Origin of the sequence: Novosphingobium umbonatum (assembly GCF_004005905.1) — a bacterium.
GTDB classification, from domain to species: domain Bacteria; phylum Pseudomonadota; class Alphaproteobacteria; order Sphingomonadales; family Sphingomonadaceae; genus Novosphingobium; species Novosphingobium umbonatum.
Genome location: NZ_SACO01000018.1, coordinates 1 through 52,512, shown reverse-complemented (window position 1 = coordinate 52,512; position 52,512 = coordinate 1). Strand labels below are relative to the sequence as shown.

Annotated in this window: 43 protein-coding genes and 1 tRNA gene; 26 read left to right on the top strand and 18 right to left on the bottom strand. The window is 58.9% G+C overall.

Going from position 1 to position 52,512, the window contains the following annotated elements; all coding sequences use genetic code 11:
* Positions 1 to 209: 209 nt before the first annotated feature.
* Together EOE18_RS16805 and EOE18_RS16800 are read right to left on the bottom strand one after the other, a co-directional pair.
* Positions 210 to 497, bottom strand: coding sequence for a helix-turn-helix domain-containing protein (locus EOE18_RS16805; RefSeq protein ID WP_127711670.1), 288 nt, complete (start codon positions 495 to 497; stop codon positions 210 to 212).
* On the bottom strand, positions 494 to 835 hold the full coding sequence (locus tag EOE18_RS16800) for a type II toxin-antitoxin system RelE/ParE family toxin (protein ID WP_127711668.1): 342 nt from the start codon (positions 833 to 835) through the stop codon (positions 494 to 496). The genes EOE18_RS16805 and EOE18_RS16800 overlap by 4 nt, the downstream gene beginning before the upstream one ends.
* A 482-nt stretch (positions 836 to 1,317) precedes the next feature.
* Here EOE18_RS16800 and EOE18_RS16795 point away from each other — a divergent pair, with 482 nt between their 5' ends.
* The 9 genes from EOE18_RS16795 to EOE18_RS16755 all read left to right on the top strand — a co-directional run bounded on the left by EOE18_RS16795 (position 1,318) and on the right by EOE18_RS16755 (position 12,431).
* On the top strand, positions 1,318 to 2,025 hold the full coding sequence (locus EOE18_RS16795; protein WP_127711666.1) for an IS6 family transposase: 708 nt from the start codon (positions 1,318 to 1,320) through the stop codon (positions 2,023 to 2,025).
* 116 nt (positions 2,026 to 2,141) lie between these two features.
* Positions 2,142 to 3,788 carry a polysaccharide pyruvyl transferase family protein gene (locus EOE18_RS16790; protein WP_127711664.1) on the top strand — a complete coding sequence of 549 codons (1,647 nt, stop codon included), beginning with the start codon at positions 2,142 to 2,144 and terminating at the stop codon, positions 3,786 to 3,788.
* Between the two features lie 263 nt (positions 3,789 to 4,051).
* On the top strand, positions 4,052 to 6,706 hold the full coding sequence (locus EOE18_RS16785; protein WP_127711662.1) for a hypothetical protein: 2,655 nt from the start codon (positions 4,052 to 4,054) through the stop codon (positions 6,704 to 6,706).
* A gap of 42 nt (positions 6,707 to 6,748) precedes the next feature.
* Positions 6,749 to 8,293 (top strand): hypothetical protein, encoded by a 1,545-nt coding sequence (locus EOE18_RS16780; protein ID WP_127711660.1) that lies wholly within the window; start codon positions 6,749 to 6,751, stop codon positions 8,291 to 8,293.
* Between the two features lies 1 nt (position 8,294).
* Positions 8,295 to 9,047 carry a glycosyltransferase family 2 protein gene (locus EOE18_RS16775; protein WP_127711658.1) on the top strand — a complete coding sequence of 251 codons (753 nt, stop codon included), beginning with the start codon at positions 8,295 to 8,297 and terminating at the stop codon, positions 9,045 to 9,047.
* A gap of 20 nt (positions 9,048 to 9,067) precedes the next feature.
* The gene (locus EOE18_RS16770) at positions 9,068 to 9,841 is read left to right on the top strand and encodes a 2OG-Fe(II) oxygenase (RefSeq protein ID WP_127711656.1); all 774 of its coding nucleotides are present in this window, start codon (positions 9,068 to 9,070) and stop codon (positions 9,839 to 9,841) included.
* A 174-nt stretch (positions 9,842 to 10,015) separates the two neighbouring features.
* Positions 10,016 to 11,002: a KpsE/RkpR family capsule polysaccharide export protein gene (locus tag EOE18_RS16765; RefSeq protein ID WP_246027517.1), complete on the top strand. Its 987-nt coding sequence runs from the start codon at positions 10,016 to 10,018 to the stop codon at positions 11,000 to 11,002.
* A 2-nt stretch (positions 11,003 to 11,004) separates the two neighbouring features.
* The gene (locus EOE18_RS16760; RefSeq protein WP_127711654.1) at positions 11,005 to 11,787 is read left to right on the top strand and encodes an ABC transporter permease; all 783 of its coding nucleotides are present in this window, start codon (positions 11,005 to 11,007) and stop codon (positions 11,785 to 11,787) included.
* Complete coding sequence (locus EOE18_RS16755; protein WP_127711652.1) at positions 11,784 to 12,431, top strand: ABC transporter ATP-binding protein; 648 nt, start codon at positions 11,784 to 11,786, stop codon at positions 12,429 to 12,431. Before EOE18_RS16760 ends, EOE18_RS16755 begins: the two co-directional genes overlap by 4 nt.
* Here EOE18_RS16755 and EOE18_RS16750 read toward each other — a convergent pair.
* From EOE18_RS16750 to EOE18_RS16735, 4 genes are all read right to left on the bottom strand, one after another.
* Positions 12,426 to 13,412 (bottom strand): phytanoyl-CoA dioxygenase family protein, encoded by a 987-nt coding sequence (locus EOE18_RS16750; protein WP_127711650.1) that lies wholly within the window; start codon positions 13,410 to 13,412, stop codon positions 12,426 to 12,428. The two genes, EOE18_RS16755 and EOE18_RS16750, sit on opposite strands and share 6 nt — an antisense overlap.
* Positions 13,413 to 13,528: 116 nt before the next feature.
* The gene (locus EOE18_RS16745; RefSeq protein WP_127711649.1) at positions 13,529 to 15,304 is read right to left on the bottom strand and encodes a glycosyltransferase family 2 protein; all 1,776 of its coding nucleotides are present in this window, start codon (positions 15,302 to 15,304) and stop codon (positions 13,529 to 13,531) included.
* A complete protein-coding gene (locus tag EOE18_RS16740; RefSeq protein ID WP_127711647.1) occupies positions 15,301 to 16,287 on the bottom strand; it encodes a glycosyltransferase family protein in 987 nt (328 codons plus the stop codon). The genes EOE18_RS16745 and EOE18_RS16740 overlap by 4 nt, the downstream gene beginning before the upstream one ends.
* Before the next feature lie 11 nt (positions 16,288 to 16,298).
* Entirely contained in the window at positions 16,299 to 17,231 is a 933-nt protein-coding gene (locus EOE18_RS16735) for a capsular polysaccharide export protein, LipB/KpsS family (protein ID WP_127711645.1), read from the bottom strand.
* Positions 17,232 to 17,446: 215 nt separating this feature from the next.
* Between EOE18_RS16735 and EOE18_RS16730 the strand changes: the two genes are divergently transcribed.
* The gene (locus EOE18_RS16730) at positions 17,447 to 18,625 is read left to right on the top strand and encodes a polysaccharide biosynthesis/export family protein (protein WP_246027516.1); all 1,179 of its coding nucleotides are present in this window, start codon (positions 17,447 to 17,449) and stop codon (positions 18,623 to 18,625) included.
* A gap of 2 nt (positions 18,626 to 18,627) precedes the next feature.
* On the opposite strand, the gene EOE18_RS16725 is transcribed toward EOE18_RS16730, so the two are convergent.
* The gene (locus EOE18_RS16725; RefSeq protein ID WP_246027515.1) at positions 18,628 to 19,875 is read right to left on the bottom strand and encodes a capsule biosynthesis protein; all 1,248 of its coding nucleotides are present in this window, start codon (positions 19,873 to 19,875) and stop codon (positions 18,628 to 18,630) included.
* A 483-nt stretch (positions 19,876 to 20,358) separates the two neighbouring features.
* On the opposite strand from EOE18_RS16725, the gene EOE18_RS16720 reads away from it, so the two are divergent.
* The 7 genes from EOE18_RS16720 to EOE18_RS16690 all read left to right on the top strand — a co-directional run bounded on the left by EOE18_RS16720 (position 20,359) and on the right by EOE18_RS16690 (position 27,256).
* Complete coding sequence (locus EOE18_RS16720) at positions 20,359 to 21,396, top strand: mannose-1-phosphate guanylyltransferase (RefSeq protein WP_127711674.1); 1,038 nt, start codon at positions 20,359 to 20,361, stop codon at positions 21,394 to 21,396.
* On the top strand, positions 21,393 to 22,241 hold the full coding sequence (locus EOE18_RS16715; RefSeq protein ID WP_127711641.1) for a class I mannose-6-phosphate isomerase: 849 nt from the start codon (positions 21,393 to 21,395) through the stop codon (positions 22,239 to 22,241). The genes EOE18_RS16720 and EOE18_RS16715 overlap by 4 nt, the downstream gene beginning before the upstream one ends.
* 240 nt (positions 22,242 to 22,481) lie before the next feature.
* Positions 22,482 to 23,495: a KpsF/GutQ family sugar-phosphate isomerase gene (locus EOE18_RS16710; protein WP_127711639.1), complete on the top strand. Its 1,014-nt coding sequence runs from the start codon at positions 22,482 to 22,484 to the stop codon at positions 23,493 to 23,495.
* Between the two features lie 7 nt (positions 23,496 to 23,502).
* The gene (locus EOE18_RS16705) at positions 23,503 to 24,300 is read left to right on the top strand and encodes a 3-deoxy-manno-octulosonate cytidylyltransferase (protein WP_127711637.1); all 798 of its coding nucleotides are present in this window, start codon (positions 23,503 to 23,505) and stop codon (positions 24,298 to 24,300) included.
* Between the two features lie 27 nt (positions 24,301 to 24,327).
* Positions 24,328 to 25,170, top strand: coding sequence for a 3-deoxy-8-phosphooctulonate synthase (gene kdsA / locus EOE18_RS16700; RefSeq protein WP_127711635.1), 843 nt, complete (start codon positions 24,328 to 24,330; stop codon positions 25,168 to 25,170).
* A complete protein-coding gene (locus tag EOE18_RS16695) occupies positions 25,167 to 26,591 on the top strand; it encodes a capsular polysaccharide export protein, LipB/KpsS family (protein ID WP_127711633.1) in 1,425 nt (474 codons plus the stop codon). Before kdsA ends, EOE18_RS16695 begins: the two co-directional genes overlap by 4 nt.
* Positions 26,592 to 26,794: 203 nt before the next feature.
* Positions 26,795 to 27,256, top strand: a complete 462-nt coding sequence (locus EOE18_RS16690; protein WP_127711631.1) for a hypothetical protein — start codon at positions 26,795 to 26,797, stop codon at positions 27,254 to 27,256.
* Here the strand turns inward: EOE18_RS16690 and recF are convergent.
* Positions 27,253 to 28,350: a DNA replication/repair protein RecF gene (recF, locus tag EOE18_RS16685; protein ID WP_127711629.1), complete on the bottom strand. Its 1,098-nt coding sequence runs from the start codon at positions 28,348 to 28,350 to the stop codon at positions 27,253 to 27,255. The two genes, EOE18_RS16690 and recF, sit on opposite strands and share 4 nt — an antisense overlap.
* Before the next feature lie 213 nt (positions 28,351 to 28,563).
* On the opposite strand from recF, the gene EOE18_RS16680 reads away from it, so the two are divergent.
* Together EOE18_RS16680 and EOE18_RS16675 are read left to right on the top strand one after the other, a co-directional pair.
* Positions 28,564 to 28,764, top strand: coding sequence for a PspC domain-containing protein (locus EOE18_RS16680; RefSeq protein WP_127711627.1), 201 nt, complete (start codon positions 28,564 to 28,566; stop codon positions 28,762 to 28,764).
* A 598-nt stretch (positions 28,765 to 29,362) separates the two neighbouring features.
* Positions 29,363 to 29,755: a hypothetical protein gene (locus tag EOE18_RS16675; RefSeq protein WP_127711625.1), complete on the top strand. Its 393-nt coding sequence runs from the start codon at positions 29,363 to 29,365 to the stop codon at positions 29,753 to 29,755.
* A gap of 38 nt (positions 29,756 to 29,793) precedes the next feature.
* Here the strand turns inward: EOE18_RS16675 and EOE18_RS16670 are convergent, their stop codons facing one another.
* The gene (locus tag EOE18_RS16670; protein ID WP_127711623.1) at positions 29,794 to 30,615 is read right to left on the bottom strand and encodes a queuosine precursor transporter; all 822 of its coding nucleotides are present in this window, start codon (positions 30,613 to 30,615) and stop codon (positions 29,794 to 29,796) included.
* Between the two features lie 76 nt (positions 30,616 to 30,691).
* Between EOE18_RS16670 and EOE18_RS16665 the strand changes: the two genes are divergently transcribed.
* The 3 genes from EOE18_RS16665 to EOE18_RS16655 all read left to right on the top strand — a co-directional run bounded on the left by EOE18_RS16665 (position 30,692) and on the right by EOE18_RS16655 (position 34,968).
* A tRNA-Arg gene (locus EOE18_RS16665) sits at positions 30,692 to 30,768 on the top strand.
* Positions 30,769 to 30,868: 100 nt separating this feature from the next.
* Positions 30,869 to 32,779, top strand: coding sequence for an ATP-binding protein (locus tag EOE18_RS16660; protein ID WP_164852801.1), 1,911 nt, complete (start codon positions 30,869 to 30,871; stop codon positions 32,777 to 32,779).
* On the top strand, positions 32,776 to 34,968 hold the full coding sequence (locus tag EOE18_RS16655) for a putative bifunctional diguanylate cyclase/phosphodiesterase (protein ID WP_127711619.1): 2,193 nt from the start codon (positions 32,776 to 32,778) through the stop codon (positions 34,966 to 34,968). The genes EOE18_RS16660 and EOE18_RS16655 overlap by 4 nt, the downstream gene beginning before the upstream one ends.
* Here EOE18_RS16655 and EOE18_RS16650 read toward each other — a convergent pair.
* The 3 genes from EOE18_RS16650 to EOE18_RS16640 all read right to left on the bottom strand — a co-directional run bounded on the left by EOE18_RS16650 (position 34,965) and on the right by EOE18_RS16640 (position 40,739).
* On the bottom strand, positions 34,965 to 36,971 hold the full coding sequence (locus EOE18_RS16650; protein ID WP_127711617.1) for a tetratricopeptide repeat-containing sulfotransferase family protein: 2,007 nt from the start codon (positions 36,969 to 36,971) through the stop codon (positions 34,965 to 34,967). The genes EOE18_RS16655 and EOE18_RS16650 overlap by 4 nt on opposite strands.
* A gap of 88 nt (positions 36,972 to 37,059) precedes the next feature.
* Entirely contained in the window at positions 37,060 to 40,062 is a 3,003-nt protein-coding gene (locus EOE18_RS16645) for a TonB-dependent receptor domain-containing protein (RefSeq protein WP_127711615.1), read from the bottom strand.
* A gap of 491 nt (positions 40,063 to 40,553) precedes the next feature.
* Positions 40,554 to 40,739 (bottom strand): DUF4169 family protein, encoded by a 186-nt coding sequence (locus EOE18_RS16640; RefSeq protein WP_127711613.1) that lies wholly within the window; start codon positions 40,737 to 40,739, stop codon positions 40,554 to 40,556.
* A gap of 116 nt (positions 40,740 to 40,855) precedes the next feature.
* Between EOE18_RS16640 and EOE18_RS16635 the strand changes: the two genes are divergently transcribed.
* Positions 40,856 to 42,232, top strand: coding sequence for an alginate export family protein (locus tag EOE18_RS16635; protein WP_246027514.1), 1,377 nt, complete (start codon positions 40,856 to 40,858; stop codon positions 42,230 to 42,232).
* A gap of 91 nt (positions 42,233 to 42,323) precedes the next feature.
* Here the strand turns inward: EOE18_RS16635 and EOE18_RS16630 are convergent, their stop codons facing one another.
* Complete coding sequence (locus tag EOE18_RS16630; RefSeq protein WP_342772674.1) at positions 42,324 to 43,214, bottom strand: DUF6615 family protein; 891 nt, start codon at positions 43,212 to 43,214, stop codon at positions 42,324 to 42,326.
* A 174-nt stretch (positions 43,215 to 43,388) separates the two neighbouring features.
* Positions 43,389 to 44,147: a sulfite exporter TauE/SafE family protein gene (locus EOE18_RS16625; protein WP_127711609.1), complete on the bottom strand. Its 759-nt coding sequence runs from the start codon at positions 44,145 to 44,147 to the stop codon at positions 43,389 to 43,391.
* Positions 44,148 to 44,322: 175 nt separating this feature from the next.
* Here EOE18_RS16625 and EOE18_RS16620 point away from each other — a divergent pair, with 175 nt between their 5' ends.
* Together EOE18_RS16620 and EOE18_RS16615 are read left to right on the top strand one after the other, a co-directional pair.
* The gene (locus EOE18_RS16620) at positions 44,323 to 45,318 is read left to right on the top strand and encodes a sterol desaturase family protein (protein ID WP_127711607.1); all 996 of its coding nucleotides are present in this window, start codon (positions 44,323 to 44,325) and stop codon (positions 45,316 to 45,318) included.
* A 12-nt stretch (positions 45,319 to 45,330) separates the two neighbouring features.
* Positions 45,331 to 45,939: a hypothetical protein gene (locus EOE18_RS16615; protein ID WP_127711605.1), complete on the top strand. Its 609-nt coding sequence runs from the start codon at positions 45,331 to 45,333 to the stop codon at positions 45,937 to 45,939.
* On the opposite strand, the gene EOE18_RS16610 is transcribed toward EOE18_RS16615, so the two are convergent.
* The 3 genes from EOE18_RS16610 to EOE18_RS16600 all read right to left on the bottom strand — a co-directional run bounded on the left by EOE18_RS16610 (position 45,936) and on the right by EOE18_RS16600 (position 49,968).
* The gene (locus EOE18_RS16610) at positions 45,936 to 47,420 is read right to left on the bottom strand and encodes a porin (protein ID WP_127711603.1); all 1,485 of its coding nucleotides are present in this window, start codon (positions 47,418 to 47,420) and stop codon (positions 45,936 to 45,938) included. The two genes, EOE18_RS16615 and EOE18_RS16610, sit on opposite strands and share 4 nt — an antisense overlap.
* A 295-nt stretch (positions 47,421 to 47,715) precedes the next feature.
* Positions 47,716 to 48,702 (bottom strand): transferrin-binding protein-like solute binding protein, encoded by a 987-nt coding sequence (locus tag EOE18_RS16605; protein ID WP_127711601.1) that lies wholly within the window; start codon positions 48,700 to 48,702, stop codon positions 47,716 to 47,718.
* Positions 48,703 to 48,735: 33 nt separating this feature from the next.
* Positions 48,736 to 49,968: a surface lipoprotein assembly modifier gene (locus EOE18_RS16600; protein WP_164852800.1), complete on the bottom strand. Its 1,233-nt coding sequence runs from the start codon at positions 49,966 to 49,968 to the stop codon at positions 48,736 to 48,738.
* A gap of 420 nt (positions 49,969 to 50,388) precedes the next feature.
* On the opposite strand from EOE18_RS16600, the gene EOE18_RS16595 reads away from it, so the two are divergent.
* The gene (locus EOE18_RS16595) at positions 50,389 to 51,471 is read left to right on the top strand and encodes a helix-turn-helix transcriptional regulator (RefSeq protein ID WP_127711597.1); all 1,083 of its coding nucleotides are present in this window, start codon (positions 50,389 to 50,391) and stop codon (positions 51,469 to 51,471) included.
* Between the two features lie 12 nt (positions 51,472 to 51,483).
* On the opposite strand, the gene EOE18_RS18870 is transcribed toward EOE18_RS16595, so the two are convergent.
* The gene (locus tag EOE18_RS18870) at positions 51,484 to 52,113 is read right to left on the bottom strand and encodes a hypothetical protein (RefSeq protein WP_246027513.1); all 630 of its coding nucleotides are present in this window, start codon (positions 52,111 to 52,113) and stop codon (positions 51,484 to 51,486) included.
* Between the last annotated feature and the right edge of the window lie 399 nt (positions 52,114 to 52,512).

Here is a 52,512-nt window from a genome sequence, read left to right as displayed (position 1 = left end):
ACACTGAGTAGGTCCATGTCGATCACTCCGATGCCTCCCGACTGTCAGCCGGAGGCGAGGAAAGCATGGGTCAATTCTCAGTGAAAATTTACGCCCCTCCCGGGTCAATTCTCAGCGCAACTCAACAGGTCACTGGCTCTGAATGTCTGGTATGAGGAGGGATTCAATCTCAAGCATCATACGAAATCTCGACACTACATTGCATATCATCAGCGCAATAGTTCGCTAACCAAAGAGGGCTTCTTGGCTATCATGGCGAGTAGCACCTGAGCAGGACCAGTCGGGCGACGGCGACCATGCTCCCAGTTCAACAAAGTTCCTTTTGCCACGCCGATACTGCGCGCAAACGCGCCCTGCGACAGGCCGGTACTAGCACGGATCGCCGCGACATCGACGACTGGCACTTCCACCTGGTGAATTACCGCGCTGCTTTCGTGACCTTCTGTGAAGGCCAACGCCTCCGTTAGGCCCTGCTTGATGCTTTCAAAAGCATTCATGATCGATCTCCATAATATGCGATCAAAACTTTGCCGAGGCTAATCAACTCAGCCTGTTCGGCTTTGCTTAGGTTGTCTTTCTCATTCTTGGCAAACACGGTGACCAGAAAGATGGGCATCGTCACGCCACCAAATACATGGATCGTCCGGTAACCACCGCTCTTACCACCGCCCTGGCGTGCGATACGAACCTTTCGCAATCCGCCGCCCAGCGAAACGCCAGCTTCTGGGTTGGCGGCAATGTAATTCACCAACGCTATACGCTCGTCATCGGACATAATCGTTTTTGCACGCCGCTGAAACTCGGGCAGCTCCACAACGGTTTGCAATCTAGCCATAGGTCCAAGTTATATGTCATTGGCGCATAGGTCAATGGCGCACGCGCATCTCAGGACATGAGGGCGATGTGTGTTTGAGAACGAATGTCCGAGCGCATTGAATAAGTGTTTTCCGGCATGCAGCCCGAGCTGAGGTGTCTGATTGTACATTGAATTGCCCTACAGCGGCCAATCTTTAGGGTGGGCTGGGTAACATCAAGTTCGCAAAAGAACGCCCGCGTTCAAGGCGGATCAGTGTCGGAAGTATGACTATTGTTATGACGAAATTAGAGATATGCGATTTAGCATATTAAAATCAGTGATTTTTGCAGTCCTCCCGCTCCGCCAGATCCCTAATCCAGGGCGATTTATTTCGAACCGATTTGAACAGCTAAGCCCGCAGATTTCTGCGGGTTTTTGCTGTGTCACCAACTTTTTTCAGTCCGCGCTGGCGTTGTCAGAGCAAAATTGCGGCCGGGGCAGGGGGCCTGTAAATCGGTTGGATGCAGCCAACCCCCAACCCGTTCCGCTATTTCAACTCGTCACCTGAGGTGATCCGCCTTGTGGTCATGATGTATGTTCGTTTCCCTCTTTCGCTGCGCAATGTTGAAGATCTGCTTTTCGAGCGTGGCATCGATATCTGCCACGAAACGGTGCGGTTCTGGTGGAACCGTTTCGGGCCGATGTTTGCCTCCGAAATCCGGCGGCAGCGCGTGTCACGGATGCGCGGGTTCCGGCACTGGCGGTGGCACGTTGACGAGGTCTTCGTGAAGATCAACGGCGAGCGGCACTACCTGTGGCGTGCGGTCGATCACGAGGGCGAGGTGCTCGAAAGCTACGTTACTAAGAAACGTGACAAAACTGCGGCTTTGGCCTTCCTGAAGAAGGCATTGAAGCGCCACGGCAGGGCGGAGAAGATCGTCACCGACGGGATGCGGTCTTACCCTGCCGCGATGCGCCAGATCGGCAATTTGGATCGCCGCGAAGTGAGCCGTTGGCTCAACAACAGGGCTGAAAATTCACACCTTCCGTTCCGACGACGCGAGCGCGCCATGCAGCGTTTCCGGCGGATGAAGTCGCTGCAAAAGTTCGCGTCAGTGCACGCTTCCTTCCGCAATCACTTCAACCTGGAACGCCATCTCGTCGACCGTCATGCATTCAAGCTGCGCCGCTCAGCTGCACTGGCCGAGTGGCAGTCGCTCGTGAGATAAGGTTACGCGATTTTTGGGGCATCTGCGCCAAACGGAGACTTGTAGCGATTAGACTGGCAGCACCCCCCCCCATTGTGTCTGGACATCCGTCGGCCGCTGGATCAGACTGCGGCGCTATGGATCAAGCCGATAACCAATCCGTTATTCCGATGAGGTATTTCCTGCGGATCCCTAATTTTGGGGATTTGTTGAATCCCCTAATTGTGAAAGCATTATCCGGCCGAGAATCCTGCTGGGTAGGGCGGGACGATATCCCTCACCTTATGGCGATTGGTAGCCTGATGGCGGGGGCATCGGTGAATTCCCATGTGTGGGGCACTGGCGTAATGCATCCGGACATTGGACTTGGTTCGGCACACGCTCGGAATATTCACGCCTTGCGCGGACCGCATTCCTTGATGGCTCTGCGCAAAAGCGGGACAACGCTAGGCGATGTGCCTTTGGGCGATCCTGCTATTTTGGCGCCGCGACTTTTGGGCATGAGTGCGTCGAGCGATCCTCGCCATGCTGTCGGGGTGGTGGCGCACTACGTGGATCGGCAAAAGCCGGCCATTCGGTGCATACTGGCGCAGGATGGAGTGGCGGATCTCAACGTTCATGACGATCCGTTATCTCTAATTCGCACAATGGCTGAGTGCAAGGTGGTGGTTAGTTCCTCGTTGCATGGATTGATACTGGCTGAGGCATTGGGCTTGCCAAGTCTGTGGATCAAAGCCGGGCAAGACATAATCGGAGATGATTTCAAGTTTAGTGACTGGTTCGCAACAACGAGCAATCCGCAAATTGTACCTTACAATTTGTCTGAACGCGAGCGGATCGAGGCACTTATACCAATGGCGGAGCTGCGCGATCATACGATTGATATGGACGCATTGGCTGCGGCTTTCCCGATAGTGGGGGAGTGGGAGGGGCAATCTCTGGTCCCACGTAAGTCAGTCGCGGCGTGTCGGACCGCGGCCGTGCCAGTGTTCCTGATTAGCTTCAATCGTGGCCCCATGTTGCGCAAAATCATCGCTGGGTTGCAGGCTTTGAGTGTGCCGGTGAGCATTATTGTACATGATAATGGTAGTTTTGATGATAAAACTCTAGAAATTCTTCGTGATCTGGAGGAGGGCGGTGTTGTAGTTTATCGATATGGTCTGATCCAGAATGCCGATGAGCTTGATCGCGTGAATGACAGTGTTGCTCGTTATTTCGAAAATTGGAATGAACCCTGTCCTTATGTCGTGAGTGATTGCGATGTGGATATCGCTGTTGCCGAGGCAGATGTGCTGCAGGTTTATGCCGGTTTGCTCAATCGCTTCCGTAAGGCGGAATGCGTCGGGCCGATGTTGCGTATACGCGATATCCCAAAAACATATCCGCTGCGCAATCGTGCCCTTAATCGGCATATAGAGCAATTCTGGAAGAACGAGCCAATTTTGGATGAGCAGGACGGGAGATCTTTCGCTTATCAGGAGGCTCCAATTGATACGACTTTTGCCATGCATCGGGCTGGTGAATCGTTTCGACGTATGAAGTCTGGTGTAAGAATTTATGAGCCGTTTGAAGCTCTCCATCTCGATTGGTATCCGCAGATCGTCGAAGGGGATGAAGACGAAGTCTATAGCGCAACTTCGCATCCTGACATATCACATTGGAAAAATCAGAACGAAAATGAGAAATATGCAGGATGCAATTTGGAATTTCATCATTATCGCTATGTCGTTTTGGATGGCAATAGGAAATTACGGGTAAAGACGGGGTGGTTGGATGATGTTTGACAGTGATTACTTAGGAGCTGTCGCTGGCTGTTCATGACGGTTGAGGCGCGGCGCGGCATTAGCCGATGTCATTGGTTCGTCGCCGTCAGGCACGGCATTCGTTATCATCTTAGGATGTCAAAATAATCTTCATTATGGTGGCGTTAACGACTAGGTTGCCGTTGGAAGGTGCCTATACGCAGCCCAGCGATCAACCTGCCTACGATCCTGGCGCTATTGTGGGCAGGCGAGCGCAATATAAGCCTAGTGACAGGTCCGGTGGTTTGAACCAGAAGGTGAAAGTGATGGTCGGGGTGGATTTGGAAGAGAAGCAATCGCGCAAAAGGCAGGCCGTGCTTGTACTGGGTATGCATCGGTCTGGAACCAGCGCATTGACGCGTGTTCTCAGCTTGCTCGGCTGTGCTTTGCCTAAAACGTTGATGCCCGAGAATCCCACTAATCCGGCCGGGCATTGGGAATCTTGGCCTGTCGCAGAGTTTAATGATGAGGTTTTGTCAGCGGCTGGTTCCGATTGGCAGGATTGGTTGCCGGTCAATGAACACTTCCATCGTTCGCTGGCCTATCCGGATTTCGTGAAACGGGGCGGCGAGGTTTTGGCTCAGGAGTTTGGCGAGGCGCCTTTGTTTGCGCTGAAAGATCCACGGATCTGCCGCCTGACGCAGTTCTGGCTCGATATTCTGGAGCAGCAGGGGATTGAGCCTGCGATCGTGGTGCCACTGCGGAATCCCTTGGAAGTGGCTGATTCGCTGTGCCGTCGTGATGGAACCGAAAGCTCGATCGGCCTCATGATGTGGCTCCGCCACGTGCTGGATGTCGAAAAGGCAACGCGAGGTCGCGCGCGTGTTTTCGTTTCCTATGCGCAGCTGTTGCAGAATTGGGGGCTGGTGGTCGATAAAATCGCGCGGAGTCTTGATGTGGTTTGGCCGCGCCAGTCACAGACGAGCGCTGCAGAAATCTCGGCATTCCTGACAAGGGATTTGCGTCATAATCACCATGCCGATGCCGAGGTGCTCCACAATCCTCTGATTGCGGGTTGGGTCTCGCGCCTATTCCAGATACTCATGCGATGGGCAGAAGGCGCAGAGTCCAAGGCTGACTATGCAGCTATTGATAGCGTTCGGGATGCCTTCGACGAGGCAGGGCCGCTATTTTCAACTCCGCTGGCGAATTTGTCCAAAGCGCGGCGTGATCTTGACGAGCAATTGCGTAACGCCTTGAACCGCGGTGATGAGTTGCAAAGGCATATCGACGATGTGCAGCGCCAATTGGCAGAGCAGCACAATGTGGTTGCAGCGCTGGTGCAGGAGCGTGATGCTCTGGCTGTGCAGCGCGATCATGCGGCGCAAGAGCGTGACGGGCTGGAGCACCGTGCTCATGAATTGAGCCAGGGTGTAGCGGCCATCCAAGATCAAGCGCAGGGCCTTCAAAGTGCTTTGGATCACGCTCTGCATGAATGTCGGACTGCCGAGCAACGTGTGGCCGAACTCAGCGGCCAGATCGCTTCGACGCAGGAACATGCCCAGACGCTTCAAAACAGCCTGGATCATGCATTGGACGCGCGTCAGGATGCCGAGCACCGCGCAGCGGACTTGAATGATCAGTTGGCTTCGACGCAGGAACATGCCCAGGCGCTTCAAAACAGCCTGGATCAGGCATTGGACGCGCGTCAGGACGCCGAGCGGCGTGCGGCGGACTTGAATGACCAGTTGGCTTTGGCACAGGAACATGCCCAGACTTTGCAAGGCGCGTTGGATGCCTCGCTGGAAGAGCGGGGGCATCTGCTTCATCGCTTGGGCGAGTTGGAGAGTGCCTTGTTGCAAAGGCAGGAAGAGGCTCGGCAAGTCTGGTCGGAATTGGAGCAAACGCGCGATCAGCGTGATTCCGCCATTGCTCAGGGTGAGAATGCAGTGGAGGCCCTTCGTCAATCGATGTTGGCGGAAATCGATGGGCTTCAACAAGAAGTGGGTAGGGCCGAACGTCACGCGGCGGCGGAAATTGCGCAGCTTCAAAACATGCTGGATAATGCGCAAGCCGCTATGGCTGCTATGGAACACGCCCATCGGGCGGCGCTGGCTGAAGAGGTTGGCAAAAGTGCAGTGGAGCAATTGCGCTTGAGCCAGATTTTGGCCCAAGTAGAGCAGCAGCGAGCTGATCGCGAGCAGGAGATTGCGACCGATAACGGGCGTATCTATGAAATGCTTCGGCAGGTTGAGGCCGAGGCACGCAGTTTGCGTGAAGAGCTAAATGCCCAGCAGGCATCGCCAAAGGTCGCTGCGGAACATGCGCAGGCTCTGGCCGATCTGCGCGCTCAACATGAAGTGATGATCGCTCAGAAGCAGCAGGCGGATCGTGAACTGGCGGATCGATTTACCGAAATCGCGGCATTGACGAACATGTTGCGTGAGCAAGAGCAGCGTCTGGCGCAACTGGCAGAGCAAAAGGCCCAGATCGAGGGTTTGGCCCATGACCGCGATCAGTGGTTGCAACAACGTGATCGTGAAGTGGCAGACTTGCACGCGCGCGCTCAGTCGCTGGATGCCGCGCTGGGGCAAAAGGCTCAGGAACTGGCATCGTTGGCGCAGGGCAAGCATCAGGCCGAGCAGCAATTGTCCGAACGTTTCGGCGAAATTGCCACTTTGACCAGTTTGATGCGAACGCAAGAGCGCAAGGCGCAGCAAGCTGAGCAGGACCGCGAGTGGCTGCAACTGGTGCATCGCGCCATGGATCGCAAGCCTTGGTGGTGGCCCTACATGCCCAAGGAATGGCAGCGGGCAAGGATCGCGGCGCGGCTTGCACGGCGCGGCCTGTTCGATGCCGACGCCTATATCGCGCGTTATCCCGATGTTGCCCAGTCCGGCATGGATCCGCTGCGGCACTATATGTTGCATGGCATTGGCGAAGGCCGGTCACGCGGTTGAGAGCGCGGTTTGGCAATTCTTGTAAGTTTTTAGGGGTGTTTGATGTCTCATTCCATTTCGCCTGAACAGATTGCGGCGCTCAAGGCTTCGGGGCAATTCGACGAAGCATGGTATTGCGAACGCTATCCCGACGTGCGCGCATCGGGCATGGATCCGGCGGAGCATTATCTTTGGGTCGGCCAGAAGTTGGGGCGTAAAGCTAATCGTAATTCAGAACCTTCATCGCAGTCTCTATCGAAATTAGATTGCCTCGGCCGTGAGGGAGATGGCCAGAATTATATTTCGGACAGGGTTGATGAGGTACTTACGGATGATTTCCGACTAAAAGTTGGTATTTCTGGTCTGTTTGATGAAGGGTTTTATGTGGCGGAGTACGGTAATGACCTTCTTGTCAGCAATGATCTTTTGGCTGATATGATGCATTCTTACTATGTTGGTAATTTAAGAGACCCAAATCAGTTGTTTTCTGTGGAGCATTATCAGGTGGTGCATAAGGATGTGGTTAATATCCATCCGTTTGCTCACTACATTTTGTACGGACAGAGTGAGGGGCGTGCCGCTTTTTCTCCCAAAAAAGTTAACAAGTTCCTTGAGGCAAATTCTAATCGAAAAATTTCTTCTGTCAGCGACATTGTTGGGCATTACCAAAAAATAACCGTTTTTTATTGGCAAGATGGAAATTTTTTTCTCTCTGACGTTGCAAAATACGTGAGGCGATATTTAGAGGATAGGGGGCATACTGTTGTAATTGGAGGTGAAGAGCCTGACCGCGATCCCGAGGTTTTAAATTTGATTGTTGCCCCTCACGAATTTTGTGCTTGTGGTCCCGGGCAGCGTTGGAGCGATAAAGATCTTGAGCGGTCTGCATATGTTGCAACGGAGCAATGGCATACGAATTGGTTTGCACTCAGTCTCCCTTATTTAAAGAAAACTAAAGTCGGGGTACTTGACTTGAACCCATCTTCGGCTTCGGGCTTGATGGCCATTGGTATCAATGCTGCCTTCCTGCCTTTATTGCCATTGCCTGACTCTTGCTTCGATATCCCCAATGCTCCACTTGGTCAGCAGGTTAGAAAGTTAAAATTTGTTGAAAATTTTAATTATTCTGATCAGATATCGGATCGGCCATATGATTTGGTTTTTGTTGCAGTTTTAAATGATCGGAGGGCGGAGATTCTTTCAAAAATCGCTCCCATTCTCTCTAAGTATAAAGTTTTTTTGCATTGTCCTAAGTTTACGCGGCCTGTAAAAAAGGGCGATCCGGATGTTCTTGATTTTCAGGATTTCGTACAAATCGCTCGGAACAGCAAATTATTATTGAATATTCACCAAGGGGAGAGCCACTATCTTGAGTGGCAAAGAATGTTTCTGGTTGGGATGATGCAAGGTTGCGTCACATTGAGTGAGCCGAATACGCCCAATCCGTATATGGTGCCTGGGGTTAATTTTGTTGAAGCTGAGACTGAAAGGTTGGGGGAGACAATTGATTTTCTTTTAGGGACGGAGAGCGGTCTCAGGATTATGCGTGAAATCGCAAAGAATAATGCGGGTGTCAAAGCGGCGATTTTGCGAGGGGAGGCTATCTGAGATGATTGTGCAGGATTTCAACGTTGTAGTAGATACTGGTGGTGATTGGGCGCCGGTGTCGGTTTGCATCCCATTGTTTAATTACCAGAACTATATTGTCGAAACCTTGAATAGTATCTTGTCGCAGAGTGAACCTTCGATAAGCTTGGTTGTCGTGGATGATGGTAGTAGGGATGAGTCAGTTGCTGTTGTTGAGCGGTGGCTTGCTCAATTTTCTTCTCGATTTTCTAGGGCGGTCCTGGCGGCGAATGTGGAAAACGCCGGACTTGCAGTTACTAGAAATACATCAGCCTCTATTGCGGGGTCTAAGTTTCTATTTTTTCTTGATGCGGATAACATTGTTTATCCAAGCTGCTTGAAAAGGCATCGCGAGGTGCTTGAACAATCGCCCGGTGCTCAGGGAGCTTACTCGCTGATTGAGGTGTTCGACGCGCAAACGGGGGTGATGGGCGGAGAAGCCTTTCATGCGGGCCGCTTTCAATATGGTAATCACATTGATGCCATGGCAATGCTTAGGCGTGAATTTTTGTTAAGCATTGGGGGGTACTTGCACATTCAATATGGGTGGGAGGACTATGATCTTTGGTTGAGAATGTGTGAATCTGGTGAGTATATTATCCAAATTCCTGAAATTCTTTCGCGCTATAGGGTTCATAAGCAGTCTATGTTAAGGTCTTTGACGAATGTTAATGACAATCATGTGAAGCTGAGGCGGGATATGATTAATAGGCACCCGTGGCTTACTCTGGATTGATCCTACATATTGAGGTTTATATGATTAATTTTGACAATTTTGATTCTGCGTTAAAGAAATATGGCCATGATGGTCCTTTCGATCATTGTGTAATTGATGGATTCTTCGAACAAGATTTTGCAAAATTGCTTGAATCGGAGATGCCGGACTACGATCACGATGATTGGTATGTTTACAGGAACTCAATAGAAAATAAAAAAACCCAAAACAGCTGGGAGAAATTTCCTTCCGCTACCTACCGGGCCTTCGCTGAACTGCAATCTGCTGCTGTAACGGATCGGTTGGCGCGCCTAATCGGTGCCCCGATTTACGTTGATCATGGCTTGCACGGTGGAGGCTGGCATATTCATGGGGTGGGTGGCAACCTTAACCCTCATTTCGACTACTCGATTCATCCGAAGTTAAAGCTTGAACGAGTTTTGAACATTATTGTTTATATCTCTTCGGCTCTTGATCCTAAACATGGGGGGGCTCTAGGTTTATGGTCTCATGATGAGGAAAAGAATCTGCCAAAAGACCTTGTTCGTGAAGTGGATCCAGTTTTTAATCGTGCCGTGCTGTTTAATACAACTCAAAACAGTTGGCACGGGATGAGCTCCCCTTTGACTGTTGAAGAGGGTATTTACCGTAAAAGTTTGGCGATCTATTATCTACGGGATCCAGCGCCTTCGGCCGATGCGCGTGGGCGCGCTCTGTTTGCACCGCGCGTAGAGCAGCGTGAGGATTCTGAGGTTTTGGAGACTATTCGCTTAAGAGCGAATGTCTCCACCTCCGGTCAAGCCTATCGACGCTAATGTTCCGGATCTCTACGGTCGTTGGTATGGAATGTCGGGTGTTAGATGTTTGAATTATGGCCTACAATTAAGCGCAACAAGGCTTTTGTCGCACTGGTCCTTTTGCCAGTATTATCGACCGCAGCCTACGAAACGCTCATCGCATCCGACATCTATGTGTCGGAAAGCCGCTTCGTGATCAAAGCGCCGGGCCAACGCTCGGCGCAAGTGTCCAGTCTGGCCAATCTGGTGCAAACCACGGGCCTGTCGGCGGGGCAGGAGCAGGCGAATGAGGTGATGGACTATATCCGGTCCCGCACCGCGCTGGCCGATCTGGATAAAGGCGGCAGCGTCGAAACGCTATTTGCCCACCCCGACGCGGATTTCCTCAGCCGTTACCCCATGCCTTTCGTCAAGAAGACCCGTGAAAGCCTGTTCCGATATTATCTGGACATGATCACGGTCGGACTTGATCATGAAACTGGCCTCGTTGTGCTGCGCGTCAAAGGTTATGCGCCCAAGGACGCCGAAGGCCTCAATCAACGCCTGCTGGTGTTGAGCGAAAATCTGGTCAATGCGCTCAATGAACGGGCGCGGGACAAACAGGTCAGCGAGGCAGAAAAGCGCGTGGCGCTGGCCCAGCAACGCGTTGTAAAGGCACGCGCGGCCATGGCCGGTTTCCGCAATGACCGCGCCTTGCTGGACCCCGCCAAACAGGCCACCGGTGTTTTGGAAGTGGCCAACAAACTGGTGGGTGAAAAGGCTGCCTTGCAGGCCCAATTGACCCAGATGGAAACCCAAACGCCGCGTAATCCCGCCATTCCGGCCTTGCGTGCAAAAGTTGCCGCGATGGCACAGGCCGAAGCGGGGCAGACCGCGCGCGCCGTTGGCACAACAAATGGCATCGCCAGCAAACTGCCCAATTACGAAGCGCTGTATCAGGAACAGGAATTTGCCGCGCAAAACCTGAATGCAGCCAGCGCCGCACTGGAAACTGCGCGCAGCGATGCCACCCGCCAGCAATATTATCTGGAACGTGTCGTCGAGCCTGCCGTGCCGGACGAGGCGACCCTGCCGCATCGTCTGAAAACCATCTTGACCGTGTTGGGGGCCAGCCTGTGCCTCTATTTCGTGGGATGGATGTTCCTGGTCGGCATTCTCGAACACGCGCCGGAAGATTGAACATGGCTTCGTTCCAGCAAGGCGCGCGCATCCAGTTGCGCGTCATTCAGGCGTTGATCATTCGCGAATTGACGACGCGTTTCGGGCGGGAAAATATCGGCTTTCTATGGGTGATGGCCGAACCTTTGCTCTTTGCCGTTTTGGTCGGCCTCCTGTGGCGGTTCCAGAAGGGGGAGATGGATCACGGGGTCAACATCATCGCCTTTGTGGCGACCGGATATATTCCCTTTGTGATGTTCCGGTCTGCCATCAATCGGGCGCAGGGGGCGTTTACGGCCAATTCCAGCCTGCTTTATCACCGTCAGGTGAAAATTCTCGACATCTTGCTGGTACGCTTTCTGGTCGAGATGATCGGTCACCTGATGGCCTGGATCTTCATTGCCGTTGTTCTGGGGGCAGCCGGGCAGTTTCCCATGCCTTATGATTTGGGCTATGTGTTGCTGGGGTGGCTATATTATTCGATCTTCACATTCTCCGTTATCTCCATTGTCGCCCCGCTGTCTGAAATGTCGGAGGTGTTGGAAAAAATTCTGCCAGTCACCGTTTATATGATGATCCCGTTCTCTGGCGCTTTCGTTATGAACTCGTGGCTAACTCCGGCATTTCGCGATGTCGTGATGTGGTCGCCTGCCGTGCATGGCATGGAAATGATGCGCTATGGGGTTTTTGGCGATGCGGTCTATCCGCAATACAGCGCCAGCTATCCTTGGTTTTTCTTTGCGCCTGCAATGGTGTTAGGTCTCTATCTCTGCCGCCGTCTGCGCAAACATATGGTGGTCGAATGATCCGCTGCACCAATCTTCGCAAGAGTTATCCGCTTGGTCACGGCCGCAAGCAGGTTTTGCAAGGTCTGAATGTCACCATATCGCCCGGTGAAAAACTGGGCGTTCTGGGACGAAATGGCGCAGGTAAGAGCACTTTCATCAAGCTGGTGGGCGGTGTGGAAATGCCCGACAGCGGGCGTATTGAGCGCAAGATGACCGTGTCATGGCCTCTGGGCTTTGGCGGTGGCTTTCAGGGTAGTCTGACTGGCTATGACAACGCGCGCTTCATCGCCCGCATTTATGGCCAAGAATATCGGGAAATCCGCGATTTTATCGAGGATTTTACCGAGCTTGGACGGCAGTTGAAAATGCCGGTGAAGACCTATTCCAATGGCATGAAAGCGCGGCTTGCTTTCGCCTTGTCACTGGCGATCGAGTTCGATTGCTACCTGATCGACGAGGTCATTCTGGTCGGCGACCAGAATTTCCAGCGCAAATGCCATGAGGAATTGTTCGAAAAACGTGGCGACCGGGCGCTGATCGTGGCGTCCCATAGTCCCCATACCATTCGAGAATATTGCAGTCGCGCCATGGTTCTGCACCAAGGCCAGGCGCATGTTCACGATGATCTGGAAGAAGGCCTAAGCATTTACGATCGATTATAGGGCGTTGGTGATTTTCTTGTGGGTGGCTTTGATCCTGCTCCACACTGTCCTCTTTCGGGCAGTGTTGCGCAAGGCAGGCCGCGCCACAGCCTCCCCCATATAACTATTCTGCAACGCTTCCCCCGTGGCGATGTCGCGCAATTGGCGCAGTTCCAGCTTGCCCAGCACCTCTTCGGAAAAGGCGGGGGTGTAATAGAGGCAGTCGTCGAAATAATAATGGGTCACCTGCGACCAGCGGGTGTGGCTGCGGTCCGATCGCGGCCCGCCGCCATGCAGCAGATTGGCCGCCCAGATCAGCGCCTGCCCCTTGCGGGCAAGGAAGGTTTCCTTGGCAATCCCGCTCTGATCCACCATCGCGCGCCAGACCGGCTCATAGGGCGTCTGGGCCGAGGGCAGGGCGCGGTTGGCCTCGGCGCGGCGGCCGACCATGGCGTTGGACAGGATCGGCCAGCGATGCGATCCGGGCAGATATTCCAGAATGCCGGAATCAGGATGCAGATCCTCCATTGCGACCCATACGCCACACATGAAACGCTCGGGCTGGCTGGAGAAATGGACGGAATCGCTGTGCAAATGCTGCTGCGTGCCGACAGGGAAGTTCAGGGTCTGAAAAGCATGGGCCTGCCGCCCCCATAGGCGGGTCAGCAGATCCAGCACCTGCGCATTGATGGCCAGCGCTTTGACATCCTCGTCAAATTTCCATGCATCCTGCACGCGGGCATCGGCCAATTCGGACACGACCTGCGGGTCGGCCTCTCCATGGGCGGGCAGGCCAAAGCGCGGGGCCAGTGTCGCTTTGATCCGCGCAATCCGCGCGTCCAACTGGTCATCGGGAAAGTCGATCACGGCATAGCCACGCTCATGCAATTGGCGGGCGATCTCGCGTTCCTGATCACTCCAACCTACGCGATCAACCAAAGTGGGGAACAGCGGAGATTCGACCAAAGGCACACCGGGCAAAAGCTGCGCTATCGGGTCCATCCGGTCTTGTCCTTTTCGCCTCAATAATAATCCAAGCCTCCATGCCGCGAATGGCATGAATGCGCCAGCACTCTTCTTGCGCAACTGGCTCGGAATTCAAGCTTATTCGCGCCGCTTTACAGGGCGATCTGATAGGCCTCGTTGCTACGCTCCAACGCGGGATGGTGCAGGGGGTCGGCAAATTGGCGCGTCTGCCAGCGGTCCTGCAGCAAGGCCAGTTCGCGCATATAGCGGCTGATCTGGTCCGCGTGGTAATCCTTGCGGCGCGATTTGCTTTCGTGATGCACCAGCACCGAGCGCGGCTCATAGAAATTCCGCCAACCCGCCGCCTGCAGCTTCAGGCACAGGTCTACGTCGTTAAAGGCCACCTGAAAGCCTTCCTCGTCCATGCCGCCAACCTGCCAGAACTTGTCCCTGGCCACCAACAGGCAGGCGGCGGTGACGGCGGAGACATAATGCGGCAAATGGGCCCGCGCGTGATAACCGGGCTCATTGTCGCGCTGGAACCGATGGGCATGGCCGGCCGCTTGGCCCAAGCCGATGGTCACGCCCGCATGCTGGATCGATCCATCATCATACAGCAGCTTGGCTCCCACCGCGCCGATCCCGGGCCGCACCGCCTGCCGCATCAGGGCGGACAGCCATTTTTCGTCTATCACTTCAATATCATTGTTCAGCAGGCACAGATATTCGCCCTTCGCCTCGCGTGCACCAATGTTGATCAATTGGGCAAAGTTGAAAGGCGCATCATGGCGGATCACCCGCACCAAAGGATTGGCGCTGACGCGGTTCAAATAGGACAGGGCGGCGGGATCGCTGCTGCCATTGTCCATGATGATCACTTCGACATTGCGATAACGGGTGGCGGTCAAAACGCCAGTCACGCTGGTGCGCAGCAATTCCACATGGTCGCGTGTGGGAATGATCACGCTGACCAATGGGCGCGGATCGGGCAGAGGCCATTCCACCGCTACCGATCCATAGGGGCCAGCCTGTACCTGTGCCGGTTGGCCTGACAGATGATGCGCCACAGCGGCCACACGGGCCTCGCGCTGCTCGTCATCATCGGGAGCCTCGGCGTCAATATGCGCGATGACATGCGGCACATGGGCCACGGCCCTATCGGGTGCCTGGCTGGTTGCGCCCAGCAGCAGGGCATAAAGGCCCGCGCCATTGAGTGCAGGATGGCTTTGCACACAGGTCAGCGCCAGATCTCGCCGCACAAGGCAGGCGTTGGACAGGTAATCCTGCGCCAGAAACAATTCGCTATTCCATTGCGGCTTGAACCAAGGGTCCAGCCTCTTGCCGCGCCGCGTGATCCGGTCCTCGTCGCCATAGAAAACCGATGCGTCCGGCTGCGCTATTACCGCCTTGGCCAGATGGTACAGGGCATCGGGGGCCAGAATTGCGTCTTCGGCCAAGGGTAGCACATAATCGCCCGTTGCGGTTTGCAGGCCAAGGCGCAGGGCTTTGACCGGATTGTTGGTGCGCTGCGCCACGGGTGCCAACCGACCGATGCTGGGGGTGCGTGCGGCTACCGCTTCGCGCGATTGCACCAGCACCAGTTCGAATTCGGCAAAGACCTGCGTTTCCAGCGCGGCCAGTCGCCGCTCAAAATGGGCGCTGCTTTCGCCGGAATGGTTATAGAGAACGACCGATAGACGTGGTTTTTGATCCCAGCCCGCTATTTCATCTGCGGCCTCGGCCAGAATTTCACCACGCTTTTCGTGCCACAGAATCCAGTCCTGATAGGCCGATGCCCCCTGTGCCAAGGAACTGCGTAGGCGATTGCGCGCGCGGACCTTCTTGCCCATGGCGTGCCAATAAAGAGCCTCTGCCGCCAATTTGGGGCGGCGAGCAGCGGTGCGCAGAAGAGCGTGATAGAACTTCATTGGACAAACCGCCCCAGCAAATTGAACCAAAGCTCTTGTTGCATCGCCAGAGGGTTTTCACAAGACAGGTTTTGCAGGTTAAGTTGCGCTAATTGGCTGATTTCCGTTGGGTTTGCGATCAGCTTTTCGATCAAAATGCCCCATTCTGCCGGATTTTCGGGGGCCAGCACAGCAGCTTTGCCCAACCGCCGCGCCGGGGCCCAGCTCTGCGGATAGACGCCCAGGGCTCCGACCACGGCGTGTTCGGTTAACTTGTTGCTGGAACGCGCTCTTTCAAACGGGGATGGCAGGAGAGGGTAAAGCGCCAGATGGAAACGTTGCCGCACCAGCCAGCGCTGATATTCCGGCCAAGTCATCGGTTCGATCCGGCGCGCGCGGGGGTGTTGCTCCAGCCTGTCGGTCACACGGCGGCGGGCCAGATAGGTGAGCTGGACCTGCTTGTGTCGGTCCAAAATGCCTTCCAGCGCGGGGGCGATGGCCTCTAACGCGCCGCGATGGCTTCCGCTGCCCAGCATGGCGATCTTGAGACCGGCTCCTTGTTCCAGATCGGCAAAGTGATCCAGATTGGCCAGAGGCAGGCGCCACGCCGGTTCAATCCGTTGCAGGCGATTCGCCAAACGGGGCGATCGGGCCAGACTTTCCGCCAGACTGTCGGATGCCGCCAGCACGACATCGGCGCGCGCCAACAAATCGCGGTGAAAACGGCGGTCAAATTCGGCCAGTTTTGCGCGATAGGTTTCTGGCAAATGCTCGCAAACGGTGCCGGCGGCTATATCGTCATCAATCACATAGGCCAGCCTGCCATGCCAGGCCAAAGCTTCACGCATCACCAAAGGCTTGTCCTGTCGCACCAGCACGAACCATTCGCCCGCCACAAAGGCATTGGCGCCCACGCGCCGGATCGGACCACGCCGCCACCAGCGGCTGATCCACGGGTCCATGGCATTGCGGAAATAGAGATCGGTGGTGGGAAGGCGAGCCATGGCGCGGCCCTTTAGGGCGCAACAGCCGCCATGGCCAGCCATTGCTTGCGCTGTTCTGCAGCATAGGCGATTGCCTGCGTAGCGCTCCACGCTGCGCCGCTATCGGGATCGGCGTAGCGGGTGCAGACGGTGAAGGCGGCATGGACCAGATCTTCCAGCCTTGCCGGACTGCGCCGATGCGGAGCGGGCAGCACATCCTGCGTCAGGCCCCATCCGGCGTAAAACGGCATGCCATAGCAGGCCACAGGCCGCTGATGCAGCAAAGCCTCGAAGCCGATCAGCGAGGTGACGCAATAGACCGCCGCCGCCTCGCGGATCAGCCGCACCGGATGGCAACCATCGCCCACCACCATCACGCGCGGATGGGCCAGCCATTCGGGTTTCAGCCAGCTCTGCTTGCGATGGGTGATCACATCGGGATGGACCTTTACCACCACCCGATGGTCGGGCCAGTCATCCAGCGCGGCCTGCAACATGGCGCGGAAGCTGTCCGCATCGGCCAGCCCGCTGGCCACGGACAGATCACCAAAGCTCTGGTCGGCCACCAGCACATAATGGGCGGGCAGATCGCCCCGATAATCCGGCGCATGGTTATATTTGGAAAGGCCCGATTCCCGCCATAGCACCGCCAGTTCGCGCGCCGCCGCAGCCTCGCCCTTCGTCGCGCCCGCGGCGATGGCCAGTTCCATCCGGCAGGGCGCCTTGGCGTCATAATAGCAGCCAATATCGTCCACCATCAGCGAGAGCGAAGGCGCATCGCGCGCCACGGAGCGCAAAAAGCCATCTTCCAGCAACACATAGGACCGCCGCAGCATTCGTGCTAGCGCCACTGCGCGCCGCCCCGAAGGCTTGCGCCCCCAACCGATCACCGCATGGGGATGTTCGGCCAGAAATGTGTCGAGATGCGGAATACGGGCAAGGGCGCGATTGGTGGCAATGGTCATGCGCTACTGTCCTTTCTGGACCCCCAATAGAACCGGCATCCGGTTTCGCAAAGTGGTGATGAACTTGCCACTTCTACTGCATCCGTAATGCACCTGATATTATCAACGGCATGGCGACGTAGCATTGCCTAAAGGCAAATGGCGGTGTTAGTGGCCGGAAAGGATACGGGGCGTGGTTCGGCGTCCGAAACAAGGTTGGCATAATGGCTCATTGGATGATGAAGGCTCCTACTGGCTTGATGGCGAATGGCCCGCGTCGGGTCATGGCGCAGGGGAAGGTGGGGCTGGCTTTGCTCGGTGTGGCCTTGCTCTCGGGCTGTGCCAGCCTGCCGATCAGCGGCCCCACGGGCCGTCAGGTTTTCCGCGCCACCGAGGAAGGTGGCGAGCCGCAGTTCAAGATCATTTCTGTCGCCAATGTGGCGCAATTGCCTGCCGCTCCTGCATCGGCGCCGCAATTTGCCGATGATACGCTGCCTTCGCCGACCGATCTGGTGGGGCAGGGTGATGTGCTGGATGTGCAGATTTATGAAGCGGGTGTGACCTTGTTCGCAGGCAGTCGCGTCAGCGCCGCCGGTGCGGCATCCAGCACCGGTTCGGCGCAGGCCGAGCGCCTGCCCGCGTTGCGTGTGGACGATAAGGGCGAGATTTTCGTGCCTTTCGTGGGGCGTTTGCGTGCCGCAGGCCATACTACTGGTGAACTGGCGGATATGATCCGGCGCGGCTTGCGCGGTCTTTCGCAAGATCCGCAAGTGGTGGTCAACCTGTCGCAATCGCTGACCAACAGCGTGATTCTGGGCGGCGAATTGGCGCGTCCTGGCCGTCTGGTGCTCAGCACCAACCGCGAGACATTGAGCGAGGTGATCGCTCTGGCCGGTGGCTATCGCGGCGAGGCCAAGGATATTGCGGTGCAGATCACACGCGCTGGCTTGCGTCAGGAATTCCGTCTGGCCGAAGTGATGAGCGGCCCGCAATCAACCATGCGCGTGCATCCTGCCGACCGGATTGATCTGATCAAGCGTCCACAGACTTTCGCGGTGCTGGGCGCAGCGGGGCGGGTGGAGCAATTGAACTTCACGGCGCCGGCCAATTCGCTGGCCGAGGCATTGGCGCAGGCCGGTGGACCCAATCCCAATCTGGGCGATGCCAAGGCGGTCTTCGTATTCCGCTTTGAAAAGGACGGGCAAGGGGTTGAGAAGCCGACCGTCTATCACATCAACATGATGAATCCGGGCAGCGTGTTTCTGGCCCAGCGCTTCATGATGCGGGACAAGGATGTGCTCTATGTCGGCAATGCCGCCGCCAATCAGCCGTCCAAGCTGATCCAGTTGGTGAGCCAGATGTTCAGCCCGATCGTCGCCGTGCAGGGCGCCTTGGTCAACACGGGCACGATCTAACCCTATCCGGCCAGCAGGCGCTCCACGGCATTGCTGATCAAAATGGCGATGGCGGATTGGCTGGCCAGTCCGCCGCGCACCAGACAGCGGTGGTGGAGCAGGCGGCAGAAGGCATCATAGGTGGCGCTGTCCGGCGGGGTGGGGGCGCCCCAGAATCGGCCCAGAGGTTGTTGGTCGGTGATGCCTTCCATCGCATAGATTGCCGTGCCCAGCGCCTTGACCGGCACACCGCTGGCCAGTCCGAATGTGGCCGAGGTGGAATTGACCAGCACCATGCCGCGCGATTGCTGCGCCAGCGTGGCCAGATCCCCGCCCGCCAGATGCACCAGCCTGTCGCCCAGTCCCAGCGACCTGGCGCGGTCGCGCACATAGGATCGCCAGTTGAACAGCGAGAAATCCAGCGGGTGTTCCTTGATCACCAGCCTCATCCCCTGCGGCGCATGGGCGGCAAAACTGGCCAGCACGTAATCGGAGGCCTGTCGCATCGAGGAGAAGGGGGAATGGACGCGGATTTGATAATCGGAGGATAGTTGCAGGGGAAAGAGAAAGAAGTCTTGCCCCTCCAGCGCCCTCAGCGTTTCCTTTGTCTGAATTTGTCGGCGGTTGCGGGTTGCTTGTTTGACCACCCAGCCGATGCCTTCCAGCGCAATCGAACCGGGGCGGTGGGAGCGGTAAAAAGGATAGCGCAGCAGAGCCGCGCCCAGCACCATATGCGAGAAATAGCCCCAGGTGTCGCGGGTGCGTCGCCCCAGTGAAGCGCCGATCGGGGGCAGATCGGGCGGCATGGGCAGGCCCTGCGCCGCAGCCAGCATGCTCGACCGGTCCCGTGGCAGGCGCGAATGGCCGTTCACCCCGTCCCGCTCCAGCGTTAGCCAGTTGGGCCGGATATAGCCTTCTTCGAACACATGGACCCGTATATCGGCCAAACGCGCCATTTGGTGGGCCACCATATGCAATGGGCGGCAATCGCCAAACAGCACCAGATCGGTGATGGCATGATCGCGCATGTAACGGTCAATGAACAAAGGCCAGCGCGAAGCGGGCGCGCGATAACAGGTGGCTGACCGTCCACCGATGGTGTCGGGCCAGTCATGCTGGTCGCCACCATTGAGGTTGATACGGCTAACGCCATGCCCCGCTGCGTCCAGTGCGGTGGCCAGAGCGTGGAAAAACGGCCCGGGCGGTCCTTGCAGGAACAGAAAGTGGCGTTTTTGCAGGGCGTGAGGGCGAATTTTATGGGGAGCCAACACTGCCAACCTGTTTTGCCGTGAATCTACCTGTGCCTTGTGGCGCGGCATGCTGTATCAAGACAAGCCCCTAATCGGTGAAATCCGATGTAATTTGGGGGTTACATTGGGCAGTTAGCCGATTTTGGACTTTTTGCGACTTTTGTGCCGGATTGGTCCAGTGACTTGCGGCATGTTCGTGCTGTGATAAGGGCGCGGCCTGTGGCAAAATGGCAAGGTCGGATGATAGGGGCAGGTGATAGGGCCGGTTGCAGGCATGCGGCGGGCAAGGCATCTGCCGCTCTGGCAAGTGGAAGTTAAATTGGATCAGTCATGATGTTGGTGTCGTAATTTGGTGATTGAGAAATTTCATTTTGGGCCACGGAGTGCAAATCGCAATCGCATTTGCGAAATTGGCAAGCATGGTTTTTGTTAGTATTTGAAATAAATGGAAAATTTGTTAGAATGCTCATAACGTCAGCCCGAATCAAAGAGTAGATGATCCCTATGCTCACGATAACGCCCGTGATCTTGTGTGGTGGCAGTGGAACGCGACTCTGGCCGCGCAGTCGTGCGGTCAAGCCCAAGCCGTTCCTGCCGCTGGTGGGTCAGAACACTTTGTTCGAGGAAAGCCTGCGCCGCGTTTCGGATCGCTCGCTGTTCACTGCGCCGCTGATCGTTACCGGTGCCAAGCATTTGGCGCATGTGGAGGAGCAGCTCTCTTTTGCCCCCGATGCGCAGATCATTGTCGAACCGGCAGCCCGTAACACCGCTGCGGCCATCGCGCTGGCGGCGCAGCGTCTGGCGCCCGAACAGGTCATGCTGGTATGCCCTTCGGACCATTTTATCGGCAAGCCCAACGCCTTTGTCGCGGCGGTGAAATCGGCGGCCAAGCTGGCGCAGGAAGGCTGGCTGGTGGCCTTGGGCATCGAGCCGACCGCGCCTGAAACCGGCTTTGGCTACATCCGCCGTGGCGAGGATATCGACGGGTCAGGCTTCCGCATCGCCAATTTCGTGGAAAAGCCCAATCTGGAACGTGCGATGCAGTTCCTGTCGGAGGGCAATTACAGCTGGAACGGCGGTATCTTCACCTTTCGCGCCGGTGATTTTCTGGCCGAATTGGCCAAATTCCGCCCCGGCATCGCGCAGGCGGTGGCCGCTTCGGTCGCCGAGGGCAAGGATGAGGGGCAGCGTTTCCACCCCGATGCCGAAGCCTTCATGGCCACGGAAAGCGATTCGATTGACTATGCCGTGATGGAAAAGACCGAGCGCGCCGCCATGGTGCCGGTGGATATGGCATGGTCGGATATCGGTAGCTGGGATGCGCTGTATGAAGCGCGGCCCAAGGATAACCATGGCAATTCCGTGCATGGTCCGGCCGAGCTGGTCGATTGCCGTGAAGTGATGGTGGACAGCGATGGGCCGCGCGTCTCGGTGATCGGGCTGGAAGGCGTGATCGTGGTGGTGGATGGCAAGGATGTGCTGGTCACCAGTTCCGCCGGTGTGCAGAAGGTGGGCAAGCTCAAGGGTGCCTCTAACCAGTGAGTGAGATTTTCGCCCATCCTCTGGCCGATCCCTGTCTGTTACCGGTGCGGCATGTGGCCAAGCCCTGGGGCTGTGCGCGACTGCCCGAGCCCTTCACGGCCCCTGTGGGCGAGACGATCGGCGAGATCTGGTTTGAGCCTCCCGCAGAGCAGCCCGATCTGTTGGTGAAATATATTTTCACCTCGGAAAAATTGTCGGTGCAGGTTCATCCCAACGACGAACAAACCATCGCGCAGGGTATCGGGCGTCAGGGCAAGGAAGAATGCTGGCTGGTGGTCGCGGCAGAGGAGGGGGCCAAGCTGGGTATCGGATTCGCCCAGCCGATGGATGCCGACGCCATGCGCGCCGCCGCGCTGGATGGCAGCATCGAACAGGCTTTGGTCTGGCACGATGTGCGCGTGGGCGATTTCTTTTACATTCCTGCCAACACAGTGCATGCGATTGGCGCTGGCGTCAGCGTGATCGAGGTACAGCAGAACAGCGATATCACCTATCGCCTCTATGACTATGGCCGTCCGCGTGCCCTGCATCTGGACGAGGCGGTGGCTGTAGCCTTGGGCGATGCCTATGATCTGGCCCGCTGGCATCGCCATGTGCCCGAAGAAGGCACGGTGGAACTGGTGAAAGGCCCCTATTTCCGCCTGCATCGCGTGACAGGTGCGCCCGATGCCGCGCTGGCCGATGTTTATGGCGATAGGCCTTTGTTGGTCGTCCCCATGGATGAGGGCATCTGTTGCGACAAGCAGCTTTTGCCACTTGGTTCCTGTATAAATGCGGCCGGTTTGGACCGGATTTCAGCGGTTTCCGGCGCACATTACCTTTTGATCCAGAACATTTCTGGCTAAACCCCTATCCTGTTGGTGCCGATAAGGCTATGCTTGGCGCGTTGGAAGATGTAATTCCGGCGTGGAGTGGCGCGGGGGTGATAGGGATTTTCCCTAGTATTACTGCGCCGAAGAAGCGGTCTGTTGTGCATTTTGATGATTCTCGCGTGGTCGGCTCTCATGCCTTCTTTGTGCATTTACCTCGGTTGAGGGTGAAGTCGTCGAAATGGAGTGGCGCGCTTTGGGGGGAAATGTTGGGTGATGACCGAAACGAGCTCTGTGTTTACGCTGGGGGCCGGTTTTGACGCTTATTCTGCGCTGGAACGTGGGCGCGAAGTAATCAGACAGGAGCGCGACGGACTGGATCTTTTGGCCCGTTCGCTGGATGAGGCCTTTGCCGAGGCTTGCTCGCTGATCATCCATTGCCGCCGCCGCGTGGTGGTGTGCGGCATGGGCAAATCGGGCCATGTCGGGCGTAAAATGTCGGCCACCCTGTCGGCTACCGGCTCGCCCTCGGTTTTCCTGCATCCGGCCGAGGCTGCCCATGGCGATCTGGGCATGATGGTGCAGGGCGACGTTCTGGTGCTGATTTCCAATTCGGGCAATACGCGCGAATTGCGCCCCGTGATCGCCCATGCGCAGGCGATGGGCCTCAAAATGATCGGTATCGTGTCCGATCCCGAATCCATGGTGGGCGAGGCGGTCAATGTGCTGCTCACCCTGCCGCCCGTGGCCGAGGCTTGCGAGGGCAGCATGGCGCCCACCACCTCCACCACGCTGCAACTGGCCTTGGGCGATGCATTGGCGCTATCGGTGATGCAGGCGCGCGGCGTAACGCAAAGCCGCATCCGTGCGCTGCACCCGGGCGGTTCGATCGGCCTGCGGCTGACTCCTGTGGCCGAGGTGATGCAGGGCCCTTCTGCTTTGCCACTGGTGGAACGACACACACCCATGGCCGAGGTCGTCTCGGTGATCACCAATGGCCGTTTCGGTCTGGCCGGTGTGGTGGATGAAGTGGGTGACCTTTGCGGTGTGATCACCGATGGCGATTTGCGTCGTCATTTTGCCATGCTGGCCCATGCCACGGCGGCTCAGGTGATGACGCGTAGCCCGCGCTCGATCCCTTCGGACATGCTGGCGGGAGATGTGCTGCAATTCCTCAATGACGAGAAAATCACGGCGGCCTTTGTGGTGAAGTGCGGCGATCCGGCGCGGTCGAAACGTCCCGTTGGCATCGTGCATATTCACGACCTGCTGCAATTGGGCCTGAGCTGAAGCCAAGATGACCAGTTTCGCGATTGTCATTCCGGCCCGTTTCGCCTCCACGCGCTATCCGGGCAAGCCTTTGGCCATGCTGCGCGGCGCCAGCGGGCAGGCGCGCAGCCTGATCGAGCGGAGCTGGCGCGCGGCATGTGAGGTAAAAGGCGCGGCGGGTGTTTTCGTCGCCACAGATGATGACGGCATTGCCGATGCGGTGCGGGCCTTTGGCGGGCAAGTGGTGATGACGCCCAGCACTTGCCGCAATGGCACCGAACGCTGCGCCGCCACTTTATCGCAATTGCCAGAAGTGGATGTGGTGGTGAACCTGCAAGGCGATGCGCCGCTGACCCCTGCATGGATCATCCCCGATCTGGTGGCCGCATTGGCGGCTGCGCCCCATGCCGCCATGGCCACCGCCGCCCTGCGAACCAGCGCCACCACCTATGCCCATTTGGCGCGTGACGCCGCCGAGGGGCGGGTGGGGGGCACCACCGTGGTCACCGCGCAGGATGGCCGCGCGCTCTATTTCTCCAAGCGCCTGCTGCCCTATCTGCCCGATGCGCTGGAGGCCAAGCATGAACGGATGCGCCTGCATCTGGGGCTTTATGCCTATCGCCCCGATGCCCTGCGCTGGTATGCCGCGCAGCAGCCTTCGTCGCTGGAGGATCTGGAAGGGCTGGAGCAATTGCGCTTTCTGGAAGGGGCTGCCCCTATTCAAGTGGTCACCCATGATCCGGTGGGCTGGGATTGCATCGAACTCAACAATCCGCAGGATGTGCCCGCGATCGAGGCAATTTTGGCGGCACGGGGTCTCGACTGAGCACGGGTAAACGCGCATAGTCGGTTTATGACTGCAAAATCACACGAAAACCCGTCCATATTGCGCCTGAATGACCAGATTTCCTTCGGGAATGACCAGCCTCTGGTGCTGATCGGCGGCATGAATGTGATCGAGGGGCGCGACATTTTGCTGCGCGTGGCCGAACATTTTGTCCGCGTGACGCAGGCTCTGGGCGTGCCCTATGTGTTCAAGGCCAGTTTCGACAAGGCCAACCGTTCCTCGCTCAGCTCTTTCCGTGGCCCGGGGCTGGAGGAAGGCATGCGCCTGTTGCAGGAAGTGCGCGAGACTTTCGACGTTCCGGTGCTGACCGATGTGCATGAACCGCATCAGGCCGAGGCGGTGGCGCAAGTGGCCGATATTCTGCAAGTGCCCGCTTTCCTTGCGCGTCAGACCGATCTGGTCCGCGCCATCGCGCAAACCGGCGCCATGGTGCATGTGAAAAAGCCGCAATTCATTGCGCCGCAGGAAATGCGCCACATCATCGCCAAATGCGCGGAGGCGGGCAATGATCGCGTGCTGCTGGGCGAGCGCGGCAGCTGCTTTGGCTATAACAATCTGATTGTCGACATGCTGGGCATGGACCTGATGAAGGACATGGGGCCGGTGGTGTTTGACGTGACCCATGCCTTGCAGCGCCCCGGCGGTCGCGCCGATAGTGCCGACGGGCGCGGATCGCAGGCCTTGGTGCTGGCGCGTTCGGGCGTGGCGGTGGGCATTGCGGGCCTGTTTCTGGAGGCGCATCCCGATCCCTCGCAGGCGCTGTGCGATGGCCCTTGCGCTCTGCCCTTGGCCGATCTGGAAGGCTTTCTGCGCGGCGTGCTGGCGGTGGACCGCGCCGTTAAATCATGAGCGAGCAGCCCCTTCATTTCCTGCGCATCCCGCCCTTCCCGCGCCATCGGGCGGGGGCTTTGGTTGTGTCGGGGGAGGGGCTGCCTTTTGATGCCGATGCCTTGGCCGCCGAAATGGTGGCGCAGCGCGTGGGCGGGGCCTTTTGGGCGCCGGAGACCGACCCTTGGACGCGGGGTCTGCGCGATGATCCCGAGGCAGCCATGGTCCGCGCCCTGCGTATGGGCGGTGAGGCGGCAAGGGCGGTGGTTGAAAAGCTGACCAAGGGCGTGCATCCGCGCTGCCCCTTTACCGGCGAGGTCTTGGGCTGGCTGGAGGCGGTGCGCTTGATGGGCGCATGGCGGCGGCTGATCGAGTGCAACCGCGCCTATACCGCCGTTTTCGGCATCGCGGGCTGGAAACGGGAAACGCTGGACGCCTTGCTCTGGGCGGGTAGCGGGCCGGTGCCCTATCGCCAATGCCCCAAGGCCTTTGGCTGCGGCGATGGTTTGCGCAGCGGCGATCTGGCGCTGGCATGGGTGGCGCGCGCACCTGCCTCGCTGAGCAAGGCTCTGGCCGATGTCGGGGTAAAGCTGGGCGAGGTGGAGGATGGCTTCATCCGTTCCTCCGGCCTTGGCGCCGATTGCGTGCCGCCTTTATCCGCCATGATTGATCCGATGGGCAGCCATGTCGATCCATCCCGCCCCAGCCTGCTGGAAAATGTGCTGGGCACGCATGAATTTCCGCCCGAATTGCTGACGCGGGCGGCTGCCTTGCGGGCGATGCTGGTGGAACATGGCGTGGGCAAATATGGGGTGGCACAGGCGGGCGCCCCCGTGCTGCCGCCGCGCTCCAGGCGCCGCCTGCTGGTGATCGGGCAGGTGGAGGATGACCGCGCCGTGCTGCTGGGCGGGGCGGGCAACACCAACCTGTCCCTGCTGCAACGCGCTCGCGCCATGGAGCCAGACGCCGAGCTGATCTACAAGCCGCATCCCGATGTGGAGGCGGGCCATCGTAAGGGAGCGATCCCCGATGCGCAGGCGCTGGCTTTGGCCGATGCTATCGAACGCCACGCCCCGCTGTCGCGCCTGCTGGGCGAGGTGGACGGGCTGCATGTGATTTCCTCACAGGCCGGTTTCGAGGCTTTGCTGCAAGGCGTGCCGGTGGTGACCCATGGCGTGCCCTTCTATGCCGGATGGGGGCTGACACAGGATCTGGCGCCTACCCCTGAAAGGCGCGGGCGACAACTTGGCCTTGATGCTCTGGTGGCCGCCAGCCTGATCCTGTGCCCGCGCTATCTCGATCCGGTGACGCGGCTGCCCTGTCCGGTAGAAGTGCTGGTGCGGCGCATGGTGGAGGGGCAGGCCGATATGGTGACGCCGCTGGTGCGCCTGCGCAGGCTGCAAGGGCGGGTCGCAAGAATCATCACAAAAATGCGTATGTAAGCTTGCCTAATCCGCTCTAAAAGCGATAGATTCTTTGGACATTTCCTTGATTGAATCTAGCAATTCCCAATTAAACGCGGCATACGCTTTGATTTGAGCGGGGTAGTGATTTTCCAATCTAACTGCCAACCAAATTGGATGCGGTTCAGCTTACTTAGTTGGCGGTTTTCCACATAATTCACCTGGGGTTATGTGGAGGATTTATGAATAAAATCAACAGATTTCTGCGATTTTTTTTAGTAACAATCACCTCTTTTGTGTTACTAGAGAGTTCTGCGCGTTGCTCTGATGTTTATGGCCCTCCAAATCCGGAAAGCTATTCTAAGATAGAATTTAAAAGGGAGTTTTCTAAAGAAGGTGATCAGGATGAGCAGGGGAAATTGTTCGTGAAGTTGGAGGCTGCTTACCAAATATTGAATGCATTGGATGCTGCTCAAACAATATCTTGTGTGCATAAGCCAAACTGCCAAGAGGGAAATCCCATATTTGGACGGCGACCTTCTGTTGAAAAGATCGTGCTGATGAAAGCGGGGTTTGGAGCCTTGCATTATGTGGTTGCGAAAAATCTTTTCAAAGAAGATGCTCGCACTGCAGTGAGTTTTCAGGTTGCAACTTTGCTAGTTCAGGGGGTCGTTTGTGGCCTGAATATGAGGCATGCTTTTTAAGCATCAGCGCGCTGCACTTGCCCGCCAGCCACCTGCCAACAGGCGGCCTTGCCTTGTAACGCTTCAAAGGGCGCCATTTCGGTGCCGGTCATCCATACTTGCGCGCGGCCACCTTCCAGCCTTTCAAACAGGGCGGCGCGGCGGATCGGGTCGAGATGGGCGGCCACTTCGTCCAGCAATAACAGGCGCGGGCGGGGCTGGCTCTCCTGCGCCTGCCCCAATTCGGCATGGGCCAAAGTGATGGCAATCAACATCGCCTTTTGCTCGCCGGTGGAACATTCCGCCGCAGGCTGGTTCTTGGTGGCCATGATGACCGAAAGATCATCGCGCTGCGGTCCGGTCAGCGTGCGCTGCGCCGCGCGATCACGGCGGCGATTGTCGCGCAGGGCTTGGGCCAAAGCCTCCCGTTCGATTGGCCCGCCCGCCTGATAGGCCAGCATGGGCCGCGCAAAGGGCGTGTCGGGCAGGGCCTCCAACTGGCCATTGAGCGCCTCGATCAGCCGCGCCCGCCCTTGCGCCAGCGCCGAGCCGCAATCGGCCAGACCCGCCTCTATAGCATCAAGCCAGCGTGCATCGGGCTCTTGCGGGGCGGAGAGCAGGCGGTTGCGTTCACGGATGGCCGCTTCGGTGCGGGCGGCATGGGCGGCATGGGCAGGGTCCAGTGCCAGCGCCAACCGGTCCACAAATCGCCGCCGTCCGCCTGGCGATTCCATGAAAAGTCGGTCCATCGCCGGCGTCAGCCAGAACAGGCCCAGCCATTCCGATAGGCTTAGCGCGGTGCTATCCGCACCATTGACCCGCACGAGCCGCCTTCCAGGTTTGTCGGGCGCGGTGCCTGTGCCCAGCCTTAACGCTGCCCCATCGGCGATCAGATCGGCCGAGACGGCAAAGGCCCCATCGCCATCCTGCCCGGCCATGTCGGGCAGGGCCGCACGGCGCAGCCCGCGACCGGGGGCGAATAGGGAAATCGCCTCCAGCACATTGGTCTTGCCCGCGCCATTTTCGCCCACCAGCAGGTTGAACGCGCCCGTGCCCACCAGCGCGGTGGCGCGGTGGTTGCGGAACCAGCCAAGGTGGATGCGGTCTAGCGCCATAAGCCTGCACCTAAAGCAACTGCCTTGCGGAGGCTAGGGGGCTGGCGGGGAATGAGGCGAGCTTGGCGGGAAATACCAAGCTTTGGGGTTTTTTGCTGTGAAGTTTTGCGGGCTGGTGCCGGATTTCGGGGGTTTGGGCAATTGGCACGGTCTATGCTGAACAATTGGCATCGGCATTGCCCCAAAGGGCAATATCAACAGGGAGTAGACTTTATGCGTGATTTTAACCAGAGCCCCAAAGCGCGTTTCGTTCTGGATCGTGGCAACAAAAAACTGCTGGGCGTCTGTGCGGGGCTTGCTGCTTATAGTGGTTTTGATACCACTTTGGTTCGTATCGCCTTTGTTCTGGGCGCTTTGCTCGGCTTCGGCTCGGCCCTGATCGTCTATCTCGTGCTGGCACTGGTTGCCGACTAGGTGACGGGAACAATTGCTCATTTCCTGCGTTTACGTCCAGCAAAATGACCGGAAATGCTGGGTTTCGGGCCTTTGTGATGGAATGCAGCGAGAATGTCCCGAGGCGTGATCGTTTTCATTATAAAGACCGAACTGGATGTTTCGGGGCCTGGCTTTCGGCTTGGCTTAGAAAATATCGAATGATTATCAATATTAAGGAATATAGGCGCAGAAATTATCCCAAAAGGGGCCCAGACTGGAATTTTTCACCATCCTGTTTTAAACAAGGATTCTGAAAATAAGATAGGTGGTCGCACGTATTTGGGGTGATGGTTATGAGGCAAGTCATTGAAAGCCTTGAGGAGATTCTTGCTCGTCTGGATGAATCGGAGCACGCGGTGGCAGCGGCGATGATCGCGGGGGCCATAGATGCTCTGAAAGATTCTGGTGATAAAAATTCTTCCGTAACCGAAAGCTTGATGCCTTAGACGTTAGTAGGTCCTTGTCAAACTTTGGATTTCTTGCCAAAAATGTCCTTAATCAATGATAAGACATTCAGCCCATGTTCTAACCGGATCGTCACGGTGCAAACGGGATACTGAAGGCAGGAAGGACAGCGATGGGCAAGGATAAGAAGGATCTGATGATCCAGATGGGTATGCCCGCAGCCGAAGGGGCAATTGCTGGCGATGCGCTGAAAGAAGCGCAGTTGAGGCGCGCAATCGCTTTGGCCGGAAAAAGGGCGAGCATCGCGGGTGCCGCCTTTGGCGCTCATCCCTCGTGGGAAATCCTGATGCAACTGTCACTGGCCGAATGCATGGGGCAACTGGTGTCGCTTCGGCAATTGAGTGAGACGCTGCGTGCGAATCCCTCGACGCTGGCGCGTATCATGAATGTCATGGCCACAGAAGGCTCGGTCGTGCTGTGCCAGCGCGATGAAGACACCGAAATCTACGCCGAATTGACCGAGGCATCGCGCCAAGCCATCGCCGATTATTTTCAGTCTATTTAATCAACTGCCCCAGTCCGGCGGGACTGGGGCTGGGCCTGTCAGGCCACTTCCTCCGGTTCGCTGCTGAAGGGGGAGAAGCTGGTGTCCGTGTCGAACACATCGACCCCTTCGCGCTGCTTGAGATAGCCCACCACGGCATAGGTCGCTGGCGTCAGCACGATTTCCCAAGCCACTTTCAACGCCCAATTGGTGACCAAGACCATCAGCATATTTTGCGTGGTCCACACACCGGCAAAGGCCAGCGGATAGAACAGCAGGCTGTCCACCGCCTGACCGCAAATCGTGCTGCCCCAGGTTCGCGTCCACAAATGCTTGCCCTGGGTCATGATCTTCATTTTGGCCAGCACAAAGCTGTTCACAAATTCGCCTGCCCAAAAGGCGACCAGCGAGGCCGCGACAATGCGCCATGTGCTGCCGAACACGCTGATATAGGTCGATTGGCAGATGTAGCCTGCGCCTTTTTGCGCCAGAATGCCCGCGAACACCGGATCGCCGCTGGCGGCGCAACCCCAGTCGCCCTTGGCCGGCATGGCCACCACCACCACCGACATAATCGCCATAAAGATCAAGGCGAAGAAACCCACCCAGACACAGCGCCGCGCATGGGCATAGCCATAGACCTCGGTCAGCACGTCACCCAGAATATAGCTGATGGGGAAAAAGAGGATGCCCGCGCCAAAGGTGATGTCATGCCCGCCAAGATGGACCACCGATGTCTTGGCCGCGCCGATCAAGTTGGACAGCAGCAGGATGGCGACAAAGGCGGCCATCGTATAATCGAAATAGCGGAAATGGCGGCGCGCACCGGCGCTGCCTTCGATACGGGCCAGATTTTTGGCGGGGGGGATTGGCTGATTCATAAATTTAGGATGAAGCACCTTTGCGAAAGCTGCAAGAGATGGCTATGGGGGGGAAAGGAAGTCGACTTTGATACGCGCGCTCGTAGCTCAGCTGGATAGAGCAAGTGCCTTCTAAGCACTAGGCCGCAGGTTCGAACCCTGCCGGGCGCGCCAAAACCACCCCTAAAAAACCCCTATCCCGCCTTGCATCAAATCCCAATCGGGGGGCGCTATGCCATGCTTTTCCCAATCCCCCGGGCCGGGAGGCGGCGCCTTGTTCGAATATCTGCAAAAACTGCTCCATGCGCAGGGCTATGCGCCGCATGGCTATTGCCTGTTGTGGCAACCGGAATTGATCTGGACCCATGTTATCGCCGATGCGGTGACGGCCTTGGCCTATTTGACCATTCCGGTCGCCTTGGTCGTTTTGGTGCGCAAGCGGGGCGATATCGCTTTCAGCTGGATCTTCTTCTGCTTTGCGGTGTTCATCCTCGCCTGTGGGGCGACGCATATCATCTCGATCATCACCTTGTGGTGGCCGATTTACGGGATACAGGCGCTGGTCAAAGCGCTGACCGCGGTGGTCTCGGTGGCGACCGCTTTGGTGCTATGGCCCTTGATGCCCAAATTGCTGGCCATCCCGTCGCCCACGCAATTGCGTCTGGCCAATGAGGCGCTGGCCGAACGCATCGTCGAACGCGATGCCGCCATTTGCCAGTTGCAGGAGGAAATCGCCGAAAGGCAGCGCGCCGAGGCCTTGCTGGAAGAAAAGGGTCGCGAATTGGCCGCTGCCAAGGCGGTGGCCGAAAGCGCCAGTCAGGCCAAATCGCATTTCCTGGCCAATATGAGCCATGAATTGCGCACCCCGCTCAATGCGGTGATGGGCTATGCCCAATTGCTGATGCGTGATCAGGGGCTGGCCCAAAGGCACAAGGATGCCGCCAGCACCATTCATGACAGCGGCGCGCATCTGCTGACCCTTATCAACGATATTCTTGACCTGTCCAAGATCGAGGCGGGCAAGTTTGAACTTTATCCCGCCAGCGTCGATCTGCCCGGCTTCCTGCATGGCATTGGCGCGATCATGCGGGTGCGGACAGAGGAAAAGGCGATTGGCTTTACCTGCGACTTCGCGCCCGATCTGCCCGCCTTTGTGCTGGCCGATGAAAAGCGTTTGCGGCAGGTGCTGCTCAATCTTCTGAGCAATGCCGCCAAATTCACCGATCGCGGCGGCGTGACCTTGGCAGTCAGCGTGCTGGTGACACAGGATGCCGAAGTGCGGCTCAATTTCTCGGTACGCGACACCGGCATCGGCATCGCAGCGGAGGATGTTGCCAATATCTTCAAACCCTTTGAGCAGGTCGGCGCGACCGACCGGCGGGCAGGGGGCACCGGCCTTGGCCTGTCGATCACCCGCCAATTGATCGAGATGATGGGCAGCGAGTTGAAGGTGGAAAGCACACCGGGCGAGGGCAGCCTGTTCTGGTTCGACGTTGCCTTGCCCGTTACCCATGTCCAACCCGCCAGCAGCGACCGCGCCCGTGACTGCACCGGCTATCGGGGCGAGCGCAAGACGGTGCTGGTGGTCGATGACATCACCGCCAACCGCGAGGTGATGGTGGCGATGCTGGCCGAACTGGGCTTTGTGGTGGAACAGGCCCCCGATGCGCGGGCCGGTATCGCGCAGGCCTTGGACAATCCGCCCGATCTGGTGCTGATGGATATTCGCATGCCGGTGATGGACGGGTTGGAAGCCATCTGTGTCCTGCGCCAGAACCCGCGTTTCGACACCATCCCCATCATGGCGGTATCCTCGGGCATCTCGCCCGAAAATCAGGCGCGGGCTTTGGAGGCGGGGGCTTGCTCCTTCCTGCCCAAACCTTTGGAACGGGCCGAACTGGTGCGTCTGGTGGGCGAGGCTTTAGCCATGGACTGGATCGTGGAGGAAGAAGCGCCCGCGCCGGTCGAACAGGCCATGCTCCACCCCAAGCCCGAAGAACTGGGCGATCTGCATGCAGCCGCCATGGCTGGCAATATGCGGCAAGTGCGCGCCGAGGCGGAAAAACTGGCCAAGGCGCAGGCGGCCTATGCGCCCTTTGCCGATGCGGTCACCACCATGGCGCGGGCTTTCCAGTCGCAGGCCCTGCTGGCCTTGATTGAAGGCGCGATGGAGGCGCGCGCATGACCGACCTATCGGCGCAATTTCCGCTGGGCGAGGAAGAGGTCCGGCAGAGCGTCCAGACCATCATGGTGGTGGACGATAACCCCGCCAATCTGGGCGTGGTGGGCGAACATCTGGAAGAGCATGATTACAATGTCACCGTGGCGCTCGACGGGCATGAGGCGCTCAAACGCGCCGAATTTGTGGTGCCCGATCTGATCCTGCTGGATGTGATGATGCCCGGCATCGACGGGTTTGAAACCTGCCGCCGGTTAAAGGCCAATCCGGCCACCGCCGATATTCCGGTCATCTTCATGACCGCGCTGACCGATGTCAGCGACAAGGTCTCGGCCTTTCAGGCGGGCGGGGTGGATTATATCAGCAAGCCGTTCCAGACCGAGGAATTGCTGGCGCGGGTCAAAACCCATCTTGCCCTGCGCGATGCGCAATTGCGGCTGGCGCGCAAGAACTTGCGGCTACAGGAAGCCGTGCTGGCCCGCCACGAGGCCGAGGAAGGCTTGCAGAAATCAGCCCTGGCCTATCGCCGCCTGTTTGAAACCGCGCATGACGGCATCCTGTTGGTGGACGGGCAAAGCGGGCAGGTGATCGATGCCAATCCGGCGATCATCGCCATGCTGGGCCAGCCACGTGACAGCCTTTTGGGGCAACGCCTTGGCGATCTGGTCGCCTTTGCCCAAATCCCCGCCGCGCATTCCAGCGTCGAGGATATTCTGCGTTGCCAGCGGGTGAAATATGACGACTGGGTGATGCAGGACGCATCGGGCGCGGGGGTGGATGTCGAGGTGATCGGCCTGCTCTATGAGGCGCAGGATCAGCCGATGATCCAGTATAACATCCGCAACATCACCGAACGCAAACAGGCCGAGGCGCGGGTGCGCTATCTGGCCTTGCATGATGCGTTGACGGGGCTGCCCAACCGCAGCCTGTTGGCCGACAGGCTGGAACGTTCCATCGCCCATGCCCGCCGCCAAAAGGGGCAGGTGGCGGTGATGATGCTCGACCTTGACCATTTCAAACATGTCAATGACTCGCTGGGTCACCATGTCGGCGATATTCTGTTGCAGACGGTGGCCGACCGGTTGCGCGCCTGTTTGCGCGAATGCGATACGGCGGCGCGGTTGGGGGGCGATGAATTTGTCCTGCTGCTGGGCGATGTTCTGTCGGCCAATGACATTGATACGGTGGCGGGCAAGGTCTTGCGCGAATTGAAGCGGCCTTTCCCGATCGAGCAGCACCAATTGCATATTGGCGGCAGTATCGGCGTCAGCCTGTTCCCCCATGATGGCGAGGATGCCAACAATCTGCTGCGCGCGGCCGACACCGCCATGTACGAGGCCAAGAGCCATGGGCGCGGGGTGCATCGCATGTTCACCGCCGCGATGAACGAGGCCACCATGCGCCGCCAGCAATTGGCCGATGACATCCATCAGGCCGTGGCTCGGCAGGAATTCTCGCTCTATTACCAACCGCAAGTGGCGCTGGATGATTATCGCATCACCGGCGTAGAGGCTCTGCTGCGCTGGAACCATCCGCAACAGGGGGTGGTGCTGCCCGGCCTGTTCGTGCCCTTGCTGGAGGAATTGGGCCTGATCGTGGAACTGGGCGAATGGGCGCTGGAACAGGCCTGCCGCCAGAACAAGGCATGGCAGGATGCCGGATTGCCGCCAATCCGTGTCAGCGTGAACCTGTCGGCCCAGCAATTCTATCGCGGCGACATTGTGGCCAGCGTGCGCCGCGCGCTGGACCTGTCGGGCATGGACCCGCAATGGCTGGAACTGGAATTGACCGAGGGGCTGACTCTCAACGACACCGAAACCACCATAGAGATCATGCAGGCGCTCAAGGCCATGGGCGTGCAATTGTCGCTGGATGATTTCGGCACCGGCTGGTCCTCGCTCTCCTATCTGCGCCGTTTCCCGCTGGACCGGATCAAGATCGACCGCAGTTTCATGGCCGAGGTGGCGACCCAGCCCCATGCCGCCGCCGTGGTGCAGGGCATTTTCAGTCTGGCCGAAAGCCTTGGCCTGGAATGCACCGCCGAAGGGGTGGAGGATGACCGGCAACTGGCCTTCCTGCGCGCCCAGTCTTGCCACGAGGTGCAGGGCTATCTGTTCAGCCGGCCCTTGCCCGCCGAGGCGATCGGGCGAATGATCCCCCAAGCCCTGCCGCCCGTCGAGAACAAGGCGGCCTAATCGCCCGGCGCATAGCCATAGCGTGCGATCCAAGGCGCCAGAACGGGCAGCACCGGCGCCAGATCGGCGGCATAGGCAAGCCAGCGCCCCGCCGCGCGGCGGTAAAGCGGCTCGGTCACCTGCGCATAGCTGGCGGTGGTGACGGTGCCGCGTTGGCGGGCGGCGGCGCGATGGTCGATACCCTGTTCGGGCCAGTCCAGACCCAGCGTGGCAAATAAAGGGCGCAATTGCGCTTGCGGATCGGCCACCAGATCCTCGTAGCGGATGGTGGACACCGCCATGGGCAACAGGGCGCGCAGCTGCTCCCACAGGCCAAAGGCAATATCATACAGCGCCGCCGCATCGCCCAGATCGAGGAAATTGGCCATGGCGTCATTGGGGCGGAAACTGGTCATGAAACAACTGAGCACCGCATCGCAGGGGTGACGCAGGGCGAGGATGAAGCGCGCATCGGGAAACAGGCGCAGGATGGTGGGCAGCTTGGCCAGATGCATCGGGTGCTTGTCGATCACCAAAGTGTCATCGCTCAAAGGGCCACCCGCCGCGATACGCGCAAAATAGCTCTCCCGTGCCTGTGTGATCTGGTCGGGCGACAGGTCGGGCAAGGCCTCGATCCCGCCCAGCGCGGCATCCAGATCGCCGATGAAGGGTTCTTCCTCCAGCACCAGCACGCGTGGATCAGCCATCAACATCGTGTCGAGCAAAGTGGTGCCTGAACGCGGGAAACCCAGCAGGAATACGGGAGCAGGGCGGGTGGGCTTCTGGTCCACCTCCTGCCAACGGGCCAGCCATGCCGCGTCGACCCTGTCCCGCGCGTTCAGCAAAGCCTGACGATAGGCGGCGGCGCGGATCCTTGGCTGGTTGGGCGCGGCGGATTGCAGCGCGTTCATCGCGGCGAAACTGGCAAAGGCCTCATCATACCGCCCCAGCCGGTCCAGCGCCTGCCCGCGCAGGGCATGCCACTGGTCCTGCGCCATCACGGGTTGCGCCCCCTCCAGCGCAGCCAAAGCGGTGGCATGGTCGCCCGCGCGCCGCGCCAGCAGGGCGTCGATGAAACACAGCACCGCAGGGGACACGCCCGCAGGAGACGCGCCCGCAGCCTCGGCACGTAGGCGCAGGGCAGGCAGGGCCCGCTCCTGATTGCGCCTTTCCAGCGCCGAGGCCAGCGCTACCACCACCTCATCATCACCCTGCAAATCCATGGCCCTTTCCAGCGCCGCCTGTGCCTGCGCGAAATGGCCCAGCCGCAATCCGTGTTGACCCAAGGCTTTGGCGATATCGGCGCGGTCAGGCGCCAGAGCGGCGGCTTGGCTGACGGCAAGGAAGGCCTCCTCCTCGCGCCCCTGTGCCAGCAACAGGCTATAGCGGGCGAAATGGGGGTGGGGGTCTTGCCCATCCTGCGCGATCATGCGCGCCAGCAGGGCCTCTGCCTCGTCATAGGCGGCCGTGTCGATCAAGGCATGGGCCAGATTGAGCCTTATCGGCCTTGCGTCAGGCGCCAGATCCAGCGCGCGGCGCAAGGCATCTACCGCCTCCGCCACGCGGCCCAAGGCGCGCAAACTGTTGCCCAGATTGTTCCAGCAGGCCCAGTCTTGCGGCTGGCGCGCAAGGATCAGGCGGTAATGGGGCAGGGCCTGTTCATGCAGGCCAAGGCTTTGCGCGGCATGACCGGCAAGGCCCGCCAATTGCAGGCTGGCATCGCGCTCGCCATGGGGCGCCTGTGCCAGTGGCAGCAGGGCGGCATAGTCGCCGACCTGATGATAGGCCTGCGCCAGATTGCGCCGCACCACCGGGTCTTCCGGCGCCAGCGCCAAGGCAGCGGCCAGATGCTCCACCGCGCGCGGCCAGTCGCCCAATTGCAGCGCAATCGCACCGGCCAGCGCCAGCATGGGCGCATCGCGCCGCCCATGGGCCAAGGCTGCCTCTGCCGCATCGGCGGCCTGCGCAAATCGCCCCTGCCGCGCCAGCCCCAGCACCGCCATCAATCCCGCGTCCTGCTGCATCCTTTGCCTCTTTCGTGAAATCTCTAAACGGCAAAAGCGGCGCTCCCCATCGCGGGAAGCGCCGCCTTCATGCCGGATCAGCGCGTGATCAGAACGAGAAGGTCATGCCGGTAAAGACATAACGCCCCATCGAGTCATAGACCCCGCCATAGGTGTTGCCATTGCAATAGGTGCTGGAGCACGAGCCAGAGCCCACCAACGGCGGATCCTTGTCCAGCAGGTTCTTCACGCCCGCACGCCATTGGATATGGCTGCCCACCGAACCATTCACCGACAGGTCGAAATAGCTGTAGGGCTTGATATGCGCGGCATAGGCGCTGTAGCTGCTGGCATGCAGGGTCGAACTGGGGTTGGAATAATCCACCGACACCGGCCCGATGTAACGCCACACCAGCGAGACCACCAGATTACGCTTCGTATCCAGCGCAAAGCGGGCGCGGTGGCGCCATGTCGGCGCGGGCACGCCGCAAGTGGTGCCGTAATAGCCCGCGCAGTCATAGGCCTCGGTCAGGCCATTGTTCACCGCATATTGCGCCAGAACCGTGCCGTTCATGCTGGCGGTCAACCGGCCCAGACGGCCCAGATCATGGGTATAGCTGGCGTTGAGGTCGAAACCGGCATCCTTGATCCAGCCAATATTATGCGGAATATCGACCACATAGCCATTGGAGCTCATCCAGAGCGAACCATTGCTGGCGCGGCTGATCAGGCTGCATGCCGAGGAATTGGCATTGTTATAGCAGGCCGAGAGGATGGCATCCGCGCCATAGGACTGGATGGCATCATCGATGCGGATGTTGAAATAATCCGCCGAAATGGTGAAGCCGCGCAATTGATGCGGGGTCAGCACCACACCCAAGGTCTTGGTATAGGCCACTTCGGGGTTAAGGTTGGGGTTGCCCCCCACCAGACCATTATACTGGCCCGCCGGATTGGAGGCCACCGATCCGGTCACGCCCTGCAAGGCGCAGGAGGTGCTGATCGTGCTCTGGTCGGCGCAGGGGTCGGTCGAACCGTCCAGCGCGACATGCTGGGTGGCGAACAGTTCCTGCAGGTTGGGCGCACGCACCGAACGGTTGAAGCCCGCACGCAGACGCACATCGGGAACCGGCGTATAGTCCAGCCCGAACTTGTAGGTATGCGTGTCATAGGTGCGGCCGGTCGACAGCTGGTAATGCGAGAAGCGGTAGCCGGTGTTGAAATTCATCTTGTTTTCGATGATCGGCACCTGCGCCTCGATGATCCCTTCGATCACCTTGTAATTGCCCTCGATCGGCAGTGTCGCGCCGCCCTGACCAGCCAGATCGCCGGTAATGAAGGCATTGTCGGGATGCAGCGCCAGACCTTCGCGGCGGAATTCGGTGCCGATGGCGATGTTGGCGCCCGTGTCGGCCCAAGGCGTCTTGACGCCATATTGCGTCAAATCGCCGGTCAATTGCGCGCTGGCGACCAGTTCGCTGGTATAGCCGGTCATCACGCCGGTCGCGCTGATATAGGCCAGCGAGGCGGCCGAAGGCGTGCCGGTGAACAGGTTGATCGGCGAACAGCCATCGGCGGAACCCGATGCGCAAACCACATTGCCGCTGGAATCGGTCACCGCGTTCAGGGCGTTGGCCATGCGCGACACCGATACTTCGCCGGTATAGACCTGCTTATAGGCGGTGCGGCCATATTGCAGATAGGCATCATAGGCCCAACCATTGCCCAGATCGCCGCGCGTACCCATCACGCTGCGATAGGACTGGTGGCGCAGGTCGCTCTTGCGCGGCTGGCCATAGATGTTGCGCCACAGCAATTGCAGATAGGCGGTGGTGCTGTTGGTGGCGGCGGTGTTGATCAACGACTGGTCGCCCGAGGCGGTGATCGGATAGCCGGTGGCGGTATAGCCGGTCACCATATTGCTGCTGTTGCAAATGGTGCTTTTTTGCGCCGAGGACAGATAGGGATTGTCGCAATTGATGGTCAGCGTGTTGCCGAAATCGCCCGAGGGCGCGATTTGCGCCACGGTGCGGTCGGACATGAACATGAATTCGAAATAGGGGTGCAGCGCCGGGCTGACTTCCAGATCGCCGAACAGGCCCGCATTCCAGCGGTTGTCATTGCGCTGGTAATAATTGGTGGGGGCATAGTTGAAGAGGTTGGAGGTGCCCTCGGTCAGCGTGCCATTGCCAAAGGCGCCAATGGTGGAGGAGGAGGAGCCCGCCGGATAATAGAGGCCATTGGCGCCATTGGCTGTGGCCGAACCACCGCAAGCCGTGCCCGCCTTGTTGATCGAGCAGGAGCTATAGTCGCGCTGCGATTGCGCCACGGCATTCTGGTGACGGTGGCCGACATAGGCCATCACATGCCCGCGACCATCGGCAAATTTGGCGCCATAGGCCAAAGTGCCATTATAGCCATTGCCGTCCCACGTATTGCCCTGCGGGTAATTATAACCCGACAGACCGGCATTGATCCGCTTGTTCAGCAGGTTCTGCACCTCGCGGTTGCCGTTATAGTGGTTGTAGAGGCCATCCTCGATATCAAAGCGGAAGCCGGTGAAATCCTTGTCGAGCACAAAGTTCACCACGCCCGCCACCGCATCCGCGCCATAGGTGGCCGATGCGCCGCCGGTCAGCACGTCGACGCGCTTGACCAGCGAGGTGGGGATGAAGTTGAGGTCGGCGGCCGAGCTGCCCGGATCGCCGGGCATCAGGCGGCGGCCATTGACCAGCACCAGCGTGCGGGTGGAACCCAGGCCGCGCAGGTCGACCGTGGCGGTGCCGGTGGCGCCATTCGACACGGTGGAGCCTTGGCCCGCAAACACTTGCGGCAATTGGTTGATCAATTCTTCCGCGCTGCTGACGCCGGAAGCCTTGATGTCGGTGGCGTTAAGCGTGGTGATCGGCGCCAAAGCCTTCAGGTTGGGATTGGCGATGCGGCTGCCGGTGACGACAATCGTGTCGGCGGCGGGGGCTTCGCTGGCCAGCGCGCTGCCCGCATTGCCGTTGGTGATCGAGGGAGCCTGTTGCGCATGGGCCGAACCGGCCACCATGGCCAGACCCAGAACCAGCGGTGCGGCGCTGATCCGCAGAGTGTGGAGTGTGTTCATAACAACCCTTCGTATGGTGAAGGGGCAGGCCGTTGGGGCGCGAAGGCCCATGGATGCCCCCATGGTTCCATGCCCGCCAACAGGCTGTCGCACCCTTGGCCAATGGCGCGTTTTGCAGGGGGCAAAGACGCGTCAATGGCCGCCGATTGGCGGGATAGTGGGGGCTTTTTGCGCCATGGATTTCGCCCGCGCCAAGGGGGATTTGGGGTCTATGTCCCTGAATTGTCACACTTGTGGCGCGGCGGTCACAAGTTGCCCGATGCGATAATCGGGGCATAGAGTTGCAACATTGACGCAATGGGAAAGGATATGTCCCGATGTGGCGGCGGCACGCAACCAATGTCGGGGAGGGGCTGCAATCTATTTGTTTTATTTACACCCATGTCAGCAATTTTGAGCGGCATTTTCGCGCCGGAAAGGGCGCTGTGCCGGATAAAATGCGCGGGCGCGAAATTGGGTCTTGACGGGGATAGGGCCGCCGACTCGTCGCCCTATTCCTCGGGCCGGTCCAGTTTCGCGCCATCCACCGCGCGGTCCAACCGGTCCTGTTCACGCTTGGCCGACTGTTTCTGCGCCTTGGTCTGGCCATGTTTGGCGCGATTGGCCTGCGCCTGCGTGGCGGCATCGTTGCGGGCGCGGGCCTTGCGGGCCATGCGCAGGTTGATGATCTCGGCCATGCCTATCCTTATGCCTCTGAAAGGATTTCTCGGCCTATCCCCTAGGCGTTCTACCTTCAAGCCTTCATTCTTTTTTGCCATATGGGGAGGGTTAAAATGCGGGTTTCGGGGGGTTTATGAAGTTTCGTGGGGGTATGACCGGTCTGGCCAAGGCCATTGGTGTGGCCGTTTTGCCATTGGCGGCGGGTTTCCTGCCCCAACAGGCCCAAGCCGCCGAAGCGCCCAAAGACGGCTTTACCTTCAACGGCAATATCCGCCTGCGTTACGAAGCCATCGACGGCCAGGCCCGCGCCGGTTTCAACCCGTCCGAAGATTGGGTCAGCAGCCGCACCATCCTCCACCTCGATTACAAGCATGACTGGTTGCAAGTGGTGGGCGAATTATGGGACAGCCGCGTGTGGAACACCAACCGCGGATCGCCGGTCTCCACCACCGATGTCAACACGCTGGAGCCGGTGCAGGCCTATATTCAGGCCGATCTGGGCAAGGCTTTGGGCGCGGACACGCATACGACCGTGGTGGCGGGGCGCTTCATGCTGGCGGTCGGTTCACGCCGCCTGATCGCCGCCGATGATTACCGCAACACCACCAGCGGCTATACCGGCATCCGCGCCGATGTGACCAATAAACAAGGCACTACTTTCACCGGTTTCTACGTGATGCCGCAAACCCGCCTGCCCGATGCGCAGGCGCAATTGCTGGACAATGCCAGCGCGCTGGACAAGGAATCCCTCGCCGCCGTCCTCTGGGGCGGGCTGGTGTCGCATCAGGCCAAGGGCAGCCGTTTCATGAAGGAAGCGGTCTTTGTCCATTTCGGCGAACATGACCAACCCGGCCGCAACACCCGCGACCGCTCGCTCAACAATATCAACCTGCGCGCCGGTACCGATCCCAAACTGGGCAAGTTCGATTGGGGCGTCGAAGGCATCTATCAATGGGGCCACGCTAGCGCCTCCACCGCGCCCACCGCTGCGACCCTCAACGTCAGCGCCACCTTCCTGCGCGCCACGCTGGGCTATAGTATGGCGGGCAAGTGGAAGCCCCATATCCTCGCCGAACTCGACCGCGCCAGCGGCGATGGCACCTCCGGCACCTATGGCCGTTTCGACACCCTGTTCGGCATGCGCCGCGCCGACCTCGGCCCCGCAGGCCTCTATAGCGAGCTTGGCCGCTCCAACCTCCTCACCCCCGGCATCCGCGTCGAAGTCACCCCCTCCAAAGCCACCGACGCCTTCCTCGGCTATCGCGCCCTCTGGCTGGCCGACGCCCATGACAGCTTCTCCAACACCTCCGTCCGCGACGCCAAGGGCCAGTCCGGCACTTTCGCCGGTCACCAGATCGACATGCGCCTGCGCCACTGGCTGGTGCCCAAACGCCTCCGCTTTGAACTGGACAGCGCCTTCATCCTGCGCGGCGAGTTTCTGGAGCGTGCGCCCAACCGTCCGGCTGGGGATACGAAATATGTGAGTTTGAACGTGACGGGGTTTTTCTGAGGGGGGTGTTTTGCTGGGCGGAAAGCCTTCGGCTTGGGTTGAGGTTTTTTGCCTCCGGCGGGCAAAGGGCGGGGGCCCTTTGCAATCCCGATTATGGGGTGGTTGAAAACGACGGTTCTTTGGTCCACTTCCTATAGTCAGTAATAAATGTCACAGTCTTTCTTCCTAACTCCCTGGTGTATTCATTTGGATTTTTAATTGATTCCATTAATTCATGTGGTATATTTTCTTCCGATGAGTAAATTCTGTCATCACTGTCTTCTCGTTGACTGTTAAGAAGCTTTGTGATGTCGTCTGGGCGGGGAAGCCATGGTGGAGGGCGTCGGGGGAAATTTTTACCGCCATTGTTGTTGAAGCACAATAGTTTGTGGAGTGGTTGAAAATGCGGACGCAAGGTTTCAACCTTCCTGTCGTTTACTGGCCACCTCGTGACGTTTAAATTTTCCTTAATTAAATCAGCAAACATCCAATTTATCCCGTCTACACTTGGCACTGTGCAGTTGTTGCTGGTTAGGGATGATTTTGGGTTGTAAAACATATAGAGGGCGGCGCAATTGTTAATTTTTTTTGCCTCGTTTACTAACTTGTAATGCTGAGCCCCGTAATATTTTACATTTGGCTTGACATTTGCGGGTGGTGAATTGCCGAATGTTAATCCATGATCGATTTCATTGTACACCCAGTAGCTACTTTTCTTGAGTTTGATCTCCTTTGCTCTTTTGGCTTGTATATGTAGCCGAAAGTACCGCCCTTTGCTGTTGGGGTTCAGATCGACGAATTCCCAGTCCATGTCGTCGCCGGTCAACGCCTCGTTTATCGGGAAGTCTACTTTCACTCCGTACGGCTCTAAGCCTATCAATGCAGCCATGAGCATGTCTGTTACAGTTTCTTCGCGGAAATTTCGAGTTTTGTGTCGATCTCGTTCTAGAAACTCTGCTATAATATTTGGAAAGCGGTGGGCGAACTGACAAAGAGGATTCATACGAGCCTTGCGTTAGAAAAATATATTTATTTTATGTATTTAAGTGTGTTCTATGTCAACGTTGATAAGTTGTAGTTGGGAAGGTTCCTAACTGGGATTGCAAAGGGCCGCCGCCCTTTGCCCGCCGGAGGCATCCCAAAACCCCACCAAACGCACCCTAAAAACCCCCAACCATCACCCCGCAAACATCACCCCATCCCACACCAGCTTCACGCCCACCAAGATCATCAGACAATAGATCAGACGGTAGAACTTGGCCGCATCCACGCGGCGGACGATGTGGACGCCGGCGAAGGTGGAGGCCAAGGCCACTGGCCCGAGGAGGGCGGAGTGCCAGAGGTTGGCGGGGGTGAACTGGCCGAGGGCGGCATAGGCGGGCACTTTGATCCAGTTCATATAGGCGAAGGCAATGGCGGTGGTGCCGACGAGGGAGTCGCGGGGCAGCTTGCGGGGCAGGACCCACATCTGGAAGGGCGGGGCGCCTGCATGGGCGACATGGCTGGTAAAGCCGGAGGCGGCGCCGAAGATCAGGCCGACCCAGCGGGGGGAGGTGGAGGGCAGGGCGACCGCGCCGCCGCGTTCCTGCCACAGGCGTTGCAGGCCAAACAGCATGGACACCACGCCCACCGCCAGTAACACCGATCCCTCGCTGACCAGACGCGAAAAGAAATAGCCCAGCACCACGCCCAAAGTCATGCCGGGCACCATGACTTTGAGCACGCCCCCGTCCCAACTGCGGCGGAAAGACCAGACGCTCACCGCATCCTGCACGATCAGGATGGGCAGCATGACGGCGGCGCTTTCCACCGGCGCATTGGCCAGCACCATGATCGGCATGGCCAGCCCGCCAAGCCCTGCAAAGCCGCCTTTGGCAAGTCCGGAGACGATCACGGCGACAAGGGCGCAGGCTATGGCGGCGGGCGTATCAAGCATGGGGCGTTTACCTTTCAAGATAAGGCCATAGCAGACTCAGCCCTCTAATCCAGCACCCGAGTCCTAGGACACTCGTTCAGATTTCGCGCGGATTGCCATACGCCCGATGACGTATCAGGAATGCGGGCCTTTCAAGTCATCCTGCCCATGGCATCACTAATCGCCAGGGGGCCATATGCAGGGCGTTCGCGTAGGGAAGAGAATTATTGGGGCCGATGCGCCGGTCAACGTGGGATGGGACAATGTCCCCCGCGTAGAAGGTGGGCCGGTCAAGCAATTCATCTTCACCTATTTTCAGCCCGCCGCTTTATTCGCGCTGCTGGCATTCTGGTATTACGCGCCTAATGACATCGCCAAGGCTTCCACCGGCATCTGGATCGGCATCGGCTTTCGCGTGTTGCTGCTGGCGCTGGAATGGGTGAACCCGCGTTTTGAAAGCTGGCAATTGACGTGGAAGGAACTGGCCACCGACCTGTTCTATGTCGGGCTGGGCTATACGATCCTGCGGCTGGTGGACAATTACATCGGCGACGATGTGATGATCGAGGCGATCCAGAGCCATTTCCATTGGGACAAGCTGACATGGTTTGTCACCCTGCCGCTGATCCTGCAAGGTTTCCTGATAGCCTTCATTTTCGATTTCGGCCAATATTGGATGCATCGCGGCATGCATAATTGGTATCCGCTGTGGCTGACCCATTCGGTGCATCATTATATCACCCAGCTCAACATCAACAAGGGCGCGGTGGGCAATCCGGTGGAGCTGTTCCTGATCGGGTTGGGCGTCGGCGGGTTTTTCGACTTCATGCCGCGCGCTTTCCTGATCGCGGGGGCCTTCCGCCTTGGCATCGGCACCTATCAACATATCAATGTGCGGTTTAACACGCCGGTCTGGTGGCGTTTCCTGTTCAACACCACCGAACATCACAGCATCCACCATTCGCAGGATTATGAAGCCACACGCAGCAATTATGCCGGAGACTTCATCATCATCGACCGCATCTTCGGCACCTGCGTCGATGGCGAGGCCGAATTGCTGGGCATGGAAGGCGGTCGCCGCATGTCGATTGGCGAGCAGATGACCTACCCCTTCACCGAGGGCTGGAAAACGCTGAAGGGCAAATTCAGCCGCCCGATGGCCGCATCTGCCGAACTCGGTCCGGCGGAATAAGGGAGAGGCACCATGAACCTGCGCTTCATCGACTGGATCTGGAACGTGCAGGGCAGCCTGCCACTCAGCGCGCAAACCTCCAGCGAGGAAGCCTTTGACCGGCTGGCGCCCCTGTTCCGACAAGTGGGCACCAATTACGAGCGTTTCCAGAATCAGCTGCGCTTTGCCAAGAAAGACCCCGCCGCACAGGACAAGATGGCCGTGTTTGAACAGGGCCTGTTGCAGGTGGAGCAGGGCGAGGCTGGTCCCGTACTGACCTATCATATGCGCAGCCGCGCGCTGCTGCTCTGCTTTCTGGCGCCCTTGCTGTTCCTTGCCTTTGGCCAATTGACCATTTTTGCGGGCCAGATGGAAAAGGCCCCCGTCACCGCCAAAGCCCCTGAAAAGCCCAAAGCAGCCCTGCCGATGCACCCCATCGACCAATGGCTTGGTGCGCCCGCACCCGAAAAGCCGGACGCCAAAAAGAAGGAAAGCGCGGCGGAGAAAAAGGCCAAGAAATTCTCCCCCACCGCCGCCTATGTCTTTGCCGGTATCTTTGCCGCGCTCTACCTTATCGGGCGTTTTCTGGAACCTTGGCTGGTCCGCCGCCTGTTCCTGCGCCAATTGGCTCTGGAAGTTTAATAGTTCCACTGCACCTGCGCGCGGACCAATTGCCCATGGGCTTGGCCGCTGCGGCGCTCATCCGCCTCGCTGCGCTTGGTATCGCTATAGGTGACGGTGAATTCCACCTCTTTCATCGGTTGCCATTCCACACCCAATTCCAATTCGTCGGTTTCAAGGAAGGGTGAATTGACCGAGCCCTTCCACCCGCCGCGATAATATTGCCAACGGGCAAAGGGCATGATCTGTCCCACGGCCGTGTGCGGCAGACGGTACATGGCCTGAACATAGCCGCCGTCGAGCCCCTTATTGACCATGGCGCTCACGCTCTTGTCCCATGCGGGCGTTTGTCCCCACGTCCATTCGGCCTGCAGGCCAAAGGGTTTGGGGTAAAGCATGGCGTGCAGGCTAACCCGCTTTTCATTATAGGCAATCGCGCTGACGCCGCCGGTGCGGATTTCGGGCTGGATCTTGTTCTGCATCAGCGACCCGCCAAATTCGATCACCTGCCCCTTGAATGCGCCGCCCAATTCCACCGGCCATGTGACAAAGGCTACTTTCATCAGGCCATTGTTGCTTTCGGTGCGGTTCACGCCTTGCCCATTGTAAAGGCCCAGACCAAAGGCGCCATAATTGCCAAACAGTTTTTGCCCATCCTTGGCCAGTCTGTCCCAGATATGTTGGACGCGGGCAGGGGTGTAATAGGCCACCACACCCATGTCGCGCTCGCCGGGCACCGCGCTGTCAATCGCATCGCTGCGGTCCAAGGCCAGACGGTTAGAAGAGGACTGCATATTTTCCCAGCCCACCGGCACTTTGCTTTGGCCGAAACGCAGCTTGAATGTGCGATGTTTGTCCAGATAGACATCGGCATAGGCATCGCGCATCTGGAAGAAGCCTTCGCGCTTTTCGCTGCTGGTCTGGTTGCTGACCGAACTGGCCAGATCGCCTTGCATGTAAAGCGAGACGCGGCTGGAAATGTCGCCCTGCACCACCAGACGCGCACGGCGGATCGAGAAATTGCCCTTGTCCGACAGCGCCGCATCCTGAACCGAGCGCAGGCGTGACACGCCGCTGGGCGCAGTATCGGCACCCGACAGGATTTCATTGACGCGGAACTGGGTATAGCCGCGCAGCATCAGCTTTTCATACCAGACCTTGCCATGGGCGGCGGGGGCATGCGGGGCGGCAACGGGGGCAGGGGCGGCCGCCAAAACAGGGGCCGCAGCAGCCACAGGAGCCGCATTGGCAATTGTGACAACAGGCTTTGTCACATTTTCCGCATTGGCGATTACGGCCGCGGGGGCAGGCGTTGCAGCGCGGCTTTGTGCGGCGGCGGCGGCCTCGGTCAAAGCGCGCATCTGCTGCTTCAACTCTTCCACTTCGCGCTTTAATTGGCGGATTTCGCGGGTTTCTGCCGAAGTGCGGGCCAATGCCTGCTGCGGAACCAGCGCCGCCACGCCCATCATTAATGCATGCTTAAACGTCTTGATGCCAGTCATCACACTTGATCCCGATCCACGACCCGCCCACGAATTGTGACGCGCCTAGGTCAGTTTTGTGACAAAGCTGTGACAGTTTGGAGTCAATATGACAGTTCAAAGGCGGTGGAGGAGCGCTAAACTGCGCCCGCCACACGTCCGAATGGCCATTTTATGACGTTTTTATGATGATTCCTGTCATAATTGGACGGCGGGATAGCCACCCCCGCTGGCGCAAATTGTTCCGACATTGCGCGCAAAAAAGGGGGCCGGGTGTCGCTGCCCAAGCCCCCTTCCTTTGCCATCGCCGTAGCGATCAGGGTTTGCGGCCGGTTACCGTGCCCAGAACATAGCCCGCATAGCCGCTGGGCATGGTGCCGCTGGCGCCAAAGAAATAGCCCATTTCGGCGGCCTGCGGGCCAAAGAAGCCACCGGCAAACTGACCGGTCAGATTGGTGTTGGCGCTGGTGGAGGAAATCGTCCCGCTGAAGGTCGATCCGGTGCTGCTGATCGTGCCCGAACCGCTCATGTTGAACAGGGGCGTGGCCACCGTGGAATAGGTCGCCGCGCCATTGCTCACGCCCGTCTGGGGAAAGGCGGAAATGTTGATCGCGGTGCTGACGCTATTGGTGCCGAAATTGGCGGAGAAGGTGGCGGTGGAGGTTGCGCTGTCGATGCGGAAGGTGGGGAAGGACCCGCTATTGTGCAGGGCGCTGCCCACGACGGTGGTGTTGTAACTGGCCGAACCGGTGCGCGGCATGTCGCTGGACAGCGTGTTCACGCCGAAAATGCCGGTGCTGGTCTGATAATTGTTATAGGTGGTGTTCCAGATCGCCCAGCTGCCGATACGGGTATAGTTCAGATCAACGCCCGCAACATTGGGCGTCGAAACCGTCAGGCGCTCGGCCGGAATGGTGGGGGATACCGACACGCTGCCCACGCCCTTTTGGTAGGCGGTGGCGCTGGTGGTCTGGCTGATAATATCGGCCGAGGTAAAGCTGGAAGCGCGACCCTGCGGGCCGGTCAGGGATACCGAACCGGTGGTGGCATTGTAATTGGCGGTGGCAATCGCCGGATCAACGGCCTCGATGGTCAGGGTCGTCGCGCCATTGATGCTGCGCACATTATACAAAAGCCCCGAGGCCGCCATGGTCTGCGAACCCGACAGGTCGTTGAACTTGGTATAGCTGGGCGCGGGGTTGGACGAGGCGCTTTGTACGCCTGCCCCATCGCCGCCGCCACAAGCGGCCAGCGCCATCAAAGGCGCCAGAACCAAGGCGCGGGATATAAAAGAATGTCGCATGCTCTTTTAGTCTCCATTTGGCAGGGCATCGTGTCAAAGCACCGAACCAACCCCGACCTCTCCTGAAAAACGGCTGTAATCCCACAGGCCCACGCTGGACCAATTGCGTTCGTAACGTGCGCGCAGCAAAGGCACGAAGCCATGCCAGCGCAGATGGCGAAAGCTGGCGGCCAGACTGGCGTTGGCGCTGATGTCGCGGCGTGCATCGGGGAACAGGGCAAAGCGTGCGTCGGCCTGCAAATAGGCCCCGCCTGCGCTGGCCACGACGGTGGTATGGCCGACATCGGCCCACAGGCTGACCGAGGCGCCCGCGCTGCGGTTGGCAAAGGCAGGGTCGCGTGCCTCCACCCGATTGGCAAAGCTACGCAAAGTGCCGCCCGTGCTGGCGGAAAAGGCATGGTCGAGGCTGGCCGACAGGGTGAAGGCGTGGCCATTTTCCAGAGCGTTGAAATGGTTGGTCGTGCCGGTCGCCGCCAGTTCCAGCCTGCCTTGCGTGCGCGGGGACAGGGGCAGGCTCCATGCCGCACTGGCCAGCGCGCCGCTGGTGTAAAGCTGCCCGCCATGCCAGCGCCACAAGGGCCCGCCCGAAAGCGTGATGCGGTGCCGCCCCTTGACCAGTTCCGGTCCGGCGGCAGGGGCCAGCACCACGTCCTGATAGGCGGTCTGGCGATAGAGGTCGGCGCTGGCCGAGACGCGCCCGACCATGAACAGCCCGCTAGACAGGCCCTGACGCGCATAGGCCTGTCCGCGAAGGCCAAGACCCAAGCCCGAATGCGCTTTGGCCCGATCATCCAGCGTGAAATCGCCCAGCACCGTGCCCAAGGTTCCCGACGATGTCGCGCGGTTCACATTGCTGTCGGGGGCCAGATTGATTTCCAGCGATCCGCCATAGGGCCGCTGGGCCGACAAGACCTGTTCGTAAAAGCGGACCATCCTTTCGACATCGACCGGCAGCCGCCCTGCCTGCGCCGCGCGCAAGTCGCGGGTGGCGGCGCCGACCTGCCCGTCCATCGCCTCGATCCGCGCCAGTTCCAGCCTTACGCCCGCCGCATCGGGCTTTTCATCCAGAATGAGCCGCAATTCCAGCGCCGCCTCGCCATAGCGCCTTTGCCGATGCGCCATCATCATCGCCAGACGGAACCGCGCCTCGCGCCGCAATTCGGGTTCGGGGTGTTTGGCCAGCGCGCGATAGGCGGTTTCGGCAGAGGCATACTGGCCCGATGCGCTCAATTGATCGGCATATTGGAAAAGTTGCGCGGCCGTCATCTGTTGCGGCGGGGCTTCCTGTGCCGCAGCGCAAAGGGGCGCCATTGCAACAAAGGCGCTACAAAGCGCCATTTGCGCCACAGTATATTTCAAAATGTTGCAAAACATCGCCGCAGGGACTTAATCGGCTGCAACAAGCTGTCAAGCAAAGTTGCGCCAAGTCAATGCATCTGATGAGAGAAGATGTGAGAAGGGCGCTCTAAAGGATTGTCCAAGAACCCTTTTGGTACGAAGCCCTGCCATCGGAGTGGCGCAGGGCCGAACTGGATGTGACCCATTTTGAAATAATGTGCCTTTTTGGGTAATTCTCATCCCCCGCTTGGGGGATATAGGATAGTCAGCCTGAACAAGATCGGTCACACAAACGAGAGTGATTCTGTTCCGGCGGGGGACTTTTTTACAGAATTGGGGGCAACAAAGGTGCGGCTGGATCTGGATGGCCTTTATGCAGCCATCGATGATGACAAGGCTTTCTCGACACTCTCGCTGCGGCTTGCCGAGGCGGCGGGCACGCGTTCGGCTGTATTTGTGGAACTGGAGGCGGGCGGGGTGCCTGTTGCCCTACAGGCCAAATATTGGTCCGATGACATCGTGGGCCATTACATTCAGGACTATATCCACCAAGACCCCTGGACCGCGCTGGGCGTGAAAGTCGGGCGCTTTGACCGCGCCGCCGCGCTGGACGCGATCATGACGCCCGAACAGTTCCAGCAGACCGCGATCTATAACGAACTTTACCGCGCCTATGGCGATGACACGGGCCGCTGTCTGGCGGTGGTGCCCAATCTGGCGAAGGCGGGGGTGATGCTGGCGGTGCACAGGGCTGCCTCGGATGCCGCCTTTACCGCAAAGGATCAGGCCGGACTGGACGATATCTACCGCCATTTGAATCGCATCCTGTCGCTACGCCAAATGGTGGGCCATGCGCGGGACAAGGCGGCCTCGCTGCAGGATCTGGCCGATCAATCCGATCAGGGGCTGGTGCGCGTGGACAAGGACTTGCGTGTGCTGGGCCTGTCCGCCCGTGCGCAGCAGATGTTCGACCAGCGCGACGGTCTTGCCCTGCGCAACAGCCGTATCGATGTCACGCCTGCGCTGCATGCGGCGTTAAAATCCGCCGTTGCCGCCATGATCGACCGTAACATGGACGCGCAAAGCGGCTTTCTCTGCCGCCGCCCCTCGGGCCTGCGCCCCTATCGCATTGTGGTTTTGCCCGCCGGTTTCCACGGCCAAAGCGGCGCCATCCTGAAACTGGACGACCCCGAGGCCCATCCCGCCCCCGCCACCATGATGGCGGTGCAAAACGCCTATGGCCTGTCCAATATGGAGGCGGCGCTGGCGCAAAACCTGCTGGCGGAAAAATCGGTTGAGGAGATCGCCGCCGGTCGCGGTGTCGGGCGCGAAACCATCAAGAGCCAGATGAAATCCCTGTTCCACAAAACCGGCGTCAGCCGCCAGACCTCGCTGCTCAAACTGCTCGCCACCTTTCCTAGGCGGGGTTAGGCCCAGGCGGGGCTAAACCTCCCCGCGAGACCTTGGCCCGATCCGCCCTGCGTCCAGATCGGCCTGCCAACGCAGGACATCCTCTTCCTCTATCGTCAAAGGATCGTGCCGCATATTGGTCAGACCCAATTGCTGTCGCATCCGCCGCTGCCCACTCAAATGCGGAAAGCCCAAGGCCTTGTCACCCTTGTGCAGCAAATCGTCCAGCGGGCGGAAATGATGCCCGCCCACCGGCCCCGCCTCAGCATCGGGCGCGGGGCAGGGGGGCACTTCCGCCTCATCCGCCGCCGCCTCCCACGCCGCCGCAAAGCCTTCCGCCCCCGGTTGATTGCGTAAGCGATATAAAGCCTCCAAACTCGCCCCGATGGCCCGCGCCGCCTGCGTCACAATCCCGCTGGCCGCCAGCGCCGCAATAAATGCCCGCTGCCGATCCGGCGTAATCGCATTGCGCCGCGGCTGTTTATGCACATAAGGCGCAAAGCCCAGCAGCGGGTCCCCCTCCACCGGCGCCTCCCCCGCAAACGCCACCCGACTGGTCCGCCGGCCAGGCCGCGCGCTGGCGCTGGTCACCGCCTCCATCGCCGAAACCCCATGAGCCGAAACCTCACTCACCGCCCCGCCGCAAGCGCACATGCAACCCATCACCAGCCTCCATTCCCCCCGCACCAACGACCAAGTTCGAGGGGGAGCCGGTGAATATCAAAGGTGAGGATGTGTAGGACAGAGGGTTTTGTGTGGTGGGCAGGGGGGGCGCTGTTGGGCGCTTATCGCTGCGCGATTTTTTGGGAAGGGGGAATTTGCCTCCGGCGGGCAAAGGGCGGGGGGCCTTTGCAATCCCTATAATCTTGCCGATAAATTACCTCGTTCACGATAATTGATATTATACTATCCGTATCTGGATGCTGCCGACAGGCTAGGCGGCGTGGACAAATTATCTACGTAGGAGTTTCCTCGGAGGGCGCGCGTTTTGGACGTGCCCATCGGAAGATGCGCCAGCCAAAATCGACTGTCATCAGCACCAAGCCCAAAGGAAGGACCCAG

Bases quoted from the DNA above. Each gene is read 5' to 3' on its own strand.
- EOE18_RS16695 (WP_127711633.1), top strand. From the start codon at position 25,167: ATGAGCGAGCAGCCCCTTCATTTCCTGCGCATCCCGCCCTTCCCGCGC.
- EOE18_RS16600 (WP_164852800.1), bottom strand. From the start codon at position 49,968: ATGACGGCCGCGCAACTTTTCCAATATGCCGATCAATTGAGCGCATCG.
- EOE18_RS16670 (WP_127711623.1), bottom strand. From the start codon at position 30,615: ATGAATCAGCCAATCCCCCCCGCCAAAAATCTGGCCCGTATCGAAGGC.
- EOE18_RS16720 (WP_127711674.1), top strand. From the start codon at position 20,359: ATGCTCACGATAACGCCCGTGATCTTGTGTGGTGGCAGTGGAACGCGA.
- EOE18_RS16795 (WP_127711666.1), top strand. From the start codon at position 1,318: ATGCAGCCAACCCCCAACCCGTTCCGCTATTTCAACTCGTCACCTGAG.
- EOE18_RS16650 (WP_127711617.1), bottom strand. From the start codon at position 36,971: ATGCAGCAGGACGCGGGATTGATGGCGGTGCTGGGGCTGGCGCGGCAG.
- EOE18_RS16615 (WP_127711605.1), top strand. From the start codon at position 45,331: ATGAACCTGCGCTTCATCGACTGGATCTGGAACGTGCAGGGCAGCCTG.
- EOE18_RS16625 (WP_127711609.1), bottom strand. From the start codon at position 44,147: ATGCTTGATACGCCCGCCGCCATAGCCTGCGCCCTTGTCGCCGTGATC.
- EOE18_RS16675 (WP_127711625.1), top strand. From the start codon at position 29,363: ATGGGCAAGGATAAGAAGGATCTGATGATCCAGATGGGTATGCCCGCA.
- EOE18_RS16775 (WP_127711658.1), top strand. From the start codon at position 8,295: ATGATTGTGCAGGATTTCAACGTTGTAGTAGATACTGGTGGTGATTGG.
- EOE18_RS16620 (WP_127711607.1), top strand. From the start codon at position 44,323: ATGCAGGGCGTTCGCGTAGGGAAGAGAATTATTGGGGCCGATGCGCCG.
- EOE18_RS16770 (WP_127711656.1), top strand. From the start codon at position 9,068: ATGATTAATTTTGACAATTTTGATTCTGCGTTAAAGAAATATGGCCAT.
- EOE18_RS16740 (WP_127711647.1), bottom strand. From the start codon at position 16,287: ATGGCTCGCCTTCCCACCACCGATCTCTATTTCCGCAATGCCATGGAC.
- EOE18_RS16800 (WP_127711668.1), bottom strand. From the start codon at position 835: ATGGCTAGATTGCAAACCGTTGTGGAGCTGCCCGAGTTTCAGCGGCGT.
- EOE18_RS16710 (WP_127711639.1), top strand. From the start codon at position 22,482: ATGACCGAAACGAGCTCTGTGTTTACGCTGGGGGCCGGTTTTGACGCT.
- EOE18_RS16605 (WP_127711601.1), bottom strand. From the start codon at position 48,702: ATGCGACATTCTTTTATATCCCGCGCCTTGGTTCTGGCGCCTTTGATG.
- EOE18_RS16680 (WP_127711627.1), top strand. From the start codon at position 28,564: ATGCGTGATTTTAACCAGAGCCCCAAAGCGCGTTTCGTTCTGGATCGT.
- EOE18_RS16655 (WP_127711619.1), top strand. From the start codon at position 32,776: ATGACCGACCTATCGGCGCAATTTCCGCTGGGCGAGGAAGAGGTCCGG.
- EOE18_RS16635 (WP_246027514.1), top strand. From the start codon at position 40,856: ATGAAGTTTCGTGGGGGTATGACCGGTCTGGCCAAGGCCATTGGTGTG.
- EOE18_RS16705 (WP_127711637.1), top strand. From the start codon at position 23,503: ATGACCAGTTTCGCGATTGTCATTCCGGCCCGTTTCGCCTCCACGCGC.
- EOE18_RS16760 (WP_127711654.1), top strand. From the start codon at position 11,005: ATGGCTTCGTTCCAGCAAGGCGCGCGCATCCAGTTGCGCGTCATTCAG.
- EOE18_RS16730 (WP_246027516.1), top strand. From the start codon at position 17,447: ATGATGAAGGCTCCTACTGGCTTGATGGCGAATGGCCCGCGTCGGGTC.
- kdsA (WP_127711635.1), top strand. From the start codon at position 24,328: ATGACTGCAAAATCACACGAAAACCCGTCCATATTGCGCCTGAATGAC.
- EOE18_RS16645 (WP_127711615.1), bottom strand. From the start codon at position 40,062: ATGAACACACTCCACACTCTGCGGATCAGCGCCGCACCGCTGGTTCTG.
- EOE18_RS16750 (WP_127711650.1), bottom strand. From the start codon at position 13,412: ATGGACCCGATAGCGCAGCTTTTGCCCGGTGTGCCTTTGGTCGAATCT.
- EOE18_RS16755 (WP_127711652.1), top strand. From the start codon at position 11,784: ATGATCCGCTGCACCAATCTTCGCAAGAGTTATCCGCTTGGTCACGGC.
- EOE18_RS16690 (WP_127711631.1), top strand. From the start codon at position 26,795: ATGAATAAAATCAACAGATTTCTGCGATTTTTTTTAGTAACAATCACC.
- EOE18_RS16630 (WP_342772674.1), bottom strand. From the start codon at position 43,214: ATGAATCCTCTTTGTCAGTTCGCCCACCGCTTTCCAAATATTATAGCA.
- EOE18_RS16805 (WP_127711670.1), bottom strand. From the start codon at position 497: ATGAATGCTTTTGAAAGCATCAAGCAGGGCCTAACGGAGGCGTTGGCC.
- EOE18_RS16745 (WP_127711649.1), bottom strand. From the start codon at position 15,304: ATGAAGTTCTATCACGCTCTTCTGCGCACCGCTGCTCGCCGCCCCAAA.
- recF (WP_127711629.1), bottom strand. From the start codon at position 28,350: ATGGCGCTAGACCGCATCCACCTTGGCTGGTTCCGCAACCACCGCGCC.
- EOE18_RS16610 (WP_127711603.1), bottom strand. From the start codon at position 47,420: ATGACTGGCATCAAGACGTTTAAGCATGCATTAATGATGGGCGTGGCG.
- EOE18_RS16640 (WP_127711613.1), bottom strand. From the start codon at position 40,739: ATGGCCGAGATCATCAACCTGCGCATGGCCCGCAAGGCCCGCGCCCGC.
- EOE18_RS16780 (WP_127711660.1), top strand. From the start codon at position 6,749: ATGTCTCATTCCATTTCGCCTGAACAGATTGCGGCGCTCAAGGCTTCG.
- EOE18_RS16735 (WP_127711645.1), bottom strand. From the start codon at position 17,231: ATGACCATTGCCACCAATCGCGCCCTTGCCCGTATTCCGCATCTCGAC.
- EOE18_RS16790 (WP_127711664.1), top strand. From the start codon at position 2,142: ATGGATCAAGCCGATAACCAATCCGTTATTCCGATGAGGTATTTCCTG.
- EOE18_RS18870 (WP_246027513.1), bottom strand. From the start codon at position 52,113: ATGGGTTGCATGTGCGCTTGCGGCGGGGCGGTGAGTGAGGTTTCGGCT.